At 45.1% G+C, this 57,671-nt stretch carries 40 protein-coding genes and 1 tRNA gene (2 of these 41 cut by a window edge); 17 read left to right on the plus strand and 24 right to left on the minus strand.

Annotation, left to right across the window (positions count from 1 at the left end; genetic code table 11):
• From QUA57_RS05125 to QUA57_RS05155, 7 genes are all read right to left on the minus strand, one after another.
• Positions 1-747, minus strand: partial view of a methyl-accepting chemotaxis protein gene (locus tag QUA57_RS05125; RefSeq protein WP_333059855.1) — the 5' portion only. Its footprint begins 714 nt before the window's first position; only the first 747 of its 1,461 coding nucleotides appear in the window; its start codon is at positions 745-747; its stop codon lies beyond the left edge, outside the window.
• A 402-nt stretch (positions 748-1,149) separates the two neighbouring features.
• Positions 1,150-2,277, minus strand: a complete 1,128-nt coding sequence (locus QUA57_RS05130) for a chemotaxis protein CheW (protein WP_333059856.1) — start codon at positions 2,275-2,277, stop codon at positions 1,150-1,152.
• Between the two features lie 3 nt (positions 2,278-2,280).
• On the minus strand, positions 2,281-3,957 hold the full coding sequence (locus tag QUA57_RS05135; protein WP_333059857.1) for a CheR family methyltransferase: 1,677 nt from the start codon (positions 3,955-3,957) through the stop codon (positions 2,281-2,283).
• A gap of 389 nt (positions 3,958-4,346) precedes the next feature.
• Positions 4,347-6,113, minus strand: coding sequence for a R3H domain-containing nucleic acid-binding protein (locus tag QUA57_RS05140; protein ID WP_333059859.1), 1,767 nt, complete (start codon positions 6,111-6,113; stop codon positions 4,347-4,349).
• A gap of 122 nt (positions 6,114-6,235) precedes the next feature.
• Positions 6,236-7,387: a circadian clock protein LdpA gene (gene ldpA / locus QUA57_RS05145; RefSeq protein ID WP_333059861.1), complete on the minus strand. Its 1,152-nt coding sequence runs from the start codon at positions 7,385-7,387 to the stop codon at positions 6,236-6,238.
• Positions 7,388-7,813: 426 nt separating this feature from the next.
• Entirely contained in the window at positions 7,814-9,136 is a 1,323-nt protein-coding gene (locus QUA57_RS05150; protein WP_333059863.1) for a four-carbon acid sugar kinase family protein, read from the minus strand.
• A gap of 189 nt (positions 9,137-9,325) precedes the next feature.
• Positions 9,326-9,997 (minus strand): hypothetical protein, encoded by a 672-nt coding sequence (locus tag QUA57_RS05155; protein WP_333059864.1) that lies wholly within the window; start codon positions 9,995-9,997, stop codon positions 9,326-9,328.
• A gap of 96 nt (positions 9,998-10,093) precedes the next feature.
• Here QUA57_RS05155 and QUA57_RS05160 point away from each other — a divergent pair, with 96 nt between their 5' ends.
• Positions 10,094-11,266 (plus strand): IscS subfamily cysteine desulfurase, encoded by a 1,173-nt coding sequence (locus QUA57_RS05160; protein ID WP_333059866.1) that lies wholly within the window; start codon positions 10,094-10,096, stop codon positions 11,264-11,266.
• A gap of 133 nt (positions 11,267-11,399) precedes the next feature.
• Here the strand turns inward: QUA57_RS05160 and QUA57_RS05165 are convergent, their stop codons facing one another.
• Together QUA57_RS05165 and QUA57_RS05170 are read right to left on the minus strand one after the other, a co-directional pair.
• Positions 11,400-12,404 (minus strand): glycosyltransferase family 2 protein, encoded by a 1,005-nt coding sequence (locus QUA57_RS05165; RefSeq protein ID WP_333059868.1) that lies wholly within the window; start codon positions 12,402-12,404, stop codon positions 11,400-11,402.
• 52 nt (positions 12,405-12,456) lie between these two features.
• Complete coding sequence (locus tag QUA57_RS05170) at positions 12,457-13,188, minus strand: C40 family peptidase (RefSeq protein ID WP_333059869.1); 732 nt, start codon at positions 13,186-13,188, stop codon at positions 12,457-12,459.
• A gap of 108 nt (positions 13,189-13,296) precedes the next feature.
• Between QUA57_RS05170 and QUA57_RS05175 the strand changes: the two genes are divergently transcribed.
• The 3 genes from QUA57_RS05175 (at position 13,297) to QUA57_RS05185 (ending at position 15,613) form a co-directional block, all read left to right on the plus strand.
• Complete coding sequence (locus QUA57_RS05175) at positions 13,297-14,235, plus strand: serine hydrolase (protein WP_333059870.1); 939 nt, start codon at positions 13,297-13,299, stop codon at positions 14,233-14,235.
• A 608-nt stretch (positions 14,236-14,843) separates the two neighbouring features.
• Positions 14,844-15,254 carry a hypothetical protein gene (locus QUA57_RS05180; protein WP_333059871.1) on the plus strand — a complete coding sequence of 137 codons (411 nt, stop codon included), beginning with the start codon at positions 14,844-14,846 and terminating at the stop codon, positions 15,252-15,254.
• A 206-nt stretch (positions 15,255-15,460) separates the two neighbouring features.
• Positions 15,461-15,613, plus strand: a complete 153-nt coding sequence (locus QUA57_RS05185; protein ID WP_333059872.1) for a hypothetical protein — start codon at positions 15,461-15,463, stop codon at positions 15,611-15,613.
• 120 nt (positions 15,614-15,733) lie between these two features.
• Here QUA57_RS05185 and QUA57_RS05190 read toward each other — a convergent pair.
• From QUA57_RS05190 to alr, 4 genes are all read right to left on the minus strand, one after another.
• Positions 15,734-15,822: transfer RNA gene (locus tag QUA57_RS05190), tRNA-Ser, on the minus strand.
• Between the two features lie 97 nt (positions 15,823-15,919).
• Positions 15,920-17,059: a patatin-like phospholipase family protein gene (locus QUA57_RS05195; protein ID WP_333059873.1), complete on the minus strand. Its 1,140-nt coding sequence runs from the start codon at positions 17,057-17,059 to the stop codon at positions 15,920-15,922.
• 47 nt (positions 17,060-17,106) lie between these two features.
• Entirely contained in the window at positions 17,107-17,955 is an 849-nt protein-coding gene (locus QUA57_RS05200) for a mechanosensitive ion channel family protein (protein ID WP_333059875.1), read from the minus strand.
• A gap of 210 nt (positions 17,956-18,165) precedes the next feature.
• A complete protein-coding gene (alr, locus tag QUA57_RS05205) occupies positions 18,166-19,368 on the minus strand; it encodes an alanine racemase (RefSeq protein WP_333059876.1) in 1,203 nt (400 codons plus the stop codon).
• A gap of 134 nt (positions 19,369-19,502) precedes the next feature.
• On the opposite strand from alr, the gene QUA57_RS05210 reads away from it, so the two are divergent.
• The gene (locus QUA57_RS05210) at positions 19,503-21,083 is read left to right on the plus strand and encodes a peptidoglycan-binding protein (protein WP_333059878.1); all 1,581 of its coding nucleotides are present in this window, start codon (positions 19,503-19,505) and stop codon (positions 21,081-21,083) included.
• 95 nt (positions 21,084-21,178) lie between these two features.
• Here QUA57_RS05210 and QUA57_RS05215 read toward each other — a convergent pair whose 3' ends face one another.
• From QUA57_RS05215 to QUA57_RS05230, 4 genes are all read right to left on the minus strand, one after another.
• The gene (locus QUA57_RS05215; protein WP_333059880.1) at positions 21,179-22,198 is read right to left on the minus strand and encodes an S-layer homology domain-containing protein; all 1,020 of its coding nucleotides are present in this window, start codon (positions 22,196-22,198) and stop codon (positions 21,179-21,181) included.
• A gap of 182 nt (positions 22,199-22,380) precedes the next feature.
• On the minus strand, positions 22,381-23,262 hold the full coding sequence (locus QUA57_RS05220; RefSeq protein ID WP_333059881.1) for a hypothetical protein: 882 nt from the start codon (positions 23,260-23,262) through the stop codon (positions 22,381-22,383).
• Between the two features lie 246 nt (positions 23,263-23,508).
• Positions 23,509-24,114, minus strand: coding sequence for a DUF1517 domain-containing protein (locus QUA57_RS05225; protein WP_333059882.1), 606 nt, complete (start codon positions 24,112-24,114; stop codon positions 23,509-23,511).
• A gap of 470 nt (positions 24,115-24,584) precedes the next feature.
• On the minus strand, positions 24,585-25,130 hold the full coding sequence (locus QUA57_RS05230; protein ID WP_333059883.1) for a hypothetical protein: 546 nt from the start codon (positions 25,128-25,130) through the stop codon (positions 24,585-24,587).
• 357 nt (positions 25,131-25,487) lie between these two features.
• On the opposite strand from QUA57_RS05230, the gene rfbB reads away from it, so the two are divergent.
• The 4 genes from rfbB to hpsJ-A all read left to right on the plus strand — a co-directional run bounded on the left by rfbB (position 25,488) and on the right by hpsJ-A (position 29,359).
• A complete protein-coding gene (gene rfbB, locus QUA57_RS05235; protein ID WP_333059884.1) occupies positions 25,488-26,594 on the plus strand; it encodes a dTDP-glucose 4,6-dehydratase in 1,107 nt (368 codons plus the stop codon).
• Between the two features lie 386 nt (positions 26,595-26,980).
• On the plus strand, positions 26,981-27,832 hold the full coding sequence (crtA, locus tag QUA57_RS05240; protein ID WP_333059885.1) for a cyanoexosortase A: 852 nt from the start codon (positions 26,981-26,983) through the stop codon (positions 27,830-27,832).
• Positions 27,832-28,500 carry a cyanoexosortase A system-associated protein gene (locus QUA57_RS05245; RefSeq protein WP_333059886.1) on the plus strand — a complete coding sequence of 223 codons (669 nt, stop codon included), beginning with the start codon at positions 27,832-27,834 and terminating at the stop codon, positions 28,498-28,500. The genes crtA and QUA57_RS05245 overlap by 1 nt, the downstream gene beginning before the upstream one ends.
• Positions 28,501-28,678: 178 nt before the next feature.
• Positions 28,679-29,359, plus strand: a complete 681-nt coding sequence (hpsJ-A, locus tag QUA57_RS05250; RefSeq protein WP_333059887.1) for an HpsJ-like protein, cyanoexosortase A-associated — start codon at positions 28,679-28,681, stop codon at positions 29,357-29,359.
• A 376-nt stretch (positions 29,360-29,735) separates the two neighbouring features.
• Here hpsJ-A and QUA57_RS05255 read toward each other — a convergent pair whose 3' ends face one another.
• The gene (locus QUA57_RS05255; RefSeq protein WP_333059888.1) at positions 29,736-30,383 is read right to left on the minus strand and encodes a cofactor assembly of complex C subunit B; all 648 of its coding nucleotides are present in this window, start codon (positions 30,381-30,383) and stop codon (positions 29,736-29,738) included.
• 83 nt (positions 30,384-30,466) lie between these two features.
• Positions 30,467-31,198 carry a response regulator transcription factor RpaB gene (gene rpaB / locus QUA57_RS05260; protein ID WP_071587789.1) on the minus strand — a complete coding sequence of 244 codons (732 nt, stop codon included), beginning with the start codon at positions 31,196-31,198 and terminating at the stop codon, positions 30,467-30,469.
• A gap of 164 nt (positions 31,199-31,362) precedes the next feature.
• Here rpaB and radA point away from each other — a divergent pair, with 164 nt between their 5' ends.
• From radA to QUA57_RS05300, 8 genes are all read left to right on the plus strand, one after another.
• Positions 31,363-32,898: a DNA repair protein RadA gene (gene radA, locus QUA57_RS05265; RefSeq protein WP_333059889.1), complete on the plus strand. Its 1,536-nt coding sequence runs from the start codon at positions 31,363-31,365 to the stop codon at positions 32,896-32,898.
• A gap of 105 nt (positions 32,899-33,003) precedes the next feature.
• The gene (locus QUA57_RS05270; RefSeq protein ID WP_333059890.1) at positions 33,004-33,180 is read left to right on the plus strand and encodes a DUF2281 domain-containing protein; all 177 of its coding nucleotides are present in this window, start codon (positions 33,004-33,006) and stop codon (positions 33,178-33,180) included.
• Between the two features lie 550 nt (positions 33,181-33,730).
• Positions 33,731-34,585, plus strand: a complete 855-nt coding sequence (locus tag QUA57_RS05275) for a TIGR02587 family membrane protein (protein ID WP_333059891.1) — start codon at positions 33,731-33,733, stop codon at positions 34,583-34,585.
• Entirely contained in the window at positions 34,582-34,986 is a 405-nt protein-coding gene (locus QUA57_RS05280; protein ID WP_333059892.1) for a TIGR02588 family protein, read from the plus strand. The genes QUA57_RS05275 and QUA57_RS05280 overlap by 4 nt, the downstream gene beginning before the upstream one ends.
• 1,249 nt (positions 34,987-36,235) lie before the next feature.
• The gene (locus QUA57_RS05285) at positions 36,236-41,896 is read left to right on the plus strand and encodes an AAA family ATPase (RefSeq protein WP_333059893.1); all 5,661 of its coding nucleotides are present in this window, start codon (positions 36,236-36,238) and stop codon (positions 41,894-41,896) included.
• 117 nt (positions 41,897-42,013) lie between these two features.
• Entirely contained in the window at positions 42,014-49,861 is a 7,848-nt protein-coding gene (locus QUA57_RS05290) for an amino acid adenylation domain-containing protein (RefSeq protein WP_333059894.1), read from the plus strand.
• Positions 49,854-53,714, plus strand: coding sequence for a beta-ketoacyl synthase N-terminal-like domain-containing protein (locus tag QUA57_RS05295; RefSeq protein WP_333059895.1), 3,861 nt, complete (start codon positions 49,854-49,856; stop codon positions 53,712-53,714). The genes QUA57_RS05290 and QUA57_RS05295 overlap by 8 nt, the downstream gene beginning before the upstream one ends.
• A 45-nt stretch (positions 53,715-53,759) precedes the next feature.
• Positions 53,760-54,794 (plus strand): methyltransferase, encoded by a 1,035-nt coding sequence (locus QUA57_RS05300; protein WP_333059896.1) that lies wholly within the window; start codon positions 53,760-53,762, stop codon positions 54,792-54,794.
• 344 nt (positions 54,795-55,138) lie between these two features.
• Here the strand turns inward: QUA57_RS05300 and QUA57_RS05305 are convergent, their stop codons facing one another.
• From QUA57_RS05305 to QUA57_RS05325, 5 genes are all read right to left on the minus strand, one after another.
• Positions 55,139-55,732, minus strand: coding sequence for a CPBP family intramembrane glutamic endopeptidase (locus QUA57_RS05305; protein ID WP_333059897.1), 594 nt, complete (start codon positions 55,730-55,732; stop codon positions 55,139-55,141).
• 31 nt (positions 55,733-55,763) lie between these two features.
• A complete protein-coding gene (locus tag QUA57_RS05310; RefSeq protein WP_333059898.1) occupies positions 55,764-56,846 on the minus strand; it encodes a DUF3326 domain-containing protein in 1,083 nt (360 codons plus the stop codon).
• Positions 56,843-57,034 (minus strand): hypothetical protein, encoded by a 192-nt coding sequence (locus tag QUA57_RS05315; RefSeq protein WP_015175652.1) that lies wholly within the window; start codon positions 57,032-57,034, stop codon positions 56,843-56,845. Before QUA57_RS05315 ends, QUA57_RS05310 begins: the two co-directional genes overlap by 4 nt.
• A gap of 57 nt (positions 57,035-57,091) precedes the next feature.
• Entirely contained in the window at positions 57,092-57,409 is a 318-nt protein-coding gene (locus QUA57_RS05320) for a 2Fe-2S iron-sulfur cluster-binding protein (protein ID WP_333059899.1), read from the minus strand.
• A 245-nt stretch (positions 57,410-57,654) separates the two neighbouring features.
• Positions 57,655-57,671, minus strand: the 3' end of a protein-coding gene (locus QUA57_RS05325; RefSeq protein ID WP_333059901.1) for a Uma2 family endonuclease. It continues 529 nt past the right edge of the window; only the last 17 of its 546 coding nucleotides appear in the window; its start codon lies off the right edge, out of view — the gene reads right to left on this strand; it ends in the stop codon at positions 57,655-57,657.

The following is a 57,671-nucleotide window of genomic DNA, read 5'->3' on the forward strand; positions in this document are numbered from 1 at the left end:
ATTTACTGAAGCTGCTTGCTGACTTGCCATCCGTTCCTGTTCTTCGACGGTGGCTGCAATCTCAGTGGAAGAAGCGGCGATCGAGCTAATTGCGCGATCGATAGTTTGGGCAATTCCTGATGAAATCAGCCAAGCTATAACCGCACCTAACACCAATAAAAACACGGAACCAAATACCAATGCCGATATCAAGAAAACTAAGGATTGCTTCGTTTTTTCTGTAGCTTGCTTAATCGCTTTTACTTCTACTGCGCGAAATTGCTTATTTACTTCCACAAATTCATCCACAAATCGTGTCTGTTTTCCGGTGTTAAAGAGAGCTAATGCTGCGGTTCTATTATTTTTTTGTAATAAAGCAACTATTTCGTTAGAACCGTCATAATATTCGTTGCATAGCTCTAGCATCTTCTCTAAACGCATTCTCTGTTCAGGGTTTTCCATCTTCAACTCCGCACTCTTCCCCGACTCACGAGCTAATTCTCCACCAGTCTTAAAATCATTTAAAAACTGCGGATTTTTATTGATTAAATACCCGCGCATCCCCCGTACCATTTGTTCAGCACCTGCGGACATATCATTTGTGTGTCTGAGCACATTTTCGATCCTTTCTACTTCTGCAAAATTATTTAACACCTGATTAGTAGTTGTATAAACGAGCACGGGAAAACCCAAGTATATAGTTGCGGGCGCTACATAAGCCAGCAGCATTCTATTTCTAATATTTAATTTTACTAACTTAGAAAACATATTTTTCTCCTTAATTTATGCACGTGCATACGCGAATTAAATTGCTTACTCACATCTTGCTTTAAAAGCAGATTTTGTATAACTCAATACGTTTGGGTTAAAACTATTTATTCCTTAGAGATCCCCCTCGCATCCCCCGCATCGTTGCCAGAACTTTGAGTAAGTTCTTGTCCCCAATTGAGAAGGGGGGCTAGGAGGGATCGAGCTTAACTTAACCGTATGGTGGTATAACTAACTTCTTTAGTCCTGGACGCATTTCAAGATAATTATCTCATGCTAAGTCCCGCTCGTTACCCGTTCTGAGCTCTGCGTTGGATCGGGATTGCGAACGAAATGAAGCATCAAGCGAGATGCTTCACTGGACTCATGACAGATATGCTTTGCGTAAGTCCTGTTCTGGATTCAAACCTCTTCATCAACAACTACTCCCCCTTTTGTCAGCAGTTTTTGCAAGTTCAGAATAGCCATCATTTTTTCTCCGTAAATAGCTGTCCCCCGTAGATATTCGCGGTTGGCAGAATGCAGTGCTGCCGGAACAGCAGCAATTTCCGACACATTTAAGTATATAATATCTAAGATTTCGTCAACAACTATACCCGCGACCAAATCGACCACTTCAACAACGATCGCCTTAGAGAGATAATTTGCAGTCTCTAACATATTTAAAGACATATTTAAAACACTGCGAATATCAATTAGCGTCACAATTTCTCCCCGTAAATTTATATTTCCCACTATGCGATCGGGAGTGCAAGGAACCGGAGTTACTTGGTTGATATCAGTAAATTCGCGGACTAGATCTAAATGAATACCAAAGTATTCGCCATTCAAAACAAACACCGCCAGGGACATATTAATTGCAGCATCATTTTCCCCCTCGCCTCGCCGCCTCAAATGATTAGCGCGCGATTGAAAAATTGCTTTTTCTTCCGGGGTAGCCTGCGGGCAAAAAACGTGACGCTTGCTCAAAATTTTAGGAGTTTTACCTAACAATTTTGCACTTATTTGCCCGTGTAAATTTTCCGTCTCTGCCTCACCTGCTGCTTCACTACCTGCATTGCTTGGAGAAACACGCCAGCTTTCCTGTGACTTTTCGGGAGAATATCGAATTAAGTGATCGAGATTCAGCAGCATGATAATATCGGCTTCGCTGCGGGCAAGTCCAGCTACAAAATAATGAGAGGCTTCTGAATTCTCTCGCCCGTAAGATAGCTGCGGAGTGATGGCCTCTTCTGAGAGTTCCTTAACTTCGCGAACTTGATTGACAATTATACCGACTTTCGATTCTTGCCACTCTATGACGATCGTACTATCTGTCACAGAATACTCTTGCCAAACGTATCCAAAACGAAGATTCAGATCCATCACGGGCAGAATTTCGCCCCGAAGGTCGATCGCCCCAACAATATCTTGAGGTGCTTCTGCAATTGCTGTCAACTCCGGCAAAAAGAAAATTTCCCGAACGTAGCAGGCTTCTATACCGCAGAGAAAACCGTTCTGTTCAAAGATAAGATACGGTTTAGTTTCCATATTTTAGTGTACAGTTTCTTTACTGTATAATTTTAACAATTTTTTTTTAACATTCATCAGCACTTGACTAGCTGTCATTTTCCCCTGGGAATCTATGGGAGTGTGGGGCGGTAGTGCTTTCAGGATTTCACAAGATGAATTGTACATTTTAAGAGCTCTTTTTACTTGACCTTCTTTATTGTATATATTCCCTAGTTCTATATAAGCTGAAACAAAAGAGGGACACATATAAATAGTCCTCTTTAATAATTTTTTTGCTATTTCCAATTGTCCCTGTTCTTCAGCAATTTGAGCTTGTAAATAATCAGTATATACTGATCCAGGCTCTACTTTTCTAGCTCGATTACAGTATTCTATTGCCTGAGAATAATTGCCCGCGTTTGCCTGAACTTGAGCGATTAAAAAATAAGCATCAAAATTAGGCCCCTGCAAGTCTATTGCCTCTTGTGCCTTGTTGATGGCCTCAGCATAATCTTGATTTTTAAATAATTTTTTAGCCTCTAAAATTAGCATTTGAGGCGTTTGATTTTGAGTATTTTCTGCTAGTATTTTTTCTGTAACTGACACGGCATTGTTCGGCAAGCCGTCCTTCAGATAGCGAGAGGGCAGCATATTCCCCAGCGGATTACTTATTTTTAATACGGGCGGCATCTCTATCTCTGGAAAATTGCTGTTAGTAGTAAAACGAGGTGGCATAGTTTCCCCTGTTAGCAACTCACCACTATCATCGCCCATAGTATCTGCTTTCGGCAATTCCCGAAATGCCGAGTTGGCTTCCTCTACCGTCGCAACCCTAGACTCTATTTGACAGCCTTCCTCCGGTACTGCATCCCGACGCTGATACACCACGGACTCCGGGAAAATCTTGGGTTCAAACTCGTTCATAATTTGACCATAAACTTCAGCGTGACCGGTCATTAAATACCCTCCAGGTCTCAGGGTGTTGGAAAATTTTTTCAGTACCAGTGAAATATACTTATGTTCAAAATACACAAAAACGTTTCTACACAAAATTAAGTCTATGTTATAAAGATTTTGGTAAATATTAGGAAAGTCATCTGTGATTAAATTTACACAACTAAAATTGACACTTGCGCGCAATTCTAGATTAATTTCCCAATCATTTTGCCTCTGATGAAAATACTGCATTTGTATCTGCGGTTCAACCAAGCGAAACGACCAATGACTGTAAACTCCTCGGGGCGCTTTTTTGATTACTTTTTCATTGATATCTGTACCTAAAATTAATATTTTCCATTGCTCCCAATCAGGAATCAATTGTTTTAAAACAATAGCTAAAGAATAAGGTTCTTCACCGGTGGAGCAGCCCGCACTCCAGATTCGCAGTGTCGGCTGCATTCCCAAGGTTTTGTGCAAGTTTCTTTTCTGCTCTATCAATTCAGGAAAAATTACTCTGTTTAACAGAGCAAACTGTCCTTTATCTCGCATAAAATAACTTTCAGTTGTTGTTAATAGCAATACTAATTTTGCCCATTCATTTTTACTTTCAAAAGTTTTGGCGGTTAAAAGTTTATAATATTTTTCTGGTTCTGCAATTTTTTGTTCTCTCATCCGAGTCATGATTTTATGAGACAAACCCGCTCGATCTTGAGACCTAATTCGCACACCCATCTCAGTAGTAATTAAGTTGATAAATAGCTGAATTATGGAATCATTCATGTCAACTGAGGTAGATTCATTTAATAATTTGGGAAGTGGCAACTTTTACTGAGCTGTTGCTGAGTTTGGGCTGAGCATAGCTGCTAGCCTGCGGCTCGTCGGTTCGCAAAGCAGCAGGGAGCAGAAGGGAAGTGCGTAGCTGAACTATTGGAAATTGGAGAACTTGTAAGCTCGTGTAGTAGAAGTATTGGGAATTGGGAATTGGGGAATTTGGAATTAGAAATCGGGCATTTAGCCGATCGCCTTAACAAGAACAGTGTTACACCACATCATATCAGAAACTTGCCAGCTACTTAAAGGAAAAAGGCAAAAGGTAAAAGACAGAAGCCAGGAAAAAATTATCCCTTCTGCCTTCCACCTTCTGCCTTCAAAGGCACTAATCTCCCACTTTAAGCTGGATATATCCGCAGGCGGCGATTAGGTTCTTCCCCAAAACTGTGGGATTTCAGGTGATAGTGTTCCACAAGTTCGTGCTGCATTTTGCGGACGTTGGGAGAACGGGGCAGGAGTTCCACCGGCTGTCCCTTCGGAATGACAATTTGCTCGACTGCTAAGCGCGTTTCTTCCAGAGCTTCGAGCTCGTCAGAAGAACCGCTGCGGGCGAATAAGGCGAGGTCTGCCACTTCCGGGGTACCGGGGTCATCCATGTCCAACAGCCGCCGCAAAGCTCTCGCTACGTGGGGAATAGTGCCGGCCTTAATTGTGTGCAGGGGAACTTGGCGAGTTTTGGCCAAGTGCCTCAATTTCGACTGGTTCCGAACGTTCGATCGCAAAGCCAAAACCACGTCAGCGCTCTCAATATCCTTTGTCAGCAGCACCGGCAGGTTCAGCGTCGAAATCACCTGTTCGAGCTGGTGGCGAGCTATGCCGTAAGGATAAACGTGGAGGGGCAAATCTTCGCCGTTAGGGCCGAGATTCTGGGAAAAACGTCCGGGCTTAGGTACCGGCTCGACGGACAGGGATTCTTCCAGCAGTTGCTCGAAATACCGAGTCTCAGAAACCGGCGCGCTTTTAGCAGCGAAGTTCTCGCTGGGAGCGGGCATCGGCACCATTTTGCCAGCACTCCGCCACCCTGAGATCGGTGTGACGGGCCGGATTGCCGATACCGCAGCCGGGCCGCTGGAAGCTGCCATCCCCGGAAACCGGGCGGGGGGAGTTGCCGACTCCTGCTCGATAATTATTTCTCCAGTCTCGCTGACGCTTCTGATTTGCTGGTGCGGTTCGCGTCCCCGCAGCAGAGTGTCGATCGCCTCTGCAACTCGCTCGTGTATTACCCAGCGCTCGCGTTCGAGCATTTCGATGGCAATTTCAAAAGTTGGCGGTGCTTTGCGCTCCAAAACCGTCTTTTGAGAACCGCGCCGTCTTGCTTCGTCATCTCCCAGCGTCACCGCTTGGATGCCCCCAATTAAATCTGCCAGAGTTGGATTTTTCATCAAGTTTTCGATCCGGTTCCCGTGGGCGGTACCGACCAACTGCACGCCCCTTTCGGCGATCGTCCGAGCCGCCAAAGCTTCGAGTTCCGTACCGATTTCGTCAATCACGATGACTTGCGGCATATGGTTTTCCACTGCTTCGATCATGACTTGGTGCTGGAGTTCGGGACGGGAAACTTGCATTCTGCGAGCTCTGCCGATCGCTGGGTGGGGAATATCTCCATCTCCGGCAATTTCGTTGGAGGTGTCGATGATTACCACCCGTTTTTCCAAGTCATCGGCGAGCACGCGGGCAATTTCCCGCAGGGCCGTGGTTTTGCCAACACCGGGGCGGCCGAGCATCAAAATTGACTGACCGGTTTCCACTAAATCGCGGATAATGCCGATCGTCCCGAACACAGCGCGGCCCACCCTCAAAGTCAAGCCGATAATCTCGCCGCTGCGGTTGCGAAGGGCGCTAATTCGGTGCAGGGTTTGCTCGATACCGGCTCGGTTGTCGCCGCCGAAGTGGCCGACTCGCTCGATGCAATAGTTGAGGTGTGCCTTGGAAACTGGCGTTTGGGAAAGAGGTTCGGCCAAGGATGGAAAACGAGCTTCAGGTTGGCGGCCCAAATCCATGACAATCTCAATGAGATTGTTGCGCTGCGGGTGCTGCTCTAAGGGCTGCCGGATCTCATCTGGCACGATGTCTAATAATCTGTTGAGGTCGTCTGTAATCTGCATTCGCCTCGATGTGTTCGGTGACGTTTTCAACTTTTTAGTCAGTTGTCAGTTAACAGTTGTCAGTTGCCAGTTGTTTTTTACTTGTAACTAATGACTAATGACTACTGACTACTGACTACTGACTAAAATTCTTTGAGCGGGGAAACTAGAGAACGAGCTAAACTCACGGCCTGTGAGAGAAGTTCTGGGACGGCTTCGAGCTGAGGTAGCCGAGATGTTGGAACTCCGGCTCCTGGCCGCGCGACTGCCACCGGAACGGCATAGGCTCGATCGGTCTGCATTGTTTCTAACTGTTCTAAAATTGGCGATAGCAAAACCCTGGCATAGCTGCCGTAAGCTACACCTGCAATGTATGGGACAGGGGGATCTGACAAATTTTTCCCGCCATCCTTCATCAGTCCCTCGGCTCTCAACTTGCTGACAGTGTGAGCATTAGTGCCGCCTGCAAGTTGCACGTATCCCGGCAACTGGGCAGCCAAAACTTTTTGACCGAGTTTGACCGCGGCTCTAGTCGTTCCTGTTCCGATATCCCCGCTCATTGGCCTACCGTCCGTTTGCCAAATTAGGGGACAAGGAAGGGGGGAAATTATTTGATACAGTGTCCGCAAATAATCAATCAAACCGTCTCCATCGGGGCAACTAATTGCTATTACCTTGAGTTGACCGACCCAGGGAGCTATACTCGACCAAAGTCGCCCAAAATCTGCCTCTCTGCCTACTTGCGTGTGGATTTCTAGGGCGTCCGCACCGGATTGCAAGATTAAAGGTGCGATCGCGGCGGGAGCAGACACGTAAGAACGAGTATAAATTAGTTGGCTCGGACAAATCGGCAGACAGCGACCGCAGCCATAGCATTGCTGGTCTATCACCCCGGAAAAACCACTGCCAGCACTCTGAAAAACTATTGCTTCGGCTGGACATATTTTTTCGCACGGCCGCCAGCAGTCCGCCGGACAATCGGCTGGGTTGAATTCGGCTTTGCGAAAATGCGGGTCTTCCCCATCATTTAAACTCACCATCAGCAACGGCAACCCTTTGCCGCCAAACCTGCGGTTTTGAGTTCTTGCCTGTAATTCGCTGGCCACTTGTAGGGCTTCTTTCGCTGCAGCGACGGCGGCGGGATCGGCCGCGACATCGATACAGTCAGCGCCTGCTAAGGTGTAAGCCAAAGTGAGATTCCGTACAGCAGGCAGGTGTTGAAAGCTCGCCCCACAGATCAGCTTGAACCAATGGCCATCTTTTAATGAGTTTAGGGGATGATAATGTTCTGTCACCCTTATATGCTAATCCTTTGAGCTGAAAATTACTATGTGGAAATTTCTACTTAATTTTAAAATTCAGGCTGATACGAGCTGGAAACGCTACTGATAGGAGTAGCTCTGGTGCTGTTGGCCCTATATGTAGAGTTCGGAGGTAACTATTTTTGAGAAATCTAATTTTTTTGAGAGTGCCTAACGGTGACGCGATTTTCAACTTTGCCGCTCGGCTTTAGTTACGGACAGACTCTCTATCCTATCATACTTGGGTAGATTAGGCAAGAAAAAAGTCAACTAAAGATTTTTTTTGAAGTGACCGTGGAGTGGCAGTAGTTATAAAGTTCGATCGAGCATTGAAACCCATCGACCAACCGCAGATGAACATTCTCCTCCCTGACTCGAAGCTAAATTCATCTGGGTTAATCTGCGATTGGTCGAGCTATACTACTTGCTCAGCCGCTTGTAAACCGTAGCCAAAGCATGGCTATCCCCCACATTTCCCGGAAATAAAACCACTGGTAAATTGGGAAACAGAGGATGATCTGCATCGGTTTTCACCACCGAACAACCGGCAATAATTTGACCGATTTGCCTGACACTTTTCAGCGACAAACCTGTACTCAAAACATCATTAGAAGTAATGCCGCCCTTGCTAATCAAAAACCCGATATCGGCAGGCAGCCCCCGCACGATATCCATCAGTAAAGCAGAAACCGCCTCTCCAAATTTTAACCTAATTTCTGCATTGTCAAATTCGAGTTCCTTGCGGCTGGTATAAATTACAGGCGTTTTGCCATCAGCATGAGAAGTGCGGACTTTTTCGAGAGTTTCATCGAGCATTTGGGTGCGATACTCTGGTGAATCTTCTAACAAGTGAGATACATCTATTTCAATGCTAACTATATTGGGTTCTTTTAACAAGCGCTCCAATTGTTCAGTAGTTTTCTTAACGTGGGAACCAACTATTACTGCACCCGGTTTGCCATCCCTGACGTATTTTGCCATTTCGTCGGCTGCTACTGGCTGCGGGCCGAGGTCAGCTAAGGACGTTAAAATACTCGCCCCGCTGCGGAATAAAAACTTTTTGCCTTGACTGGCTGCCGCGAGAATGTGTTTGGCAAATGTGTCTAAATCGCCTTGGCTTTCGCCGTCAACAACTGCACATTGGTTGTCTTCCATCTCCATCAGTCGATCTAAACTTCCGTAGCGAATGTCTGCGAGTAAAATGCGATCGACTGCATCAGCTTTGATACGACCTTTGGTTTTTTCTTCTACGTAGTCTGGCAGGTAACTGTGACTGTAGCCGAAGACTGAATCTTTGGCAAATTCGGTTTGGTGAACAGGCGTTGCGACGCTGTTAACCATTAGGTAATGCACGCTGTGGCGGGTAATTCTGCCTCCTTCAAAAAAGGCGGGAATTAGAAAATGGGCGTCGAAGGGGCCAAGTTCTTCGGCGATCGCGTCGGTTTCGATGGGATAGTGGCCGCGCAGGGTAGAATCGGAACGGCTAACTATTAGGAAGTCTTGGATTTCTTCGCTGGCGATCGCCCTTTTTAGATTTTGGCACACTTCGCGGGTGACGGAGGCTGCTTTTTCGGGAGTTAGCGATCGAGTATTTGTCAGTATGAAGAAAATCGGGCACTTGTCCCGCAGCCCCAAACGCAGGGTGTCTTCGTCCCAACGTGTCAGCAGCAAGCAACTGTGCACGGTTTGAGAACCAGTCGGATCGTCGTCGAGAACTATAATCTTGGGTTTAACAGAAGACATACTGACCTGGTTGTTAACGTCACCTTTCCAAGATATCGTTACCTGTTACGTAACAGGAAAAAATTTACAATAGTTATGATATTTTTTTCACCATTCTCATAACTTATAATTTGGAGAATGTGTTTGAGTTATATCGGTTCAGTAAGCTGCATATTGCTACGGGGGAAGAGGCGCACGCAGCAGTGTACGCTAGTAAGTTTTGCCATTTTTAAAATTAGCAGCGTTTCGTTCTTGCAACTTTTTCATTTCTGCTTGAACTCCCACGGCTACCTGCAAAGCTTCGTTGAGCAATCGTCCTTGTTCGCTGGCTCGATCGCTAATTTGCAGGGCATTCAAATTTTTTAAGTTATTGGCAAACAATTCAGAGTTAGTAGCGACAAATTTTTTGTTTTCCCTAAGAATTCTTTCAGTTTTCAAAGCTCTAACTAAATCGTCTCTAATTAGCTGCAAAGCTTGAATAACTTTTGCGCGATCGCCGATTTTGACTTCCGCATTGCCAGCATCTTCTATCTTGTCATTAATTTCAATCGCTTTGATTATACCATTATAGCGATCGACATCATCAAAAAGATTGATTAAATGTTGGTTTTGCCGACTGCACCAAATTTTCCAGGCATCCTCCAAGATTAAACCAACTATCGCAGCGAAGTGAAGGACGAACCACCACACATACGCCCTAGGAAATATCGCAACTAGCAGCCAACAACTGATTAGAACCAAAACAATTAAACCGAGTGTTTTCAAAGCTTCGCGGGCAAACTTAGTCGCTGTCGCCGGCCGGTATACGCGATCGGGCCCCGCGCCGGTGAGGTGCTTGAGCTCACCGAGAGTAATTTCTAATCCCTGAATGTCAGCTCGCATAAATCTTTACAAATATATGTTAATTATAAAGTTTTGTAGTAGAACAAAGAGCTCGTCTACAATAAACCTAACACTTTTTTCACCCAAAACTGCACTATGTCCGCACGTCCTATATACCTCGACAATCACGCCACAACCCCCGTAGATCCACGGGTACTTGATGCGATGCTGCCGTATTTCACCGAACAATTCGGCAACGCAGCCAGTATCAACCACGTCTACGGCTGGGAAGCAGAAGCAGCGGTAAAACAGTCACGACAAATCATAGCAGAAGCGATCAATGCTTCTCCTGAAGAAATTGTTTTTACCAGCGGCGCCAGCGAAGCAAATAACTTAGCGATTAAAGGCATCGCTGAAGCTTATTTCAGTAAAGGAAAGCACATTATTACAGTAAAAACCGAACACAATGCAATTCTTGACCCCTGTACCTATTTGCAAAAATTGGGGTTTGACATTACTGTTTTACCGGTGAAAAGCGACGGGCTGATTGATATAGGCGATTTGATCAAAGCGATTCGGGCTGAGACAATTTTAGTTTCAGTGATGACGGCTAACAACGAAATAGGCGTCATCCAGCCGATCGCAGAAATTGCTGCAATTTGTCGCGGAAATGACATTCTTTTTCACACAGATGCGGCACAGGCGATCGGCAAAATTCCCCTCGACGTAGAGGAGATGAATATCGATCTAATGTCCTTGACAGCCCACAAAATTTACGGGCCAAAAGGGATCGGTGCTCTCTACGTGCGCCGCAACAAACCGAGAGTGCAGCTAGCGCCACAAATGCACGGAGGAGGGCACGAACGGGGAATGCGATCGGGCACTCTCTACCCACCGCAAATAGTCGGGTTTGCCAAAGCAGTAGAATTGGCAATTGCAGAAATGCCGTCGGAAACAGAACGAGTGGTTAATTTGCGGCAGCGTTTGTGGGAAAAATTGAGTGAATTGGGCGATGTTTTTCTCAACGGTCACGCTACTAAGAGATTGCCGGGGAATCTCAATATTAGTGTAGCCGGGGTTGACGGTCAAGCGTTGATGTTGGGTTTGCAACCGGCGGCGGCAGTTTCTTCGGGATCTGCTTGCACTTCCGCAAAAATATCTCCCTCTCATGTTTTAGCAGCGATCGGGCGATCGGACAAATTAGCTTATGCTTCAATTCGGTTTGGTATTGGCCGGTTCAATACCGAAGCAGAAATAGATGCAGTCGCCGAACACGCGATCGCAACTATTCAATCTCTCCGACAAGCTCAAAAAGTCAATCAATTTTAGATTTTAGATTTTAGATTTTAGATGGGAGAATTGAAGATTAGGAAGTAGTTTTGAGTTTTGAGTTTTAAATGATTTAACTTAAAACTCAAAACTTTTCCTCTTTTTATCAAGGAGTACAATTGGTATCAACCCCTTACTTAGAACCAAACACCTCGCGCACCCGATAAATCGGTTTTCCCTGCGACTCGTGATAGGTTCGCATCATCACTTCCGCCAGCAAACCAAAACAAAATAACTGCACGCCAGTCAACAGCAAAACCACAGCCAAAATCAGCAAAGGACGATTTCCAATAATTTGACCAAAACCCAATTTTAAGACTGTCAAATAAATTCCTAAAATCGTTCCTAACGTCATAGAACTCAGTCCCAAAAGTCCAAAAACGTGCATCGGTCGAGTCAGGAACTTTTTCATAAAAGAAATAGTTAACAAATCCATCAACACGCGAAAAGTCCGCCAAATTCCGTACTTACTTTGACCGAAACGGCGGGCGTGGTGTCGCACAGGCAGTTCTGCAATTCTCGCCCCTTCAATAAACGCCAAAGCAGGCAAAAAGCGGTGCAATTCGCCGTACAAATTCAAGTCTGCTACCAGCTCGGATTTATAAGCTTTCAAAGAACAGCCGTAGTCGTGCAAAGTCACGCCTGTAACGCGACCAATTAACCAGTTGGCAATTTTAGAAGGAATCAACCGACTAATAGTATTATCCTGCCTATTTTTCCGCCAGCCGCTAACTAAATCGTAGCCTTCATCTAATTTTGCCAACAATAGCGGAATATCAGCCGGGTCATTTTGCAAATCGCCGTCTAGGGTAACAATAGCACGACCGCGAGCGCGATCGAAACCTGCCGACATGGCAGCAGTTTGCCCGTAATTGCGGCGCAAAATTACAGCACAAAGGTCATCGCGAGTGCTGGCTAACTGCTGGAGAAGTTCACCAGAACCGTCCTTAGAACCGTCATCTACACAAATAATTTGATAGCTGAGTCCAGATGGTTGGATAGAAGAGGCGATCGCCTCAATCAAATGAGGCAAACTTTCCACCTCATTATACACCGGCACCACCACTGAAACGTCGAGAACAACTTCAGCGCCAGCCTGCTGTGCAGCCAATTTTTCCAAAAATAATGCAGCGTCCATTTTTTTATTCGATAATATTAACAGTCAACAGTCAACCGTCAACCGTCAACAACTAATTAGGTTGATAACTTGCCACAACTTTACCATATCCCCGCAATTGCTGGTAATAAGCTTGACTGACTAGATCGCCATCGTTCGACAAAACATCGATACCGATACCGTTGCGACCTTGTGCTTTTCCAGAACTGTGAATGTAGCGATTATCTCCGAGATACAATCCTACATGAGTTGCTTTTTCTGGCGTACCAAAAAATACTAAATCCCCCGGTTTTAAAGCACTGATACTAACAGGTTTAGTAAAAGCTTCCTGCTGATAAGCATCCCTCGGCAACCAGATGCCCGCAGCAACAAAAGCAGCTTGCATCAAGCCCGAACAATCATAATTTGGCCCGACTGTACCGCCCCAAAGATAATAATTGGATTGGTTCATAGCCTCGCGAGCGAAAGTAATTACTATTGGTAACTTTTCCTTGATTTGGGCCTCAGAAAGCACCAGAGGATGATACACTGTTTCTGTCGGGTCGAGCAACTCAACATCTCGAATATCCAGCCATCCCGGATAATCATCTTCGCACAGCCGCACCATCACAGCCGTTGTATCCCCCTCAACAACCGAGTCTATGCCATTTTTCTCCCCCTTCATGAGCTGGGGGGGGTCAACTACTCGCAAATGTCGCCCCAGCGCTGCTTGAGTTGCCAATCGATCGCACTTTGGGGAATCGTAAATATTTATGTGCGATCGGGCTCGGTACTCCACAACATCAGATAATTGATAATTGGCCATTGCTAATTGCTCATTGTTTGCTGTTAATTGTTCGCATTTATTGTTCGCATTTAACGATAGATTGCCATTAGCTGCTAGCCGTTAACCGTTAAGCGTCAGCCATTAACCATGACATTTTTTCACAAAGACGAACAATTAGAAACCCTCGGCAGTAGCATTATAGACTCCGCATTGTCAAAATTTACAGGATTAAGTGGCGATCGTACAGCCATTACCTGGATAGTCTACGATCCGCCGGTGCGAGTCAATACAGGCGGCGCCCTGAGTCCAGAAGAATTTTGGAAATATCAACCGCGAGGTTTTAGCGCTAGAGCTTCCGAACGAATTTATCCCGCCAGCATCGTCAAATTATTCTACCTCGTTGCCATCTGGGAATGGGCGCAAAAAGGCATGATTCAAACATCCCCAGAATTACAACGCGCCGTCCGAGATATGATAGTTGATTCCAGCAACGATGCCACCAGTTTAGTAGTAGACGCCCTCACCGGCACCACCAGCGGCCCAGAATTATCACCCGCCCCCTTTGAAACTTGGAAACAGCAGCGAAACATCGTCAACCGTTACTTTCAATCATTGGATTGGCCGGAATTACAAAATATTAACGCCAATCAAAAAACCTGGTGTGACGGCCCCTACGGTCGCGAGCGAGCATTTCTGGGAGAATTAATGGAAAATAGAAATATGCTGACCACAAATGCAGCCGCGCGTTTGGTGCACAGTATAATCGGCGGCGTAGCGGTTTCTGCCCAAGCATCGCAAGAAATGATGGGTTTAATGAAACGCAGTTTAGACCCAGCAAAATTAGAGGCAGATCCCGAAAATCAAGTTACAGGTTTTTTAGGCGGGGGATTGCCAGAATCAGCAAAATTGTGGTCAAAAGCAGGACTGACAAGTCAAGTTCGTCACGATGCTGCTTATATTGAAATATCGGGTTTGCGGCCGTATTTATTGGTTGTATTTACCGAGGGCAAAGAGAATAGCAAGAATGAAGAGATTTTGCCATTTATATCGCGGCAAGTTGTCGAAGCGATGAAAGTGCTTAATTAAACAGTCCTGGACGCCAAACGTGTTTTTCAACACTTTTGGTAGAAGTAATGTGTCCGCTGTCAGCCCGCTTCTTGGTGCGCTCAACCTATTTACGTCATCAAGACCGTTGGCGGTCGGCAATAAACCTAGTTTATTGGTAATCACCTGTTAAAAGAAGAAGATTTAACTATCGTCGCCTAGAAGATTTTGAGCGTTTGAAGGTCTTATTCACCACCTTGAGAGGGCTGCTACTGTACACCCTACAGATAGAGTTTATGTGTAAGTCCTATTTTCTCTGTTTTTCGGCTCCTGGCCCCGAACCACATTACCTCACGAACCTTATTCAGTAAGGGAGATTCTGAAGAACGATAAGACTGAGCAGTGCTTGACATAAAAAGAAAAACTGCGACATAATGCCCTTAATAGGGATATTATACGGTCATTGCAAAATAAGACATAGTTAAATTGCGAGTCTTCCGTGGGGGCGCCGTCGAAAATTATCTATAAGTTGCGATGCTCAAGTAACCGAAAACCTCTGGCTGCGGTGTAATAGGGATATTATTGGCGAAGACTGATGCTCTAATTAGCTCGGAATCCTCGGTGCGGCATGGTTTGGATATAGTTGGTGATTGACTAAAGTTGAAATGTCTACCTTTGCATTATCTGTAAGGAATAAGGAATCGCATATGAGTACAACTTTTTCGCGTCTGGAGCTTCAGGAAATTGCCAAGTATCACAGATTACTTTTATGGTCTATCCTGGCCGCTTTTGTTGCTAACCTATCTCGTTTTTCTTTAGGAGATCAACCTATAGGTTTACTTGTATACTTCCTGGCGGCAGCATTTCAGATATTTGCGCTATACAAGCTGGGAACTTCTCTCAAGCTTTCAGTTGTATGGATGGTATTGCTTATGGTTGGTTTATTCCTACCATTTATGGGTCTATTGATACTACTTTCCATACACGATAAAGCAATGAAAGCAATGAAAGCTGCGGGCGTAAAAGTGGGATTTATGGGTGCTGATCCAAACTCTATCTAATATGGTGTTGCCGTCTAACAATTCAAATGCAGCGGACGGACGAAAGCCCCTTGTGCTGAGTTTGAGGCTGTTTGCTGCCAGTGATTTGAGCCGCTATGTGCGTTGGCGTAGCGTGTATCGAGCGTTGAAGGTCAACAAGTTACAATCTAGAGTGTCTTTGAGTCCTAGCTTTTGGTCAAGGCGCGACGGCTGATCCTGACGATGCAGTGACCGATCGCGATGTTGGACACCATCTAGTTCCCCACGTAACTGGCATGAGCTTTATTTATGCTCATAGTTTGCACAAGAATAATAAAACCAGCGAAGCGGGGCTTGCTAGCGCCAGGGAAGCGATTCAAGGCGCGATCGCTCATGGGTAACGTTTAGATAGCGACGAAATTGAAACATGGAAGAATTCGATGTCATCAGATGAGCGCAAAACGCAAATTTTAAGGGTATGACGAATCCCAAACCCTTGATTCATAAAGCATTGAATAGAACGGAGAGGGAGGGATTTGAACCCTCGAAGGATGTTAACACCCTTAACAGATTAGCAATCTGCCGCTTTCGACCACTCAGCCACCTCTCCAAGATGACAGTAACTAACTATAGCACACACATCTTATTTTTGCCAACCCCTAAGTTAAAAATTCCTCAATCCCTTACTCTGTATACTTTTGGCGACCTCAACCGCCAGCCTCTGCCCCAAAGCCCCTAGCCTTCAAGTGCTTCTCCCAACTAAAATTGGAACTCAAAAAGAACCTCTTAGTATACAAATATCCCAAGCGGTACAGGTGAGCCTTGCGATCGCCATCAAGATTAAAGTCCGTCGTCGTCACCCCAGCTTCAGTCACATCAATATTAATCACCCTGCCCTTATCCATTTCTCGCTGGTGATAGCGGTCTCTTGCTTTCATCATCGTTCTGAACATCGCCGCCAGCATCGAGAGGGGAGTATCAATCTTAGCTTTAGTCTCAATTCCGGTATCGACTAATCGAAACCCAAAGGTAAACCAGCGGGGCATAGCGGGAGTGGAACCGACGGATTGTTTGTCATAAATCCACAGGGGGAAATTGCTCAAAATTCCGCCATCTACAATTAAGTCATCGCCGAGTTTTCCTGGTTCAAAAAATAGGGGAATACTCATCGACAACCGAACGGCTTCAGCCACGCTAAAATGTTCAGCGCTTTGGAGTCGCAACTGCTCGTACAAAGCATCGGAATCCGTCGATTCGCGTCGGTGTAAGTCGTCGGGCAGCACCAACATTTCACCGCGAGTGAGGTTAGATATTACTACTTTTAATTCCCGGTCTTTTACGATTTGTTTGACATCGGCAAAAGTGTGCAAGTTACCTCGACCGAGCATTGCTTCCAGCCACTGCCGGAACGGCTGCGCCGAATATTCTCCCATCTGACGGCTAACTGTTAGAAAAAGTAGCGTCCAAGCAGGAGATTGCAAGTCGTCGGCGGGGTCGCCGTTTAAAATTAGAGGACTGTTTTTTTGAGTTAAAAATATGCTGTAATCGAGCTGTCCTAAAATTTCCTCTAAGTCATCTATTGACAAGTCGGTTGCCAATACTGCGGCGGTAATTGCACCTGCCGAAGTGCCTGCCAATTTTCGCCACCGGATGCCCAAATCGCTACAGCACCTGAGTGCTCCTAAAAATGCAACTCCGCGCACGCCGCCGCCTTCAAAAACCCCATCGGCATAGATTTGACCGTTTTCGTCGGGAGGCGGAAATTTGCTGAGAATTGTTTGTTTCTCGGTTGCGGTGATTCTGACACCGGGTTCTTGCAAAATTTGCTGCGGATACCACTTGCTCATGGGAAATACCTCCGATAAATTTTGGGTTTTAGATTTTAGATTTATATCTATTGTTCTTGATTGTGGTCGGCATTCATTGCCTCTTTGACGTATTGTTGAACTTGCGATCGCACTTGTTCGTAGGCCACCGACGCGCACCAAGGCCGGAGAGATAAAATAGTTGTATCGGGAGTAATCTCGGCTACCAAACAAGTCGGGGGGGGATTCTCCAACACCAGCGGGTGAGAGTGGGCAATTTCTAATAACTCAGCTACAGTTGGACGAATTGGCCGATCGCCAATATCAATCTTCAAGTCTACTCGCCTCGTTCCCATTGCCGTTGTATTTTTCAGTGTACCGTTAAACAACTGATTGTTCGGGACAATAATTTTTATCCGATCGTCTGTCACCACGGTTGTTGAAAAAATCCCGATACTGTCCACCACTCCCTTAACATCCCCAGCTTCGATCCCATCTCCGACTTCAAAGGGGCGCAAACTAATCAACATTACCCCAGCAGCAAAGTGCGACAAAGTATTTTGCCAGGCCAAACCAATGGCCAAACCCGCTGCACCCACCACCGCAACCACACTGGTAGTTTGAATTCCCAACTGACTCAAAGCGGCGACTACTCCCACTACCAAAATCGTAATTTCAGCAGCTTGAACTAAGAATTTCCGCAGCGTGGCTTCGGTGCGACTCAGTGCTCGGCGAGTCACGCGGCCCGCAAAGCCGATCGCAAATCGCGTAATTAACAAAATGCCGACCGCCCACAGCAGTTGAGGCACTATTTTAAACCCCAATTCTACGAATTTTTTCGAGAATTCTTGGGCTACTTCCAAGGCTTGTGTTCTTTCTGCATTTAGCTGAGTATAGAAGGTTTGAGCTATTGGTAAAAACGTCTGAATAACTGTCATATCAATTTGGAATTGGAATTGGGAATTTGGAATTGCAGTTTCAGTCTTATCGCTTATTTTGAGAGTCCTACAGGGGTTGAAAACCCCTGTCTCATAGCTAAAGTCCTCTCAAAGAGGACTAAAATCAATAATTTCCTCGTTCAAAATCTTGAGTCGGTTTAAACCGACTTTTGCTATGAGGCAGGGGTTTAAACCCCTGCCGGACTACTGCTAATAGTGTACTGCTACGCGGGGCAATCGGTGTTTAAAACCGCATAGAATTTCCCAAGAAATAGTTCCTAAAGTCGCGGCCCAATCGTCTGCCGTAATTTGATATCCCCCATCTTTGCCCAACAGCGTCACCACTTCGCCAACTTCTAAATTGGGAATATCAGTTACATCCAGCATTAACTGATCCATCGTCACGGCTCCCACTTGCCGCACGAACTGACCCCGGACTAAAACCTGCATTTTATTAGAAAGGTTGCGCGGAATGCCATCTGCATAGCCGATACCAATTACGGCAATCTGTGTCTGGCGCTGAGCTATAAATTGATAGCCGTAACTGACGCCGGTTCCTGCTTCAATTGTTTTCACCTGCGTTACCCTAGCTTTTACCTGCATTGCGGGCTTCAAGTTGGCGATCGACTGCAAGTGAGGTGCTGGATAAAGACCGTAGGTAGCTAAACCGACTCGCACTAAATCGTAGTGCAAATCCGGGTCAGCGAGGGCGGCAGCAGAGTTTGCCAAGTGGAGGCGAGGGGGGTTAATTCCTGCTATTTTAATTTGCTCGATCGCCTGTTGAAACCGCTGGTGCTGCTCTCTCATAACTGCGAGGTCGGGACTATCTGCTGTCGCCAAGTGAGAGTAAATACTGGCTAATTTTAAATTGGGCAACCGCTTGACTAATTGCACAAATTCTGTAGCTTCTTGCCAGGGCGTACCCAAGCGAGACATTCCCGTATCCAACTTAGCGTGAACCGGCAAAGATTGGTTAAGATCGGCGAGAACTTCCGAAAAAATTAGGGCTTGTTTGGCAGTACAAATAGTGGGCTGCAAGTGCCAATGGGCGATCGCCTTTACCTGTTGGGCTGTATGGGTGGCCCCCAACAGCAAAATCGGCGCTTCTATCCCAGCTTCTCGCAATTCTATTCCTTCGGGAATTGTCGCCACTCCCAGCCAACTAGCACCTGCTTGCAATGCTGTTTGACTGACGCCAACAGCACCGTGCCCGTAAGCATCTGCTTTCACAACTGCCATCAGTTCTGTGTGGGGAGATAAGAGCTTTTTAAGCTGTTTTACATTGTGAGTTAAAGCTGCTAAATCGATTTCTACCCAAGCCCGCTGGCAAAGTCCCCCGTTATCGTCCCACAGCAACGTATGGCGGGATTCTTTTGTCGTTGATTCTGCCGTTGTTTGTTCCCCACTCCACATTGTCGATCGCTCCTACTTGCTTACACCATTAAAAACTGCTTGGAGATTTTACTCTAAGTTTGATTATAATAAGATTCTCTCTTTCATCAAAGTTAACTGGTGTATCATAGCACCAAAAATACCCGGTAAAAACTATGGACGGACTGGCCTACCTACATTTAGCTGAAACTTGGGAAACGGCTGCGGGTCAAACTCGATCGACCCACTCAAAAAGGCACCTGAATTTAGCCTCTTCTGCTTTACTTTTCTTTACGATCGCTCTCACAATTTTCAATTTAGTCAATCCCGCACTCGCCATCAAAAAAGGTGATTCAGGCCCGGAAGTAGCCGAACTCCAGAAAACTCTACAAAACGCAGGCTATTTTCGCGGTAAGGCTACAGGATTTTACGGTTCTCTCACCCAGGCTGCTGTGAAAAAGTTTCAAGCAGAGAACAACCTGAAAGTTGACGGAATTGTCGGCCCTAAAACCTTGTCAGCACTGAAACGTAAGCCGGAAGAGGCGAGTATTGAAGCTGCGGAAAAAATCGCGCCCAATATCGATCGATCTTCGCCATCTCCTAGCGCCACAGAAAACACCAACGAACTCGAAGATCAAACTCAAACTCAGACCCAAGAACCTCTATTTCAAGAACCCTCTTTGCCGCCCTTTAAAACTGAAAATTCCGAGGATCAAGAAAGTGAGTTGCCACCCACAAAACTCGTAAATCCTCCCGATAATACTCAAGGAAAAATGACGTTGAAAAAAACAATTTACGGTAACATATCGCCAAAATCAATAGTTTATTCGAGAGCGGGTTTGTTTTTTGCTCAAAACATGATGTACCGCCACACAATCACAGTTTACGACAGGAACTTTAAATTAGTCAAGACTATTCCCGATACAGTAAACTTGTCGAAGTTCGGCTTTTCTAAATTCAAAGGCAATTATAAAGGCTCTCCCGTAGAAGCTGCTTTTTCAACCGATGGCAAATATGCCTACGTCTCCAACTACAAAATGTACGGTTCCGGGTTTAGAAATCCGGGAACGGACAGGTGTTCTCCAGCGGCAAAACACGACCAAAGTTTTCTGTACCGCATCAATACCCAAACTTTGACAATAGAAAAGGTAATTCCTGTAGGTGCAGTTCCGAAATTCAATGCTGTTTCGCCTGACAATCGCTTCGCGCTCGCTAGCAATTGGTGCAGTTGGGATTTGAGCGTGGTTGATATCAATAAAAATCTCGAAATCGAGCGAGTGAAACTGGGTGCATATCCTCGGGGTATTGTTGTTACTCCCGACTCAAAAAATGCCTATGTTGCCATCATGGGTTCTTCCGATATTGCGAAAGTGAATCTCATCGACTTTTCGGTAGAATGGCTGAAGAATATTGGCAATGCGCCGCGTCATTTGACGATCGACCCCAATGGAAAGTATCTTTATGCCACTTTAAATGGTGAAGGAAATGTGGCAAAAATTGACCTAAAAACGGGTAAAGTGGTAGACAAAGTTTCTACAGGAAAAGCACCTCGAAGCATGACAATTTCCGATCAGGGAAAACTGCTTTATGTGGTCAACTATTTCTCGAATACTGTTAGCAAGGTTAGGACGAGCGATATGAAAGTGCTGCAAACAGTGAAGGTTAATTCAAGTCCGATCGGGATTACTTACGATCCGGAAACTAATCAGGTTTGGGTAGCTTGCTATTCGGGCAGTATTATGGTGTTTCAAGATTAATTTACCTGCTTCGTAGTGAAGGGTTCAGTCCTTACTACAAACAATAACGATTAAATGTTATTGTGGGGCGGGCTAGGAGCAACGCCCCTAAAATATTATTTGGGCAACTTTAAAGGCTTCACAACATACTGTGAAGACTTAGCAGGTACTTTGCCGTTTTTGGCCATAGCTTGGTAAATCATGGCTGCGACTTCAGCACGAGTTGCTGTTCTATTAGGCTGCAAAAGTGTGCGCTTCGGGTGGTTAACAACAATGCCAGCTTCTGTGGCTGATGCTACTTTGTTAGCTGCCCATTTCGGTACTTTTGCCCTGTCTGTATAAACTTGTAAAGTTTTGGTTGCTCTTGTTGATGGTTTCAGGCTCAAACCGCTCGCTAAAGCTGCGATTACTTCGACACGCGGAATCTGTTTTTCGGGACGGAACTCATTGTTTGGGTATCCTTTAAGATATCCAGTTTTGACGGTGTGGTCGATCGCAGGAGCTACAGGACTCTTGTCTTTTACGTCTTTAAAATCAATTGGTTTTCGGATCGGCTCTTTGTCGTCGGACATTCGCTGAATTAAGCGCGCTAGTTCGGCTCGCGTCATCGATTCCTCGGGACGAAATTTGCTGTCGGTGGGCTCAGCAAAAATTTTCCGATCGACTAAAGCTAAAATGAACGGACGCGCCCAATATTTGTCTGGAACATCGGAGAATCTAACGGGCCCAACTTTGGGTTTATCGCCTTTCGGTTTGGTAATTGCTGGAACAGGAGTCGATCGCGCAATTGGCTTGGGAGGAACAACGATTACACCCACCGGAGGATTTTGCGGTAAAACCGGCCCTAAAGGTCCCACAGGTGCGGCATCCGGTTCTGAGGGAATGAGCGTTTTAGCGGGCGATCGCAAATCGGAACTTGGCGATTCGGGTGTTAATATTCCCGGACTCGCGGGCGTAACAGCAGGTTGAGAAAAAACGGCTGGAAATTGCCAATTTCTGGCATTCAATCGATCGGGATTTTTACCTGTTACCCAAAATAAAATTGCTCCCATCGTGCCGAAGGCAACCAAGATCGCAATCAATTCATCCAATCCTAGAGGGTTTCTTTCCCCTGACGGGGGTTGTGAAGAAGACATATTGTCACCTACATACTAATGTAGAAATTAAATCACATATTTTTTGGGTCTGGGGGAAACAGAGAAGACTAAATCAATTATTCCAAAGTTTTCATTCTCCCTACCTGTGGCAGCGTGGCATCGGGAGAATATATAAAATCAACTTTTACCGATGTCAGTTGCTGATTTTTGCCATCTTCAACTCAGCGCCTTCTACTCCCGAAAGAGCGATTCCGACTCGGTTGACGAGAATTCCTGCCACTACCAAAACTCGGCTGCCGCTTGTATTGATTTTGACGTTGCTGCGGGGATCGCCTCAAAGTGCTGCCACTGTAACCCGAACCGGTCGATCGATTGCCATTTGGCCGTACTGAGGGTCTTACTGGCTGGTTATAGGTGGGCGAGCGCAAGCGGCCGGTCGTCCTTAAAACTTGACGGTTTCTCACAGCCGGAGGCGGAGTTCGATACCGAGTTTGATATTGGTTAACAGCTTGGCCGTAAGTATTGCCATAGCCGCCATATCCTGTCATAATTCCCGGCTGATACACTGGCGGCATATAATATTGCGGTCTAAATAACAAACTGCCGATCGCCTGACCGGCTATAGCCCCAGCAAACGGCGCCCAGAAGCCTGATTGCTGTCTCACTACTACGGTTTGGGGCTGACCTGTTTGAGGATTCGGAACAGTTTCGGTAACGTTGTGAACGTACTCAATTTTAAAATCTTCTGTCAAATGCAAAACCGCTTGATTGTTATCCAGACTTAGATAACTTTTCTTGCCTGCCGATATTTCTTCATCCGTTAAGCGAGCCATTTGCAAATCCCTAGTGCGGTAAACTGGGGGACTTCCGGGGGGAGTATTCAGCAACATCAAACTGTATTCGCCATCAGCATCGTCGTAGGTAGCTTGCTGTACGGGATATTGGCCTTGAGCCAAGTTATTGTTTGGTGCCGGGCGCACTGTGTTAATATTTGGATTGCCAGCAGGATTTGTATAAGTTTGTGTGCGAGGTGAACCGCAGCCGATTGCCGTCCCCAAAAAAGTTAAAGCCATTAAATAAATTGTCAGTTTTCGCAGCATCATAAATAGTAATTGGTAATGAGTAAATACAGCCTATTCCATCTTTAACAAGTACAGTAGCAGCTATATTGTGGGGTGTTAATCTGTAGGGTGCGTCGCTGCAATAATATTTTGGATAAAACTTGCAGATTGTTGCTAGCAACGCACCTTATTTCCTAGAAAATTGTGTGTACTACATATACAGGGAATGTGCTGTGGTAATTTTGGTAAATAGTAATTGGTAATTTCTCCCTCTTCCTTCTTCCTTCCTTAAATGGGAATTAGTTCGGGGAAATTGACCAACACTTGGTCGTTGGTAAGTTCGTCTCCCAACTGTGCGGGAGAAAAGTGAACTTGCACAGCTCGGAGCCTTTCTTGGTAATGTAAATTAATCAGGGCTTTTAAACCGACTTTCAGCGTGCTGATGTCAGCGAGGTCAGTTTCTAGGGCAGGAACTTCGCCTTCATACGCAACTGTCAGCATCACTACGATATTTCTAGTTATCGGCAAAGACAAGGGGGATTTTTGATCGTACACAGATGTGCTGTATTGAGGCTCACTGAGATAGCGCTCGGCTGAATCCGTGAAAAGTTCATCCACATAATCGCCGGCTTCCCCTTCATTCCAAAAAACATCGCCTTCATTGGCGGCCGATTGCCAGTAAGTGTCGTATTGCAACAGGTGATTGCAAATTTCTACAAGACCTTCTCCTAAAACTGCTATGTCGCCATCGGCATCAATTGCTTTTCTAGCGGTGCGGTTGAGAACTCCTAACAGCGGTGCAACTTCTTCGCCTGTTAGGTGAACGAACACCCGGCAAACTGCCAATCTAGTTTTACCTGTAAATTGATTGAATCGATCGCGCCAAGCATTCATAATAACCTATAGTTGTCATCTGTAGGGCTATATTTTCCACCATAGCAGGGGATTTGAACTCTTGCCGTCTACCCTCAGATTGATCTGAAGAGTATTTTTAGCGATCGCCTCGGCAGGGTACTGTTTCGCTTTGACTCATCTAATTTTATAGCAGTTTTCACTCGCATCAAATACAGTTCCAATACAGTAGGGAAACGGCACTGCCTTGTCCTGACAAAGAGCGGCGACTTTTAATAATTAATTAGTATGAGATTGATGATTGTAGCAAGAGTTTTTTTAATTGATATGAATTCAGCGCTCGTTTGCTTAGCCGGAATATAATATTGTGGGCTATCGATTCATCGGTCTATTGTTTGCAGTGCTTCGCGATCGCAATGACAAGAAATTGTAGGTTAGATAATTTCCACTCAAAAAACCTCCAATCTGGGAAGATTGGAGGTGCGCTAAGCGAATACTTTGGTTTGAGATAACTATTTGACGATCGCGCTTTGGACTTGTTCAATCGCAATTTCAGAACTCAACTCAGCAACTGGCGAAACTGGCAAATCCAGCTCACCACCCGGAGCTTCCGGGTGTTCGCGAACGGCTGCAACCGCATCTGCTGACTCAGCTACAGCACCCGCCGGCGCCAAATCGAGCACGGCAGGAACTTCCATGTGTCCAGAAACACCTGCATCTGCGATCGGATCGAGCGACTCTTCAAAAACTTCAAAATTATCGGTCATCGCAGCGCAAGCAGCAGAAGCGCGCTTGCCGGCACGGTAGCTCATGTAGGCCGCTCCGCCACCCAAAACTCCAGCCAAACCTAGGAAACCGAGAGCTGCTGTTTTGTAGGATTTCCAGGGATTCATGCGCTCCGAGCCGCCGGAACCTAGGATCGTTGTCGCAGAACCAGATTTAGCCGCGCCAGATTTGCTGTAGGAACAGGGGAAAGCAGATGCGGCGTCACCTATGGCGATGCTGCTTGCGATCGCGACGACGGAAGCAATGCCAGCTAACACTTGAAACTTCTTCATGGTGCTCTGGAGATTGTAAAGGATAATTAAAAAATTAATGGTAACAGCTCTTTACAAATGTATCAACTCTGTGCGCCGCCCATATCGCGGATCGATCGCAAAAGTCAGCTATAGCCTCACGCCATTCAAATTTAAAATTGCCCGCTTAAACAGATGAAATGCTTACTGTGTAAGCGTTTTAACTAACCGATCGGTAGAATTTCAAGTTTTGTGAACCAATACTTTGATCGCGCCCAAATTAGAAAATCTGAGGTGAGACAGTAGAAAATTTAGTTACAGACTGGCAAACAGTTGGTGACAAACTACTTTTAAGGCTACTTTTGTAAAGGCTTAGTTATTGGAATAACTCTTATTTTTATGACAGACAACGCGAATCAAGGCATTGAGCGATTCCATCGCCGATTGTTGGTGACGGGCGGGGCTGGATTTATCGGCTCGAATTTTGTGCATCACTGGTGCAGCAGCTATCGGGGCGATCGAGTAGTGGTACTGGACGCTTTAACCTACGCCGGAAACCGACAAACCCTGGCAACTTTGGAAGGAGGCGAAAATTTTCGGTTTGTGCAGGGGGATATTTGCGATCGTACCTTAGTCGATACCTTGCTCAAAGAAGAAAACATCACCACAGTCGCCCACTTTGCAGCAGAATCCCACGTTGACAGGTCAATTATCGGGCCTGCCGCCTTTGTTCAAACAAACGTTGTCGGAACCTTCACACTGTTAGAAGCCTTCCGCAAGCATTTAGAAGCAATTGATGAGGCATCTCTCAAAGCACAAATGCGCTTCCTCCACGTTTCTACCGACGAAGTTTACGGCAGTCTCGGCCCCGATGACCCAGCCTTCACAGAAACAACTGCCTACTCGCCCAACAGTCCCTACTCAGCCTCCAAAGCTGGCAGCGACCACCTCGCCCGCGCCTATTTCCACACCTACGGCGTCCCGACAATTATCACCAACTGTTCCAACAATTACGGCCCCTATCACTTCCCAGAAAAGCTCATTCCATTAATGTGCATCAATATGCTATTGGGCAAACCGCTGCCAGTATACGGCGACGGTCAAAACGTGCGAGATTGGCTTTACGTTCTCGACCACTGCCGCGCTTTAGATGCTGTTATTCACCGTGGTCAGCCTGGGGAAACCTACAATGTTGGCGGCAACAACGAGGTCAAAAATCTCGATTTAGTAAAAATGCTGTGTCAGCTAATGGACGAATTAGCTGAGGATTTACCCGCCCGTCCTTGCGAACAATTGATCACATTTGTCAAAGACAGAGCCGGACACGATCGGCGTTATGCTATTGATGCCACCAAAATTAAAACAGAGTTAGGTTGGACTCCCTCAGTAACAGTTGAAGAAGGTTTGCGGCAGACTGTAGAATGGTACTTAGCCCATCGGGATTGGTGGGAACCCCTGCTTTCTGAGGAATATCAAACTTACTACCGGAAAGTCTACTCTAACTAATCTACTCCTGGACGCACGGGCTACCAAAAACCAGAACCAGTAAAAAACTGGTTTTCCCGCTCAAGAGTGCGTCCAGAAAGGTTTATGTCTTGCCTTCAAGCTTTACATTTAAACTCCCGGCGCAGAAACCGGGTTAGAGAAAAGAAAATGTTTAGTTGAGTGCGATCGATCACAGTTAAAAAACCTGTTTTCTTTAATCTTTGCGCCTAACTTCTGATTTAATTAGGTGGAGGTATGTATCACACACATTCGCCCTTGTCAATCATTGTGAAGATTTAGTTAAAAATCATCTGAAACGCATAAATTTAAGTGTTTGTAGCTGATAATTTTAATAGAGTTACAAGATTAAGCATTTTAGAAGCTTTTAGGGAAAACAAAAAGCACCAATGACCGAAATAAACTGGCTCAAGCACGTCCAAGAACCTAAATACTGGCTGTTAGGCATCGCCTCCGGTTTGATAGCCTTACACCTAACTCTGACTTCCAGAACCAACGACACTGACCTGTTCGGTACAATGTTACTGTTTTGGGGAGTCGTAGCATTTCTCATTTGGGAAAGGCACGAATCCTTAACTTTTGAAAGCGGAGTTTTCGCCAGCTTCTTTGGGACATCGTTAATTGCTTTAATATTGCTCAAAAGCTCGTCGATATCTGGATACGACTTTTTTATCAGAGCAACGCCTTTTTTGTCTGCAATTAGTCTCGCATTGCTGGCTTCCGGCACAAAAGGACTGAAACAATATTGGCAGGAACTTCTAATTCTTGCGTATACAGCTATTCCTCCCGGATTGATCGGAGTATTCGTTGATGTCCCCAAACTAACAGCTAAATTTTCAGCTTTCCTCCTCCACTATCTAGGATTTGAAGTGGTGCAAAAAGGGGTTTTTCTAATCCTGGAAAAGGGCAGCGTGGAAGTGAATCACGGCTGTTCCGGGGTGAATGCGATGCTACAATTGTTAGGACTAGCTCTGGTTTTCTTACTGATGTTTCCTACCACTAGGGGTCAGAAAATGGTATTGCCATTCGTGGCAATAATTACTGCATTTGTAGTGAATGCCGCGCGAGTTGGTCTCTTGGCAGTGCTGGTATCGCTATCTCAACCAGAAGCATTTAAATACTGGCACGAAGGAAATGGTTCGGTAATATTTTCTATGATTGCTGTATTTATTTTCGGTTTATTCTGCTGGTTTGCAATTTTGAAAGACCAACCCCCAAATCAGGAAGGACAGAATTGCTAATGGCTATTATCTCTTGGAAACCACTTAGGATTTCCCTGTTGGCTGTTACTTTGGGAGGCGTTTTGTTGGTTGCCGGAAAATTGGTTTTCTATCCATCGGACGGCAAGAATGTGGCAACCCCGTTTGAGTTTCCCGAGTCGGTGCCTCTAGCCGAGTGGAAACTCAACAAGAGCGCGCTTCTGAAAATTAAGGAAAATTCAGAATTCAAAGCTGCCAGGAAATATGAATATCAAAAAAATAGCATGGCTCTAGACATAGAGATGCGCTATGCCGTAAACACCATTGGGGATGTGGAAGGTATGATGAGGGGACATACTATTCTCAAGTCGTATCCTGGTAAACTAGCATTAGTAAACACTCAAGGCGCGGGGTTTCACGGAATTGTGCAACAGCAAAATCGACTGTATTTGAGTTCGTGTATCAATCCTCATGGCAGTCCTACAGTAACTTCCCAACAGTTTAGATATAATCGAAATACTCGCGATTGGCAGCCCAACCGTATTCTGTTTTGGTTGTTGGGTAGGGGAAATATTCAAGACCGGCGCTGTTTGTGGACTCAGATGTCTGTGCCTTTGGATAAAACAACTCCAGAAGATGCCAAAAAAATTCTAGAGAATGCTTGGGTTTCTTGGTATGAGTGGTGGCAGCCGCGATTCCCCGAGCCTTGACTCGATTCAGTCGATTTTAGCTTTTAGCTTTTAGCTTTTATATTTACTCCACAGGTGAATCTGGAAGCTGGAACAAAAGTCTAAAATTTTTGACTCTCCACGACTGTTGTCGGGGGCTTGTATCCGTTCTTGGGCGGCGTCAAGACAGATTTTTCTTAACAACAACTCTGATTATTTTATGAATGACTTACAAGGCGAACAAGGTTTTTCTATCTACAGACTGCGTTGGATTGGCTACGGTCTATTAATTTTGTCTGTATTAGATACAATTGCAGTTCTTATACCCGCAAATTTTGGCAATCGCCTCTGGGAATTGCAAACAATTGGGGCTGTAGTGGAACGGGTGCCCGTTCCTTTACTGGCAATGGCGCTGATATTTTTTGGCGAAGGGTACGACCGCAGAGGTTTGGAAGACGTTTTTTTGAAGGTTTTGTCTTGGGTTTGTCTGCTGCTAGGTCTGGTTTTTCTGTTGATGTTGCCTTTGGGAATTTTTGGCACTATCTACGTCAACAACCAAAACAACCAGCAAATTACTACTCAAGCAAACCAACAATTAGCTCAGTTGCAGCAGGTGGAAGAACGGCTCAATAAGGGTAGTCCTGAAGATTTAAGGAATTTGGCGGGGGAACTTACTCGTTTGGGGGTACAAGCGGATACGCAAAACCCACAGCAATTGAAAGAGCAAATTCTTTCGAGAATTACTCCGGCTAAGGAACGGTTACAGACGCAAAGTGCTGCGGTTCAGCAAAGTCAGCGTGTGGGGTTATTTAAAAATGCTGTTAAGTGGCTGCTGGGCGCGCTGATTTCTAGTGTTTTGTTTTTTACGCTGTGGCGCGGTACTGACTGGGCTCGCGAGTAGTTTTGAGTTTTGAGTTGCGATTTGTGAGCTAGTAAGGTGCGCCTAGCGCACCCGGAGATTCTTGTTGAGGACTAAGGTGCGCCCTGTACACGCAGCCCGCGTCTTGGTGGTTAAGAAGACCCTCAAACCCTGGAAATTTCGTTGGGGGGAGCGCTGGCTCTTCTTCTTTTCAAAAGATATCGGTAATAAATCTTGTTTATTGCCGATAGCCAACACCGAGAATGAGGCAAATCGGTCGTTAGCGCAGCCCTCGAAGAGGATCGCACCTTGACAGGGCTGGCATTGTGAAATCCACAATCTCAAATCCACAATCCACAATCTCAAGTCTCAAATCCACAGTCCAGAATCTCAAATCCACAATCCACAATCTCAAATCTCAAATCTCAAATCGATTGATGGTATTTTCTAGTTTGTCGGCAATGCCTTCAACCCAGTTTTCATCTTGTTTGGTGTAGCTGCGGGGGGCGTTAGCACCTAAGATTAAAACGCCTTGGCTGCCGATGGGCTGACAGATGACTCCTTGAGTATTTTCTGGCAAATAATCAAATTCAATTCGCCCGGGATAAATATTGAGATTTACTAAATAAACTGGTTTATTTTTGTCGAGGACTCGCTGCAAAATCGGCCCTGGTTTGACTTCGGAATTGATGCCTAAAATGCCGCGCCGCAATAAAACTTTTCCCTGATACACAACAACGATCGACCTGGTGGCGGTATTTGTCAACAGCAAACGCGACGCCCAGGCTAATTCTATTTTCACAGCCTCCGGCAAATCCGGTGCAAATTCAAAACCTTCTTCGCCGATAAGTTTTACGGAATCGGGCGATCGCGCTTGCACCTGCTGCCACAGCAAACCTGTTAAAATCAGCAGAGCGCTGATAATTACTCCCAAAGCGTCCGATCGAGCTTGAGAATCTGTAATTTGCTCTGTCAGCAAGCGGTTTACCATTAGCAGCGTACCTGCTAATCCTCCTGCAACTAAGGGCAATTGCCGCAAAACTTTATTAGGATCAGATTTAGTCATTAGTCATTAGTCATTAGTCATTGGTAATTGGTAGTTGGTAATTTAACTAATGCCAACTGCCAACTGCCAATTGCCAACTGACTTTATCCTACTTCTCCAATTTCGACAATTCGCTGGAAGAGATAGCCGGTGCCGCGGGCGGTGAGAATTAATTCGGGATTGCTGGGGTCGTCTTCCAACTTTGCCCTAAGCCGCGAGATGTGAACATCCACTACGCGGGTGTCTACGTGGCGTTCTGGCGTGTATCCCCAGACTTCCTGCAAAATTTCCGATCGCGAAAAAGGCTCTCCAGAACGGCTGACAAGCAGTTCTAACAGGCTAAATTCCATGCCTGTGAGCCGAATTCGTTCGTCGCCTTTGTAAACTTGGCGCTTGTTGGTGTCAATCCTAATATTGGTGACGTGGATGACTCCAGAGCTGGGAATTCCCGATGCTCCGTTTTTGTCAACCCTCCGCAGTACCGAACGGATGCGGGCTTCAAGTTCTTTGGGAGAGAAAGGTTTGACGACGTAATCGTCGGCGCCCAATTCTAAACCGGTGATGCGATCGGCTACGTCTCCCAAAGCAGTTAGCATGATGATAGGCACGTCTGACTCTTTACGCAACTCCTGACAGACGCCGTAACCGTCTAGCTTCGGCATCATCACGTCCAAAACCACTAAGTCGGGTTCGGTGTTGCGAAATGTTTCGAGAGCTTCTTCGCCGTCAGCAGCGGTGACGACATCGTAGCCAATCATGGAAAGGCGAGTCTCCAGAATGCGGCGGATACTGGCTTCGTCATCGACTACCAGAATTTTTTCTTTATGGTTTTCCAAGTTACCGAGCACTCCTTAAGTTACATTTCAGATAATGTTAATTTTTTGTACCCTATCATAGAAGACACAAATTGAATCATGTGTGGGGATGGGTCTGAAAGCTTGATAATTGCTTTAACTCAGACTTTTCTAAATGTTAGGGTGACTATTTATCATAGTAAACAATGCCTAAGCCTCGAATACAATATATTTGTCGGGAATGCGGGTATGATTCACCACAATATTTTGGCAGGTGTCCTAGCTGTCAGAAGTGGGATTCTTTTGACGAGCAGTTAGAACCACCTACTGCTGGTGTACCGCGGGCTGGTTTAACGGGGGTGACAACTAAGACAGTGGGCGGTTCGCCCCCTGATAAGTCGAAGGGTCAACCAAGGGTATCTTTCAGATTATCGCAGATTGCCGACCAAACTCAGTCTCGCTGGCCTTCTGGTTACGGGGAGCTCGATCGAGTTTTGGGAGGCGGGATTGTTCCGGGCTCGCTGGTGTTGATTGGGGGGGAACCGGGAATCGGGAAATCGACGCTGCTGTTACAGGTGGCGAATATGTTGGCCCGCAAGGATCGGATACTGTATGTCAGTGCGGAGGAGTCCGGCCAGCAGGTGAAGTTGCGATCGCAGCGTTTGGGCGTGGCTAATCCGGTTGAATTGTCAAGCAACGGCGGGCATAAATCTGGCAGTAACGGGGAAGCTAAAAAGGATTGGGAGGACAATTCAGCGGAGAATTTCTATTTGCTTCCAGAGACGGATTTAGAAGTTGTTTTGCGGGAGTTGGAAGCGCTGAAACCGAATGTAGCGGTGATTGACAGCATCCAAACTATTTATTTTGCTAGTTTAACATCGGCTCCGGGTTCGGTGGCTCAGGTGCGGGAATGTACGTCTGCTTTGATGCAGGTTGCGAAAAGGGAAAATATTACTTTATTTATTGTCGGTCACGTTACGAAAGATGGAGCTTTGGCTGGGCCGAGGGTTTTGGAACATTTGGTAGATACTGTACTGTATTTTGAGGGTGATCGCTTTGCTTCTCACCGACTTTTGCGATCGATGAAAAACCGTTTCGGCGCTACTCACGAAATCGGTGTTTTTGAAATGGTAGCCCACGGTTTGCGAGAAGTAGATAACCCGTCGGAGTTGTTTTTAGGGAATAGAGATGAATTTTCTCCCGGTACTTCGACGACTGTTACTTGCGAAGGAACTCGACCGATTTTAGTGGAAATTCAGGCGTTAGTCAGCCCTGCAAGTTTCGGTTCCCCGCGCCGTACTACTACTGGTGTGGATAATGCTAGATTGCAGCAAATTTTAGCGGTTTTAGAGAAAAGGGTGGGGATTCCTTTATCTAAATTAGATGTGATTTTGGCGACGGTGGGCGGGTTGAAGGTGGACGAACCGGCCGCGGATTTGGCAGTTGCGATCGCCGTTGTGGCCAGTTTTCGCGATCGCGTGGTTGATGCACGCACAGTTTTGCTCGGGGAAGTGGGTTTGGGAGGACAGGTGCGGCCGGTTTCCCAATTAGAGTTGCGGCTGAGGGAGGCGGCGAAATTGGGTTTTAAAAGGGCGATTATTCCTAAGAATCAACCGGTACCGGAGTTGGGGATGGAGATTATTCCGGTGGCGAAGGTAATTGATGCGATTATTGCAGCGATTCCGGCTACTCCGGCTCAGTTGCAGTCGGTTGATTTGGAGGAAGAGGATTTGTTTAATTGAGTTAGAATGGTGGTGTTGGAAATTGAGACTAATGAGGCCCGAATTATGTATCAAGTAGACATTATTGAGGCTAAAGAAAAGCTTGTGGAATGAAGCGAAGCGGCAATGAGAGGCGAAGAAGTTGCGATTACTCAAGATAACCAGCCTGTTGTAAAATTGGTAGGAATATCGCCAGCTAATAAGAAGCGCTGGTCATCCAAAGCTGGGAGTGCTAAAGGAATGGTTTGGATGTCCGATGACTTTGGCGAACCCCTAGAAGAGTTTAAGGAGTATATGGAATGAGGTTGTTGTTGGATACTCATACTTTCATTTGGTATGTCACGGGCAACCCTAGACTTAGCGCTCATGTCAAACTGCTAATTGAGGGTGAAAATAAGGAGAAGCTACTCAGTGTAGCTACCATCTGGGAAATGGCGATTAAGCACAGCATAGGCAGGCTAAACTTTAGTCTGCCTTTTATCACGAATCACCTGCGAGCAAGAGTTTTTTAGTAGAAGCAGAGGTGGCTATTTAATGTCAAAGTTTTCTGTCGATGCTTCTACAAGACGAGTCATCAGAACATTTCAGTTGTTTGGTTTTCGGATTATTAGATAACGCGAAGATATTGTCATGGTGCGATAGAATTAGGATGGCACGGAGACTCCGTTAGTAATGCCTAACCACGAGCCAATAAAATCAGGGACACTGAGAGCAATTTGTACTAAGGTGGGAATTGCTAGAGAAAAATTTTTAATAGCTTATGCACAAAGTTGAGTGCATAAGCTATCTACGATAAAACTTGAAAAATGTCCAATTAGAGATTGCCTTTTTTGAGGCGCGTTTTCAATCAAACATGAAAAAATCAAAAAGACGTAAAAATCAGTGGTCAAATGAACTAAACGACATCATTCGAGGTGCATCGGGCGGCTTTTTGTTTGGTACTCCCCTGCTTTATACGATGGAGGTTTGGTGGATCGGTTCGTATACTAAACCAGCGGAAATGTCGATCGCGATCGCAACTACTTTTATCGTGGTTTTCTTGCTGACTCGCACTGAAGGTTTTCGTAAAACTAAGGACATCCGCTGGCTAGATGCTCTAATCGATACCGTAGAAGCGATCGCCATCGGCATTATCTGCGCGGCTTTTGTCCTGTTTTTGCTCAGGGAAATTACCCCGGAGACTCCGCTCCAAGAAACTTTGGGGAAAATCATCTTTGAAGGCCTGCCGTTTTCCTTGGGAGTTGCCCTGGCAAGCGGTTTCTTGAGTGGCGATCGCTATCAAAGTTCAGACAGCGACAACGAACCTACCATTAATCCAACTGTAGCAGATATCGGCGCTACTTTAATTGGCGCGATGATCATTGCTTTCAACATTGCCCCAACTGACGAAATTCCCATGCTAGCGGCAGGTATTTCGCCACCTTGGCAATTAGCAATTATCGCTGCTTCGCTGCTAATTTCCTACGGTATTGTATTTGTAGCAGGCTTTACTTATCAAGCAAAACGGCAGCAACAGCAAGGGATTTTTCAGCGTCCCCTCAGCGAAACTGTCATGGCATATTTAGTGTCGCTGGCGGCTTCTGCATTTATGATGTTTTTCTTCCAAAAACTGAGTTTTAACGACCCGTGGTCGATTTGGTTAAGCTATACATTAGTATTAGGATTGCCGGCGACTATTGGCGGCGCGGCGGGGAGGTTGGCGGTATGAGTGAAAGTAATAACGAACAGCAACCAAAAAGAACTTTTGCGGAATGGGCGACATTTGCGATCGCCTGCTTCATCCTTTTTAGCCTCACCGGACTCGTACTCTACAACTGGCTGGCTAAAAAGCAGGAACCTCCGGTTATTTCTGTCACTCGCAACACGCCTATTCGCGAAACTAAAGGGCAATTTTACGTACCCTTTACAGTGACCAACACGGGCGGTGAAACAGCAGAATCAGTGCAAATTATTGCCGAACTGCGCGTCAACGGCGAAGTCTTGGAATCCGGCGACCAGCAAATTGATTTTTTGTCAAGCGGTGAAACTCAAGAAGGAGCTTTTATCTTCAGCCGCAACCCCAGTCAAGGTCAATTGATTGTGCGATCGAGCAGCTATCAACTACCTTAGTAGTGGTAAAAAAGTAATGATACATTGTAGTGACGTACAAAAGACCCGATGGCACCACTAGGATTTTATAGCTATTAAGAAAAAGACCAGATTTTTCCGGTAGTACCCTAGAAGTAATGATGCTAGATTAGCAGTAGTTATTGCTAATCTCTAGATTACAAAGCCTCTAGATTCTAACTGTTCTTCTTGTCCGACTGTCAAAAAGGTGGCATTCACAACAGTAAACAAGGGTTTAAGTGTGTTAAGCGCGATCGGCAATCAGGGCGATTTCATTCTCAGGGAAATCATCGTTTTGACTCTTGTCGTGCCAAGAATGCCGACCCGACCCATCCACGATTTGTTAGGTATTTGGTGAAATTGGGGCAGTCACGGGGGGCAGCCTCTACGCAGAATAAAACAGCCAGGCTCCGCAATTCATTGAACCTCCGCGTTGATCAAATGATTTACCAGCAGACACGAGAACTAATTGATCGATTGTTGGGGAGCATCTCATATTTGTAAAAACACTTCTTTTGGCTCCTTCCTTCTGCCTCCTGGCTCAAAACTTCAATTTCTAGCTTGGCTGGTTTCATTGAAATGTTCCCGATTGTTCTTAGAACGTATTTCACTTGCCGGGATTGCTCGTGCGATCCACATTGGTCAGCAATGCCTCCAAACTTACCTTAAGGAGAAATATGCTGGTCTATCCCGAAGCCTGATTGATTGAACCCCTATGAGAAGCAAGTTATTTACCTGTCTTTTTATTCTCCCGACTTAAATCCGCTTGAAAGCAGAACAGTCGAAGCTAAAGAATATCTACGTTCGGTTGCTGCACGTAAGTAGTGACACCTGAGAATCAGCACTTGTGGACGCATTCGACTCGCTCACTCTCAAAGCTCTCAACCATTGGTAGACTCCTTGTTGTTACTGTACCTCATACGGTTGAAAATCGCTGTCACCAAAGGTGGGCAGGGGCGGTTTTAAAAAGGCAAAACCTCTCCTCGCATTGATTACGGGCTAAACCTGCCCCTACAGACTATTTATATTTTTTTGCCTCTCTCTCTCTACTTAGGGGTGAGGTGTGGTATCCTATTTAGATATAAAGGGTCATATATTCTACCAAAGCTAATACTTCTTTTAAGGTAATTAACGACAAACTTTTTTTCGGGCTTCAATGTTAGAGAAAGAATTAAAGTTTTAGCGAAAGTTCCGCCAACATTTACTTTCGCCGGAAATCAACTCCTATAGTTTTAAGATAGGTACAATACTTATGAATATTAAAGCCAATTACAAGCTTATAGAAAAACTTAATGAGGGTTTAAATACAGTAGTTTATCGCGCAGAGAGGAGAGCAGATCAGACTGCTGTAATCATCAAGCTTTTGAGAGCCGACTATCCTACTCTCGAAGAGATTATGCAATTGAGACATGAATATGAAATCTCCCGACATCTCAATTTAGAAGGTATTGTCAAGCCCTATGGATTGGAAAATCATCGTAATGGTCTAGCGCTGATATTGGAAGATTCAAGAGGAGAATCTCTCACAAAGTTTTTGAAGGGTCGCCAACTTGAACTCAGAGAGTTTTTGGAAATTGCTATTCAGTTAGCAGATACTCTGGGTAAGTTGCATGACAACAAAATTATTCATAAAGATATTAAGCCGACAAATATCATCATCACTCCTGCTACGCTAGAAGTAAAAATTACTGACTTTAGCATTGCCACGCGGTTGTCTAGAGAAACCCAAATACTAAGCCATCCTACTTTACTAGAAGGCACACTCGCCTATATATCCCCAGAGCAGACAGGGCGGATGAATCGCTCACTTGACTATCGCACCGACTTCTACTCTTTAGGTATCACTTTCTATGAAATGCTGGGCGGTGAAGTACCATTTAAGGCTACAGATGCCATGGAATTAGTTCACTGCCACATCGCTAAACAGCCTGTCCCGCTTTGGGAGATTATATGGGCAAAAAAGCAAAATAGCAGAGTAGAAATTACGAGATATAATCCCACATACAAACTTCAAAATGGTGAGATTATCAAATCAATTTGTGACATTGTAATGAAATTATTAGCCAAAAATGCTGAAGATAGATATCAAAGTGCTTATGGTCTCAAAGCGGATCTAGAACAATGTCTAAATCAATTAGAACAAACTGGTCAAAATTGTAACTTCATTCCGGGTGAGCGTGATAAGTCAGGTCAATTTCTGATCCCACAAAAACTGTACGGACGAGAAACACAAGTAGCCACTCTAATGGATGCTTTTGACAGAGTTAGTGCTGGAACAGCCGAGATAATGCTAGTTTCCGGTTACTCAGGAATAGGTAAATCTTGCTTAGTTTATGAAATCCACAAACCCATTGTCGGAGCAAGGGGTTATTTTATCGCAGGCAAGTTTGACCAATTTAAACGAAATATTCCCTATGCAGCTTTAATTCAAGCTTTTGAAGAACTAATTCGGCAATTATTAACAGAAAGTTCTGAAACAATTAAATGTTGGAAACAGAATATTTTAAATGCTTTAGGGCTAAATACTAGAGTTATAATTGACGTTATTCCCGAATTGGAGTTGATCGTTGGTGAGCAACCTGAAGTTTCTCAATTAGGGGCAAGTGAATCGCAAAACCGTTTCAATCTTACCTTTAAACAATTCATTCATATTTTTACCCAAAAAGCACATCCGCTAGTTTTATTTTTAGATGATTTGCAGTGGGCAGATTCAGCTTCTTTGAAATTGATTCATGTGCTACTTACTGACCGAGATAGCCAATATTTATTGGTGATTGGAGCCTATCGAGATAACGAAGTCAGCCCAACTCATCCGTTAATGCACACCTTAGATAGTATTTATTCATGCGGATCGATAATAAATAATATTTTCCTCCAACCGTTGACACTTAATACAGTCAATCAATTAGTTGCTGACACTTTGGGTGACAACTGCTCAGCAGCAGTTCCCTCTCTTGCTTGTTTTTCTGAACACCACGGAGAAATTGAGGGAGAAAGTTGGGTTGCTAAAAACAAGAACACTGAAAGAGAAAAGTGTAACTTATTAGCTGAGTTAGTTTTCAATAAAACTCAAGGAAATCCCTTTTTTTTAACTCAACTACTCACATCTCTTTACACTGAGAAACTGCTGAAATTTGACTTCAGAATGGGCAGATGGCAGTGGGATATGGGGCAAATTCAAAGTGTGGCGATCGCAGATTTTAATGTCGTCGAGCTTCTAGCCAGAAACATTCAAAAACTGCCTCCAGATACCCAGAAAGTTTTAACGTTAGCAGCTTGTATTGGCAACCGATTTAATTTAGAGGTTTTGGCAATAGTAAGTGAAAAATCTACATCACAAACCGCATCTGCTTTATGGGATGGACTTCAGGCAGGTCTAATTTTACCCATCGGAGAAAGTGCCTCTAAACTTCCTTTACTCTTCAATGGTAATGAGTCATTGGTAATGGGGAGTGGTCACGGAACTCAATCAGAAATTAATACTTACAAAGTATCCTACAAATTTTTGCATGACCGTGTGCAGCAAGCGGCTTATTCTCTGATTCCTTCTGAGCAGCAAAAAGCTACCCACCTCAAAATTGGTCAACTACTATTACAGAATACAAATCAAAACGACTTAGAAGAAAATGTTTTTGATATAGTTAATCAGCTAAATGTGGGAGTAGAATTCATTACCGAAAAAAAAGAAAAATACCAACTTGCTCAATTAAATTTAATAGCTGGTCGAAAAGCCAAAGCAGCGACAGCTTATGAAGCGGCTGTCACGCTACTAAAAGTAGGGTTAGAACTCTTAGCAGAAAACAGTTGGCAGAGTAACTATGACCTGACGCTCGGACTCTATGTAGAAGCGGTGGAGGCGGAATATCTCTATACCAACTACGAAAGGTCAGCAACTCTTGCTGAAGTAGTTCTGCAACAAGCGAACACTCTGCTCGAAAGAGTGAAAGTATACGAGCTACAAATCCAGTTTTATATGGCTCAGAATCAAATGCTAAAAGCCATTGATACTGGGCTGCAAGTGCTGGATATGCTGGGTGTCTCCTTGTCAAATGAAGCGGGTGACAGTGGTTTTGCTGTTGAATTGCCTTCTCTGACAGATTTAGAAAACATCCCAGAAATGACCGATCCGTATCAATTAGCAGCCTTACGCATACTGATGAGCGTTATTTCTCCTGCTTACACTACCAAGCCTGAGATTGTGCCGCTGATTGTATTGGCTCAGGTCAATCTTTCTATGAAACACGGTCATTCAGCATTAGCCGCTTATGCTTATGTTTTTTATGGCGTAATTGTGTGTGCGAGTGGCGACATACATACAGGGTATCATGCAAGTCAGCTAGCTTTAAACTTGTTGGATAAGTTTGATGCCAACTTTCTTAAATGTAAAATTTACAATTTATTTAATGGTTTAATTAGACCCTGGAAAGAGCATCTCAAAAACACATTAGAATCGTTGCAAGAGGCTACGCAAAGCGGATTGGAAACAGGAGATATAGAATATGCTGGTTATAGTGCTACTACTTATTGCTTTACCCCGTTTTTAATTGGCGAGCAATTAGACATTGTAGACCAACAACAAAAGCAATATCTTGATTTAGCACTGAAACTAAAACAAGACTATTCTATTTATTACATTAAAATGGTTCACCAACTAACTTTAAATTTTAAAAATGCAGCCAATAGTAAATGTCTATTGGTGGGCGAGAGTTTTGATGAAACACAAATGCTGCCTGTTTTTATTGAAACTAAGAATAAAATGTTGCTGTTTATTGCCTATCTTGCCAAGACGATTTTATTTTATATGTTTAAAGCATCTAATAGTGCCGTTGCCACCGCCATTTTAGGAGCAGAACACGCAGCAAGTGTGATGGGTATGGTAGTTTCTGCTGTTCACAATTTTTATTATTCGCTGGCTCTTCTTTCTGACTATGCGAAAGTTTCAGTGTCTGAACAACAACAATATCTGGTTATTGTAGAGGAAAATCAGCAAATAATGCGGCGGTGGGCTGATTCTGCTCCATCAAATTTCAAACATAAATATGAGCTTGTGGAGGCAGAAAAAGCTCGTGTTTCAGGACAAATTTTAGAAGCAATGGAAGATTATGACCGAGCTATAATGGGAGCTAAAGAACAAGGATATATTCAGGAAGAAGCACTAGCTTCTGAGTTGGCAGCAGAGTTTTATTTCTCCCTTGGAAGAGACAAATTTGCTCAAATCTATCTGACACAGGCTTACTATGGATATGTTCATTGGGGAGCACAAGCTAAAGCTAAAGATTTGGAGTCAAGATATCCTGCGGTTTTTTCCGAGATGCTGAAGCGCGAACCCATCGCTATCGATATCGGTAGGAAAACGACCTTATCTACAACTGAAGGAAATTCTGCTATCTTGGATTTGTCCACGGTGAACAAAGCCTCTCTGGTCTTGGCTGAAGAAATAGTTCTTGATAAGTTGCTAGATAAGTTACTTACAATTGTGATGGAAAATGCTGGAGCTACAACAGGCTGCTTGATATTAGAAAAAGATGGAAAGTTATTGATAAAAGCTACAGGTGTTGTGGATAGAGATACGGTTGTGTTTTCTTCAGAATCACCAGTTGAAAATAGCGATAATCTGCCAATTACCATAATTAATTATGTGGGCATAGCTAAAGAAAATGTGGTTTTAAATGATGCAGCATTGTCACGAAGATTCATAAATGATCCTTACATCATAAAAAACCAACCGAAGTCAATATTATCTATGCCTATTCTTAATCAAGGCAAGCTCATTGCAATTATATATTTAGAGAATAATATCACAACTGCTGCCTTTACAACGCAGAGGGTAGAAGTATTAAAAATACTTTCTTCACAGATAGCTATCTCCCTTAAAAATGCGATGCTCTATGGGAAATTGGAAACCGCAACTCAAAACTTGAAAACAGCCAACGAGCAATTAGACGATTACAACCAAACCCTTGAACAGAAAGTCGAAGCCAGAACGCTGGAGTTACAAGAAAAAAATACGCTTTTGAGAGAACAATCAATTCAGATTGAACTTGCTCTCAAGGAATTGCAAACGACACAGACTCAACTAATTCAAACTGAAAAAATGTCAAGTTTGGGTAAAATGGTTGCTGGTATAGCTCACGAAATTAATAACCCAATTAACTTTATCTATGGCAATCTTACCCACGCTAGTGAATATTTCCATGAATTGCTACGGTTGCTGAATCTTTACCAACAGGAATTGCCTCAGGCAACTTCTGAGATTCAGACACTTGCAGAAAATATCGATATCGAATTCTTAATTTCTGATTTTCCTAGATTGATTGATTCAATGCAGGTAGGGGCAGAACGCATCCGCCAGATTGTCTTGTCGTTGCGGAATTTCTCGCGATTGGATGAGTCGGTAATGAAACCAGTAGATATCCATGAAGGGCTGGATAGCACTCTGTTGCTGTTGCAAAATCAGCTAAAAGCTACATCTGAAAATATAGGTATTGAAATTGTTAAAAAGTATGGAAATCTACCTAGGGTAGAATGTTACGCCGGTTTCCTGAACCAAGTCTTTATGAATATACTCAGCAATGCGATCTATGCTATAGAAAAGTCATCAATCATTGCTCCATTCGCAAAACCAAAGACAAAAGGACTGATTACCATTCGCACCAGTGTCATAAACGGAAATAAAGTAGAAATCCGAATTGTTGACAATGGATTGGGGATGACAGAAGAAATAAGTCGAAGAGTTTTTGAGCCTTTCTTTACCACCAAACCTGTGGGTTCTGGTACTGGTTTGGGGTTGGCGATCAGCTACCAAATTGTGGTGGAAAAACATCAAGGAAATCTGACTTGTATTTCAGCACCAGGACAGGGGGCGGAATTTGTGATTGAGATTCCTTTGAAGCAGATAAAGTCAGCGCAATGAATATAAATAAGTGGCTACGATCGCCCCCACCCAACAAACAACTATCAACAACTAACACTCATCCCATAACCTACTATGAATTTATCTAAAACATCAGAAATATCTTCCGAACAAAATATGCATGTATCTACGGATCGAGAATTGAATGCAAAAGAATTTAGTTGCTTTCTGATAGGAGAAACGAGCTTATTAATTCAATGTGGGGAAATTATTTTAAAGAGAAAGCATCAGATAGTGGGGATCGTATCACCAGATAGAGCTATAAGCCAATGGGCCAAGCAAAACGGCATACCTTATCTTGACCCCCAAGAAGATTGGAGAGCTTTTTTAAGTCAATATTCCTTCGATTACTTGTTTAGCATTGCTAACGCTTTAAGATTGCCTCCAGAAATTTTAGCTCTCCCCCGCCAACTGGCTATTAATTATCATGATGCTCCTTTACCAAAATATGCTGGTATCAATGCTACATCTTGGGCTTTAATGAATCGAGAGAAAACCTATGCTGTCACATGGCACCAGATGAGCGCTCGATTTGATGAAGGAGATATTTTAAAGCAGTTTTCTGTCGATATTGCTGATAAAGATACTGTCTTTACCTTAGATACAAAGTGTTATGAAGCTGCCGGTAATTCATTTATTGAATTAGTAAACGATCTATCTGAACAGACAGTTAAACCCATTAAACAAAACTTAGAAGAGCGAACCTACTTTTCGCGTTCCCAGACACCAATAGCAGGTTATATATTGTCTTGGAACCGTTGCGCTTTGGATATAGATGCCTTCGTTAGAGCTTTGGATTTTGGCCCTTATCGCAATCCACTTGGCACCCCTAAGTTTGCCATTGAGAGTGACTTATTTATAGTATCTAAGCTTGAAGTTCTTGATTCGCTCTCAGAATTTCCTCCCGGAACGATCGCAGCCATTGAGCCTAGTTTTATGAAAGTTTGTACAGCCAGTTATGATGTAGCGCTGCATCAGGTACTAACCATCGAGGCTCAAAACTTATCAATTGCTGAGTTGGTAGCTAAATTTGGATTACATGAAGGGTATCAGTTTAAAGACATTGCTCCAGAACTGGCAAAGGATATTGAGACGTTCGATCGCTTAATTAGCAAATACGAAACTTTTTGGGTAGATAGGCTAACGACATTACAGCCGATTACGGTTCCTTACGCTAAGTCCACTCCATTGCATAAACCAACGTCTTATGTGGATGTGAACGTTACTTTACCGCCTAATGCGATCGCTTTTGTCCAAGAATATCATCCAGAATGGAACCTGGGCGACTTTGTGTTGGCTGCAATTGTCGCGTATTTGGCTCGTATTGGTGGAACCGATTGTTTCGATATAGGTTTTAGAAGTATTAACCTGTCGCACCAGTTAAACGGAATCGACAATTTCTTTGCCTCGTATATACCTTGCCGGATAGACATCAACTTAGAGCATAATTTTGAGCAAGTTTTCGCCACCGTGCTGCAGCAAGTGGAATTAACTAAACGACGCCAGAGTTATACTCGCGATGTTGCAGTCAGGTATCCCGATCTGAAAAAAGCACTCTCTGGGCAGAGCCAACAACTGTTTCCAGCGATCGTAGAGCAGGTTAAAAATTTGGATCTTTGTGAGAAACAGCCGAGTAGTTCTTTAAGGCTGGCGATTCCAGAAGATGGGAAACAATGCGGTTGGAGCTATGACCCAGAGATCTTCGATCGGAGCAGCATTGAAACGATGTTGCACCAATTCGAGACTTTTGTACAAAGTATTGTCACTAATTTAGAGGGAATTGCAGTTAATCTTCAGCAGCCGATTTCAAAATTGTCCCTGCTAACAGAAACAGAGCGACATCAGCTATTAGTTGAATGGAATAATACTGGAGCTGAGTATCCGCTGGATCAGTGCATCCACCAGTTGTTTGAGGCCCAGGTTGAGCGGACACCCGATGCTGTAGCAGTGGTGTTTGAAGGAGAACAACTCACTTATAGGGAACTGAACGCAAGGGCAAATCAACTCGCTCATCATCTGCGATCGGTAGGAGTGGGGCCAGAAGTTTTGGTAGGTATTTGTGTAGAGCGCTCTCTGGAAATGGTAGTGGGACTACTGGGCATCCTGAAAGCTGGTGGGGCTTATGTACCGCTAGACTCAGCCTATCCACCGGAGAGGGTGGGGTATATGCTAGAACACGCGCAGGCAAAAGTGCTGCTAACTCAGGTGCGGTTAGTCAATTCCCTTCCCCAACATCAAGCGCAAGTCTTCTACCTGGACGCAGATTGGGGGGCGATCTCTACTCTGAGCGACTCCAACCCTACCTGCAACTGCAAACCCGAAAATCTGGCCTATATCATCTACACCTCTGGTTCCACTGGCAAACCCAAGGGAGTAGCGATCGAGCATCGCGGTGTCGCTAACACCCTCCTCGACCTCAACCACCGCTTCGGAGTGGAAGTCAGCGATCGCATATTAGCCATCTCTTCCCTAAGTTTTGACCTCTCGGTTTATGACATTTTCGGACTGCTAGCGGCTGGAGGAACCATCATCATCCCCAAACCCTCCCTCACGCCCGATCCGGCTCATTGGCAAACTCTAGTAGCGCGGGAGCAAATAACGCTCTGGAACTCAGCACCAGCCTTGATGCAGCTATTGGCAGACTATGCGATCGCGAAGGGGGATGCTCTGCCATCTTCTCTGCGCTTAGTCATGATGAGCGGGGATTGGATACCAATGAACTTACCGACACAAATCAAAACTTTATTCCCGATCGCAAAAGTAATTAGCCTGGGAGGTGCCACAGAAGCTTCCATCTGGTCTATCTTATACCCCATCGAAACCATTGACCCGAACTGGAAAAGCATCCCTTACGGTCAGCCCATGACCAACCAGCATTTCTACGTCCTCGACCAAGCACTCAATCCGTGTCCGGTGGGGATATCCGGACATCTCTACATCGGAGGAATTGGTCTGGCTAGAGGTTATTGGCGGGATGAAGAAAAGACCCGCGCCAGTTTCATCGCTCATCCTCTGACTGGGGAGCGTCTTTACCGTACAGGCGACCTGGGACGCTATATGCCCGATCGCAACATCGAGTTTCTCGGTCGCATCGACAACCAAGTAAAAATCCGAGGTTTCCGCATCGAATTGGGAGAAATTGAAACGGTACTCAGCCAGCATCCCGATGTCAGAGAGACTCTAGTCATTGCCACAGATGTGGTTGCAGGCAACAAACAATTAGTAGCTTATATCGTCCCGCAACTACAAGCAGCAGCAAGAAGCAGTGACCTCCGCAGTTTCCTCAAACAAAAACTTGCCGACTACATGATACCGGGAGCATTCCTAGTGTTGGATGCCCTACCATTAACACCCAACGGTAAAGTAGACCGTCGCGCCTTACTCGCAACGGAGTTGCATCTCGAACTGGAAGAGACTTTTGTCGCCCCACGCACTCCTATTGAGGAAATGTTAGCCAGCATTTGGAGTAACATCCTCTCAATTGATTTTGTGGGCATTCGCGACAATTTCTTTGAACTGGGCGGAAATTCCTTATTAGCCACTCAAGTGATTTCGAGGATGCGCGACACCTTGGCTGTTGAATTACCGCTACGCAGTTTATTTGAAGCACCCACAATTGCCGAATTAGCCGAGCGGGTAGAGAATTCGCTCAAGAACAAACAATCCATACAAACTCTGCCTCTTGTACCAATTCCCCGGTCAGAGTCCATCCCATTATCCTTCGCTCAAGCTAGGTTGTGGTTCCTCGATCGCTTAGAGCCAAACAGTCCCTTTTACAATATCCCGCTTGCTTTGCGTCTGAGCGGTCAGCTTAATATAGCAGCTTTAGAGAATAGCATCAACGAAATTATCAGGCGGCATGAAGCGTTACGTACTAACTTTGCGACCTTAGAAAGTCAACCCGTTCAAGTCATCGCCTCAACTCTCAATTGTCAACTACAAGTGGTGAACTTGTTGCACCTAGAAAGTCACCGAGAAATCGAGGCGCAACACTTGGCAAATGAAGAAGCAAATCGACCTTTTAACTTGGAGCGAGAGCCTTTGCTTCGTGGGATGGTGCTACAGCTAGGTGAAACAGAGTACGTCTTGCTACTCACTATGCACCACATTATTTCTGATGGTTGGTCGCTGGGCTTATTCGTCAGGGAGTTAGCAGAAATTTACAAAGCCTTCTCCACTGGACAAGCTCTGGTTTTACCAGAATTACCTGTACAGTACGCCGATTTTAGTGTTTGGCAGCGACGGTGGTTAACTGGACAGGTACTAGAAACCCAGCTTGACTACTGGAAGCAACAACTCAAAGATATTCCCACTGTATTAGAATTACCCACAGACCGACCGCGAAAAGGTGTTCAATCCTTCCGAGGGGCGCATCAATCCTTTGCCATTTCCCAAGAATTGAGTGAGGCACTTGTTGCTTATAGCAAGCGAACAGAAGTAACTCTGTTTATGACGCTTTTAACAGCATTTCAAACCTTGCTTTATCGTTATACAGGACAAGATGACATTGCAGTGGGTACGCCTTTTGCTAATCGGAATCGACAAGAAATAGAGGGATTAATTGGTTTTTTTGTCAATACATTAGTCCTGCGAACCGACCTCGGTGGCAACCCCAGTTTTGAGCAGTTACTCAATCGAGTCCGGGAAGTGGCGTTGCAGGCTTACGCCCATCAAGACGTGCCCTTCGATCAGCTAGTAGAGGCATTACAGCCAAAGCGAGACGTGAGCTATACGCCTTTGTTTCAGGTGGTGTTTGCCCTTGACGACGCTAGTGTGCCTTCTGTGGAACTGCCGGAATTAACGGTAAGCTCGTATTCCGTGGAAATCGGCACAGCCAAGTTTGATTTGACCCTATCAATGGAGAACACTGCTGATGGATTGGTAGGAGTATGGGAATACAATACTGACTTATTTGACGAGACAACGATCGCTCGCATGGCCAGACATTTCCAAACTTTACTGGAAGCGATCGCAACCAATCCCAAGCAGCCGATTTCAGAATTGCCCTTACTAACCGAAACGGAACGACACCAACTATTAGTCGAATGGAATCATACTTGGACTGAGTATCCCCAGAATAAGTGCATCCACCAGTTGTTTGAGGAACAGGTTGAGAGAGAGCCCGATGCTATTGCATTAGTCTTTGAACACAAGCAACTGACCTATAAAGAACTGAACCAACGAGCTAATCAGCTAGCACACCACCTGCGAAATCTGGGTGTGGGTGCAGAGGTAATGGTGGGCATCGGCGTCGAGCGTTCCTTGGAGATGGTGGTGGGAATTTTGGGCATTCTCAAAGCTGGTGGGGCTTATGTACCGCTAGACCCAGCGTATCCCCCCGAACGTTTAACTTTCATGCTAGAAGATACTTCTGTGTCTGTGCTGCTGACTCAAGCGGAGTTAGTCGAGTCTCTTCCCAAACACCAAGCGCGAGTCGTCTGTCTGGATAGAGACTGGGAAGTAATTGAGCGACAGATCCAGGAAAATCCCTCAATTCAAGGTCAGTCTGACAACTTAGCCTATGTGATGTACACGTCAGGCTCTACCGGGATACCCAAAGGGGTTAGCGTTATCCATCAGGGTGTGGTGCGATTAGTCAAAGACACCAACTATGCCAACCTAAGTGCAGAAGAAGTCTTCCTACAGTTGGCTCCCATCTCGTTTGATGCCTCGACTTTGGAGATTTGGGGCAGCCTGCTCAATGGAGCACGGTTGGTAATCATGCCCCCTCATACACCATCTTTGCAGGAGTTAGGACAGGCTATTCGGGGATACCAGATCACGACGCTGTGGCTCACCGCTGGATTGTTTCACATCATGGTGGACGAACAGTTAGAGGACTTAAAACAGGTACGTCAACTACTAGCGGGGGGCGATGTATTATCTGTACCTCACGTACAAAAGGTGCTGCAAGAACTAAAAGGATGCCAGTTGATTAATGGTTATGGCCCGACGGAGAACACCACCTTCACCTGCTGCTACCGGATAACAGAGGCAAATCTGATAGAAAATTCTATTCCTATTGGTGGGCCCATTGCCAACACGCAGGTCTATATTCTAGATGCCCAAAAACAACCTGTCCCGATCGGCATTCCGGGAGAATTGTATATTGGTGGTGCTGGTTTAGCACGGGGCTACCTCAACCGACCCGACCTAACAGCCGATCGCTTTATCCTCAACCCCTTTAGCCATGAACAAGGCGATCGCCTCTACAAAACTGGCGACTTAGCCCGCTACCTATCCGACGGCAATATCGAATTCCTCGGTCGCATCGACCAGCAGGTTAAAATTCGCGGCTTCCGCATCGAACTCGGCGAGATTGAAGCGGTATTGAGCCAACACCCGGATGTACGAGAGTCTGTGGTTATCAAGCGGGATGATGCGTCCGGCAATCAGCGCCTAGTAGCTTATATTGTTTCCAACCTCAGACCAGAACGTACTCCCTTCAACAGTGAATGTCTGGCAGAATTTGACGGGAATCCGGCGGTGAAACTTCGCACGGAAGACATCTCCATCGGTGGCGTCGGCATACTGGGCGTACCGGATAATTGTGGGCCCGGTCAAACCGTCCGCCTGCGCTTGCGTATGCCCGGTTCCGGTGAAGAGCGGTGGTTGGAGGGAACTGTAGCTTGGTGTCGGAGAAACCAAGCTGGGATTGAATTGGCTCTGGGTGCGATCGAACAAGATCTTTTTCAAAAGAGCATAGAGTATCTTCTGGAAACTCAGGGGTTCTGGAAAGTTTTGCAACGCACAGCAGTCGGGAGCTTACGCAATGTTCTCAAGCAGAAGCTGCCCAACTATATGATGCCCTCCAACTTTGTGTTTTTGAATGCTTTGCCGCTGACACCCAACGGCAAAATAGACCGCAAAGCGCTGCCAGAGGGAGATACTTTTAACCTACAGTTGGATTGTGTCGCACCCCAGACTGAGAACGAAGATGCGATCGCTACAGATTGGGAACAAGTATTACACCCAGAAAAAGTTGGTGTCGATGATAATTTATTGGACATCGAACTGGGCGATATCGAGGCGATATTGAGCCAACACCCGGATGTACGAGAGTCTGTAGTTATGAAGCGGGAAGATGCGTCCGGCAATCAGCGCCTCGTAGCCTATATCGTTTCCAACCTCACACCAGAACGTACTGCCTTCAAGAGCGAGTGTCTGGCAGAATTTGACGGTCATCCAGCGGTGGAACTTCGCACAGAAGACATTTCCATCGGTGGCGTCGGCTTAGTGGATGTGCCAGATACTTGTGAGGCCGGTCAAACCGTCCGCCTGCGCTTGCGTATGCCCGGTTTCGGTGAAGAGCGGTGGTTGGCGGGAAAGGTGGCTTGGTGTCGGGGAAACCAAGCAGGGGTTGAGTTGGCTCTGGGTGCGATCGAACAAGATCTTTTTCAACAGAGCATAGCGTATCTTCTGGAAACTCAGGGTTTCTGGAAAGTTTTGCAACGTACAGCGGTGAGGAGTTTACGCAATGTTCTCAAGCAGAAGCTGCCCAACTATATGATGCCCTCCAGCTTTGTGTTCTTGAATGCCTTGCCGCTGATAGCTAATGGCAAAGTAGACCCTCTGGCGCTACCAGTTCCAGATGCTCTTAACATAGAGTTAGAAACAACTTATGTTGCACCGCAGACAGATATCGAGCAAGCGATCGCTACCGTTTGGCAACAGGTATTACACCTAGAGAAAGTCGGTGTGGATGATAATTTCTTCGATCTAGGCGGTCATTCATTACTGATGGCTCAGGCTCATAGTAAACTGAAAGAAGCGATCGACAGAGATGTTTCAATGATGGAGATGTTTAAATATCCAACCATCAGTTCTTTGGCAAAATATTTAAGTGAGGAACCCGAGGAAAAATCCTCGGTTGGGCAAAGCCGCGATCGCATCAATAAACAAAAAGACGCAATCAATCGCCAAAAGCAAAAACAGCGCTTGCAAGGAAAGAATAAAAATGGATAACTCTGAAACTTCCGAGTCTATAGAAGGTATCGCTATCATCGGCATGGCAGGTCGCTTTCCTGGCGCTAAAAATGTTGATGAGTTCTGGCAAAACCTACGGGACGGTGTGGAATCTATTTCTTTCTTCTCCGAACAAGAACTAGAATCTTTAGGCATTGACCAATCAGTGGTGCGTGACCCCCGCTATGTAAAAGCAAGAGGGGTACTAGAAGATATTGAGTTGTTTGATGCTTCATTCTTTGGGTTTAATCCTAGAGAAGCTGAAATTACAGATCCACAACACCGCTTTTTCTTGGAGTCAGCTTGGCAAGCTCTAGAAAATGCTGGGTACAACTCGGAAACTTACGAAGGTTCGGTTGGGGTTTACGCAGGCGCTGGGAGTTTCAATACTTATTTTTTGAATAACCTTTATCCTAATCATCAGCTTAGAGAATCAGTTGGAGATTTCCAACTTGCGATCGCTAATGAGAAAGATTTCTTGTCAACTCGCGTTTCTTACAAATTAAACTTGAAGGGGCCGAGTGTTACTGTTCAAACAGCCTGTTCTACTTCATTGGTTGCGATTAGCATGGCTTGCCAAAGTTTACTGAATTACCAATGCGATATGGCTTTGGCTGGTGGGGTTTCTATAGGCGTTACCCAAAAGGCAGGATATTTTTATAAAGAGGGAATGATTCTTTCGCCAGACGGACACTGTAGAGCCTTTGATGCTAAGGCACAGGGAACTGTTAGCGGTAGCGGTGTGGGAATTGTTGTTTTGAAAAGATTAGAGGAGGCGATCGCAGACGGAGATTATATTCATGCGGTGATTAAAGGTTCTGCGCTCAATAATGATGGTGCTTTCAAAATTGGCTACACAGCTCCCAGTATAGATGGTCAGGCCCAGGCGATCGCAGATGCTCTGGCGATCGCAGAAATTCCCCCGGAAACCGTCAGCTATATAGAAGCTCACGGAACCGGAACACCTCTGGGCGATCCGATCGAAATCGCTGCGTTGACGCAAGCTTTCTCCCTTGAAACTAAGAAAAAAGGCTTTTGTGCGATCGGTTCGGCAAAAACCAATATCGGACATTTGGATACTGCTGCTGGTGTCACTGGCTTAATCAAAACTGTCCAAGCTCTCAAACACCACTTAATACCACCTAGCTTGCATTTTGAACAAGCTAATCCCAAGATAGATTTTGCCAACAGCCCCTTTTACGTTAATACTAAACTTTCCGAATGGAAAGCAGATAAAACGCCGCGCCGTGCTGGAGTTAGTTCCTTTGGCATCGGTGGAACTAATGCTCATGTGGTGCTAGAAGAAGCACCTAGTGTAGAAAAATCTGGAGAATCCCGACCATCACAACTGTTAGTTTTATCTGCAAAAACTAGCTCTGCACTTGATTGTGCCACGGTAAATTTGAGCAACTATTTAAAGCAGCATCCCGATGAAAATATTGCTGATGTTGCTTATACGCTTCAAGTTGGTAGAAGAGTTTTCAGCCATCGACGGATAGTAGTTTGTAATGACATAGAAGAAAGTGTGATTACCCTCGACACTCTTGATGCAAAACGAGTTTTTACGAGCTTCCAAGAATCTAAAGATCGACCTGTCGTATTTATGTTTTCAGGACAGGGTTCACAGTACATCAATATGAGCTTGGAACTTTACCAAGTTGAACCAACTTTTCGCGAACTGATCGATATCTGTTCGGAAATTCTTAGACCTCGCTTGGGAATTGATCTGCGCCACGTACTTTATCCAAATGAAGCACAAGCAGAAGCAGCTACAAACCAATTAAAACAGACTGCGATTACACAGCCAGCACTGTTTGCGATCGAATATGCTTTAGCTAAATTATGGATGTCTTGGGGAGTGCATCCCAAAGCGATGATTGGTCATAGCATTGGTGAATATGTAGCAGCTTGTTTGTCGGGTGTTTTCTCCTTGGAAGAGGGCTTATCCTTGGTAGCGGCGCGAGGTAAATTAATGCAACAATTGCCGAGTGGTTCCATGCTTGCAGTTCCACTTCCAGAACAGCAAATGCAACCACTTTTGGGCAATAAACTCGATTTAGCTGTGATTAACGGAGCATCTATGAGCGTGGTTTCAGGTGCTACTGATGCCATAGATGAATTGGAACAAAAACTACTTGAAAAAAGTGTAGAGTGTCGCCGATTGCACACTTCTCATGCCTTCCATTCACAGATGATGGAGCCAATTTTAGAACCCTTCACCGAACATGTTAAAAAAGTTAAGCTGAACTCGCCTAAGATTCCCTACATCTCCAATGTCACTGGTAATTGGATAACAGCGACGCAGGCGACAAGTCCGAGTTATTATGCTCAACATCTGCGGCAAACAGTACGCTTTGCAGACGGCTTACAACAGCTATTAAAAGACCAAAATCAAATATTGCTCGAAGTGGGGCCAGGACGGACTTTGAACACGCTAGCAAAACAGCATCCTAATAAGGGGGCTGAGCAGATTGTACTTTCTTCATTGCGCCATCCACAAGACCCAAATTCAGATGTAGCTTTCTTACTTACTACATTGGGTAAACTCTGGTTAGGAGGAGTACAAATAGATTGGCCTAAATTTTATGCTGATGAGCAGCGTTATCGTCTCCCATTGCCAACATATCCGTTTGAGCGCCAACGTTACTGGATTGAAGCACCAGGAATCGAGCAAACGATTAAAATTGCATCTTTACCCGATGAAAATTCCCAACCCATAGATTCAACACCACACCACTCTCGACCGAGTTTACACAATACCTATATTGCTCCTAGAGAGGAAATTGAGCAAACTATTGCTAGTATCTGGCAAGAATTTCTCGGCATCGAGCAAGTAGGGATTGATGATGATTTTTTTGATTTAGGCGGAGATTCATTATTAGCCGTTCAACTAATAACTAAATTAAACGAAACACTGCAAAAATCCTTGTCTCCTCATAGCCTCTTACAATCATCTACTGTTGCAGCTTTGGCTGCATTAATTACAGACAATGCCGACTTGTCAGATAATCCTGACCAGCAACTCCAGACAGCTTCGGAGTCCTTGTTAGTAGAAATTCAGCGTGGTAGTTTTAAGCAACCTTTGTTCTTAGTTCATCCGGTAGGCGGTCACGTTTATATTTATCGGGATTTAGCGCGTTATCTAGGTTCGGATCAGGCTGTTTTTGGAATACAAGCGCACGCCTCAGATGGGGAAACCGAGTCTTTTGCTAAAGTTGAGGAAATGGCTGCTCGCTATATTGAAGCAGTGCGCGTTCAACAACCAGAAGGCCCCTATTTTTTGGGTGGTTCTTCCTTTGGAGGAACAGTTGCTTTTGAGATGGCCCAGCAACTCAACGCCCAAGGTGAAAAGATAGCACTGTTAACTTTAATCGATACTCCGGGTCCTGGTCAAATGCCTGTTTTAGAAACGGAAGATGAGACAGCAATTTTGCTATATTTACTAGGCGTTGGTTTCAATCTGTCTCTTTCTATGGATGTCCTTCAAAAACTGGAACCAGAGGAGCAACTTCTCTACTTTTTGGAGCAAGTAAAGATTGCTAAAAGGGTAGTTCCTCCCGATTTTGGATTACCTGAGATTCGCCAGTTTCTTCATCTGTTTAAAGTACACGCCCAAGCGATGCTAAATTACATCCCTCAAACTTATGGAGGCCGAATTATATTTTTTCGTGCGACAGAACAAAATGAAGTTAATGCCAAAAATCCAGAATTACCTTGGATTGAGGTTGCTCGCGTAGGGGTAGAAGTTCGAGCAGTGCCTGGAAATCATATTACTATGAACTATCCCCCTCATGTTCAGGTTATGGCGGAACAACTTAGAGTATACCTTGATGAGGCAAGAAAGCTAATTTAGATTGGCTCTTGGGTTTTTAAATAGATAACTTTCAAAGGAGATCCTATGGCTTTATATACAGAGAAGGCCCCACCAGAAGGCGAAAACTCATCCTCATTGCTACTAGAAATGATGTATGGTTTTAAAATATCCCAGGCTCTTTTTGTAGCGGCAAAACTAGAAATTGCAGATATTCTGAGTGATGGTTCTAAGACTGCTGATGAACTTGCGAAAGCTACAAGTGTAAATTCTCGTGGTATTTATCACCTGATGCGTATGCTAGTAAGTGTTGGTGTATTTTCTCTGGAAGGTAATGAAAAGTTTTGCTTAAATTCTCTGGGAAAACATCTCCTGACTGGTACTTCTGATTCTTTACGAGGTACGGTTTTGGCAATGGGTGATGAACTCTATCAGGGATGGGGGAATTTACTTTACGGTATAAAGACTGGAGAAACTCCATTTGAACATACTTTTAAAACTAATCTTTATAGCTATTTAAAGCAGAATTCTGAGGCGGCAGTAAATTTTAATGAGTGGATGAAGGAGACAACAAGGGAGTGGCTGCTTCCGGTGCTTGAAGCTTATGATTTTTCAGACGTTAAGACACTTGTGGATGTTGGAGGGGGAATTGGAACCCTAACGGCTGTGATTCTGAATGCGAATCCCAAGCTACAAGCGATTTTGTTCGATCGCGAAGATGTTGTTGTGGATGCGGATCAGGTTTTGGAAGAAGCTGGAGTTGCAGATAGGTGTCAAATAGTTGGAGGCAGCTTTTTCGAGGCGGTTCCCCCTAGTGGCGATCTTTACTTACTCTCTCGTGTCCTCCTCAATTGGGACGATGCTCGGGCTATTACAATTCTTAAAAACTGCTATCAAGCTATGACAGCTAAAGATCGGCTGGTGATTGTGGATTTTATGTTGCCTGAAGGCAAAATGTCGCCCTTTATTGGGATGGGTAGCCTAACTTTGTTCATTCTGGGGGGTACTTTCATGCGGAAAAAAGATGAATTTTATAATTTACTTTCCTCCGCAGGGTTTAAAGTGACTAATATGATAGAAACGAAAGGGCCAGTAAGTGTGATCGAGGCGAAACCTGATTGACCTTACTAATCTAAAAACAGGGGAATTATTCTGGTGTAGGATTACTATTGCTCAATTAATCTCAATCCTCTTATAGCAATTATGAAAAGTTATGCAACAATCACAAAGGTAGGTTGGGCTGCACTTCGTTCCCCCCGACATCAGGATTCTAGCAATATTTTTCAGAATTGCTATTATCAAGACTTGAACAAAGTTCAAGTCCAAACAAAGCGCAAACCTGCTATGTGTTAGGCAAATACGTCACCATTATGTTGCAGCCAAGCGGAAAAACGATCGGACTTTGACTGTGCGATCGCATTGCTAGCGATTTCAATCGTCCGCTTTATGGTCGATATCCATCTATCCTACCGCTTCACCAGATTGTGTTCCCACTTCCAAACACAGCTAGAAATCAAATTCGTACAGATATGAGCCGTAATTGGCACTAACAAATTTCCAGTCGCTAAAACGCTGTAACCCAACAGCAATCCGACAGCCGTTGCCCAAACAGCATAAGGCCACTGATCCATGCCTCCCAAGTGCAGAATGCCGAAACAAAAACTCGATAAAACTAAACTGGTAACATTCAATCCCAAAGCAGACAGCATCACGCCTCGAAATAGCAATTCTTCGCTAAGTCCCGGCAGCAGTCCCAGCCAAATCAAATCCGGCCAAAACAAAGGTTTGAGAACTACTTCCAAGTAAACGTCTGCACTCCGGCGATAACCCGGCCAAAGGTGATAAACGATCGCACTACCGCCTGTAATGGCCAGCCCGAGCGCACATCCGTTGAGCAAGTCGATTCCTATCAATTTGACTGGCAAAAGCGATACCGATCCAAATAGCAACCACAATTTAGCTACGGCCAGCAACATAATTGCTGTCACGCCCATTGCTACTAAAATTTGGGTGCGCGTCAAGGGTTCAATTTCAGGATTTCCGGGAAGTTTTTCTGCCACTTAATCACTTTTAGATTTGATGTTTGAGATTTTAGATTTGTTTTGTTGAGTTAGACAAACAACGCAGGGAGGAGATGTCTGCACCCAAGGAAGCTGGACTGATGCCGGCTCGCAAAGCGACCAAAACTCCGATCGCCTCTAAATATGAGTTTACCTGCAAAGCTTTGATTCCGAGTTTTTCGGGAGTCGCCTGCATCTGGGTTTTGTTGTCGCCCACAGCGATGATTTGTACGGACGATCGCCCACTCAAACTCAGAATAGCACTGCCGCCGCAGGCTGTGGCGGGTATCACCACCGCATCGACTCGATCGGCGGTAATTGATAATTGATTGTGCTGCTGGCTTTCTGGCGCTACCAATTGGGGAGCTTTGCTGAGGCCGGCAAGGACGCAAGGTAGGAAAGTATAGCCGATTTCCTCAGCAGCCGATCGCGGGGACAGGTGCGGATCGAGGGGAAGCGCAGACAACGCGGGGGCGTGGGCGCAGGGGATTTTAAACGTCTTGACGATGAGGTGGCTGATCACAGCTTCCGCGCCGGCGAGGGGGTCAACTCCTTTGCCGCGGCGGTAGTTTTCGAGGGCGAGGCTGCCTTCATCGTCGGGAAATCTGGCTACAACTGCGATCGCCTCTACTCTTGCTTGTTCGATCAATTTTTCTGCCGCGCGCAATAAACTGTCGGGATTGCCGATCGTCCCCCAGGATGCCCCTGATTCAGAAATACGCAATTCTACTTGCAGAGGGCGATCGGTTAAAACACAATCGGTTATATTCAAGCCCAATGTAGCTCTCGCTGCATCAGCCGCTTGCAAGTGTCGCAACTGCAAGTCTGGTTCGATCGCGGAATCGAGGATTAAGCCGATGCGATTTTGATGTACCGGTTGCAGTCCCCAGCATCCGGCAGCAAATTTGTCAAGGGCGTAACCTTCAACGTAGAGAGCGTTAGGTATCGGCCAATAAAGTTGAGCGCCGTTGAGGACGTTGGGGTGAGTGATCAGGGTGTCTGAAATTTGGGCGATCGCCCTAGCCACCGGCAGCGCATCTCCTGCAAACCCACCAATCGATGCTCCAACGCCTGTGGGGACTATCAAAACCACTGTCAAAGGGCGGGGGTTCACGGTGTTGCGGGGGATGCTTCCACGAGCACGTAGCCTTCTACCACAGCCTTTTGCCGATCTACATCCACATCTGTGACTGCCCACCGCAGGGGTTCGCCGTACTTTTGCAGTTCAATTTCAATAGCCGAGTGCAGTTGCTCGGCGGTCTCGTGGAGGTCAACTTCTGCGGAAATGAAATGGGTGGTCATAGGGCGATCCATAGTAGTTTTACCGCTAACGGTACTTAGGTCAATTTTAGCTTAGCCCTAGGATTTACCGAATTGGCGATCGTACACAATGTCTTCTTTTTCTGTTTCTATCTTCAAGTTCGATCGGGGATAAGCAACGCACAGCAACACATAACCTTCTGCCTGAAGATCGGGACTAACGCCCATACCATCAGCTTGATCGACCTTCCCTTCAATAATTTTACCAGCGCAAGTAGTACAAACCCCCGCATTGCAAGAACTCGGCAACTCAATGCCGGCGTCGTTAGCGACGCGGAGAATTTGTTTATCTTCGGGTACTTCTACGGTATAGGTAGAGCCTTGGTGGATCAATTCAACAGTGTAAGTCTTAGACATATTTCAATTATTGGTTTTAATTCCCCAATTGGAATTTACGCTAGATTTGGAAACAAAGCAATCAGTATTTTACCGCTGTTTGTGCTTTTGTGCAAATTTCCAACTGCTGTTTTTATTGATAATTTTTTTTATTAATTGGCTGGGGCGAGCGATCGGCATTTTGTCAATGACTTTTTCACAAATTATTACAAGCCTCACAGCGGAGCTCTGCCACAAAGCACTTATACCTAATTAATTTTTTGCCTTCAAGCCAACAACTCAT

Origin of the sequence: Microcoleus sp. Pol7_B2 (genome assembly GCF_036701035.1) — a bacterium.
In the GTDB taxonomy this organism is placed as follows: Bacteria; Cyanobacteriota; Cyanobacteriia; order Cyanobacteriales; family Microcoleaceae; genus Microcoleus.

Coding starts and splice junctions, on each gene's coding strand:
- QUA57_RS05295 (WP_333059895.1), top strand. CDS start 49,854: ATGGATAACTCTGAAACTTCCGAGTCTATAGAAGGTATCGCTATCATC.
- QUA57_RS05270 (WP_333059890.1), top strand. CDS start 33,004: ATGAGAGGCGAAGAAGTTGCGATTACTCAAGATAACCAGCCTGTTGTA.
- hpsJ-A (WP_333059887.1), top strand. CDS start 28,679: ATGAATGACTTACAAGGCGAACAAGGTTTTTCTATCTACAGACTGCGT.
- QUA57_RS05315 (WP_015175652.1), bottom strand. CDS start 57,034: ATGACCACCCATTTCATTTCCGCAGAAGTTGACCTCCACGAGACCGCC.
- QUA57_RS05200 (WP_333059875.1), bottom strand. CDS start 17,955: ATGACAGTTATTCAGACGTTTTTACCAATAGCTCAAACCTTCTATACT.
- QUA57_RS05135 (WP_333059857.1), bottom strand. CDS start 3,957: ATGAATGATTCCATAATTCAGCTATTTATCAACTTAATTACTACTGAG.
- QUA57_RS05320 (WP_333059899.1), bottom strand. CDS start 57,409: ATGTCTAAGACTTACACTGTTGAATTGATCCACCAAGGCTCTACCTAT.
- QUA57_RS05225 (WP_333059882.1), bottom strand. CDS start 24,114: ATGAATGCTTGGCGCGATCGATTCAATCAATTTACAGGTAAAACTAGA.
- QUA57_RS05255 (WP_333059888.1), bottom strand. CDS start 30,383: ATGACTAAATCTGATCCTAATAAAGTTTTGCGGCAATTGCCCTTAGTT.
- radA (WP_333059889.1), top strand. CDS start 31,363: ATGCCTAAGCCTCGAATACAATATATTTGTCGGGAATGCGGGTATGAT.
- QUA57_RS05220 (WP_333059881.1), bottom strand. CDS start 23,262: ATGATGCTGCGAAAACTGACAATTTATTTAATGGCTTTAACTTTTTTG.
- QUA57_RS05245 (WP_333059886.1), top strand. CDS start 27,832: ATGGCTATTATCTCTTGGAAACCACTTAGGATTTCCCTGTTGGCTGTT.
- QUA57_RS05210 (WP_333059878.1), top strand. CDS start 19,503: ATGGACGGACTGGCCTACCTACATTTAGCTGAAACTTGGGAAACGGCT.
- QUA57_RS05165 (WP_333059868.1), bottom strand. CDS start 12,404: ATGGACGCTGCATTATTTTTGGAAAAATTGGCTGCACAGCAGGCTGGC.
- QUA57_RS05195 (WP_333059873.1), bottom strand. CDS start 17,059: ATGAGCAAGTGGTATCCGCAGCAAATTTTGCAAGAACCCGGTGTCAGA.
- QUA57_RS05170 (WP_333059869.1), bottom strand. CDS start 13,188: ATGGCCAATTATCAATTATCTGATGTTGTGGAGTACCGAGCCCGATCG.
- QUA57_RS05160 (WP_333059866.1), top strand. CDS start 10,094: ATGTCCGCACGTCCTATATACCTCGACAATCACGCCACAACCCCCGTA.
- QUA57_RS05150 (WP_333059863.1), bottom strand. CDS start 9,136: ATGTCTTCTGTTAAACCCAAGATTATAGTTCTCGACGACGATCCGACT.
- QUA57_RS05290 (WP_333059894.1), top strand. CDS start 42,014: ATGCATGTATCTACGGATCGAGAATTGAATGCAAAAGAATTTAGTTGC.
- QUA57_RS05280 (WP_333059892.1), top strand. CDS start 34,582: ATGAGTGAAAGTAATAACGAACAGCAACCAAAAAGAACTTTTGCGGAA.
- QUA57_RS05300 (WP_333059896.1), top strand. CDS start 53,760: ATGGCTTTATATACAGAGAAGGCCCCACCAGAAGGCGAAAACTCATCC.
- crtA (WP_333059885.1), top strand. CDS start 26,981: ATGACCGAAATAAACTGGCTCAAGCACGTCCAAGAACCTAAATACTGG.
- rfbB (WP_333059884.1), top strand. CDS start 25,488: ATGACAGACAACGCGAATCAAGGCATTGAGCGATTCCATCGCCGATTG.
- QUA57_RS05285 (WP_333059893.1), top strand. CDS start 36,236: ATGAATATTAAAGCCAATTACAAGCTTATAGAAAAACTTAATGAGGGT.
- QUA57_RS05130 (WP_333059856.1), bottom strand. CDS start 2,277: ATGGAAACTAAACCGTATCTTATCTTTGAACAGAACGGTTTTCTCTGC.
- QUA57_RS05230 (WP_333059883.1), bottom strand. CDS start 25,130: ATGAAGAAGTTTCAAGTGTTAGCTGGCATTGCTTCCGTCGTCGCGATC.
- QUA57_RS05275 (WP_333059891.1), top strand. CDS start 33,731: ATGAAAAAATCAAAAAGACGTAAAAATCAGTGGTCAAATGAACTAAAC.
- QUA57_RS05140 (WP_333059859.1), bottom strand. CDS start 6,113: ATGCAGATTACAGACGACCTCAACAGATTATTAGACATCGTGCCAGAT.
- QUA57_RS05155 (WP_333059864.1), bottom strand. CDS start 9,997: ATGCGAGCTGACATTCAGGGATTAGAAATTACTCTCGGTGAGCTCAAG.
- QUA57_RS05215 (WP_333059880.1), bottom strand. CDS start 22,198: ATGTCTTCTTCACAACCCCCGTCAGGGGAAAGAAACCCTCTAGGATTG.
- QUA57_RS05175 (WP_333059870.1), top strand. CDS start 13,297: ATGACATTTTTTCACAAAGACGAACAATTAGAAACCCTCGGCAGTAGC.
- alr (WP_333059876.1), bottom strand. CDS start 19,368: ATGTGGAGTGGGGAACAAACAACGGCAGAATCAACGACAAAAGAATCC.